This is a genomic window from Azohydromonas lata, assembly GCF_034427735.1.
Classification (GTDB): Bacteria; Pseudomonadota; Gammaproteobacteria; order Burkholderiales; family Burkholderiaceae_C; genus Azohydromonas; species Azohydromonas lata.
In genome coordinates this window covers 57672-114087 of record NZ_JAXOJX010000001.1, presented here as the reverse complement: position 1 = coordinate 114087, position 56416 = coordinate 57672, and the positions used below count along the sequence as shown (strand labels likewise).

General features: G+C 63.0%; 53 protein-coding genes (1 of these 53 running past the window's edge). 23 read left to right on the top strand and 30 right to left on the bottom strand.

Annotated features, from left to right (window positions below; genetic code table 11):
- From trbC to SM757_RS00495, 7 genes are all read left to right on the top strand, one after another.
- Positions 1-381, top strand: the 3' portion of a protein-coding gene (gene trbC, locus SM757_RS00525; RefSeq protein ID WP_322464145.1) for a type-F conjugative transfer system pilin assembly protein TrbC. It extends 369 nt beyond the left edge of the window; the window shows 381 of its 750 coding nt (coding positions 370-750); its start codon lies beyond the left edge, outside the window; its stop codon occupies positions 379-381.
- A complete protein-coding gene (locus SM757_RS00520; RefSeq protein WP_322464144.1) occupies positions 378-2600 on the top strand; it encodes a conjugal transfer protein TraN in 2223 nt (740 codons plus the stop codon). The genes trbC and SM757_RS00520 overlap by 4 nt, the downstream gene beginning before the upstream one ends.
- Positions 2601-2991: 391 nt before the next feature.
- Complete coding sequence (locus SM757_RS00515; RefSeq protein ID WP_322464143.1) at positions 2992-3885, top strand: conjugal transfer protein TraF; 894 nt, start codon at positions 2992-2994, stop codon at positions 3883-3885.
- A 307-nt stretch (positions 3886-4192) separates the two neighbouring features.
- Positions 4193-5575: an RNA-guided endonuclease IscB gene (gene iscB / locus SM757_RS00510; RefSeq protein WP_322464142.1), complete on the top strand. Its 1383-nt coding sequence runs from the start codon at positions 4193-4195 to the stop codon at positions 5573-5575.
- A gap of 24 nt (positions 5576-5599) precedes the next feature.
- Positions 5600-7033: a conjugal transfer protein TraH gene (locus tag SM757_RS00505; RefSeq protein ID WP_322464141.1), complete on the top strand. Its 1434-nt coding sequence runs from the start codon at positions 5600-5602 to the stop codon at positions 7031-7033.
- Positions 7034-7060: 27 nt separating this feature from the next.
- On the top strand, positions 7061-9973 hold the full coding sequence (locus SM757_RS00500) for a conjugal transfer protein TraG N-terminal domain-containing protein (RefSeq protein ID WP_322464140.1): 2913 nt from the start codon (positions 7061-7063) through the stop codon (positions 9971-9973).
- A 1095-nt stretch (positions 9974-11068) separates the two neighbouring features.
- Entirely contained in the window at positions 11069-12127 is a 1059-nt protein-coding gene (locus SM757_RS00495) for a S49 family peptidase (RefSeq protein ID WP_322464139.1), read from the top strand.
- Positions 12128-12329: 202 nt separating this feature from the next.
- On the opposite strand, the gene SM757_RS00490 is transcribed toward SM757_RS00495, so the two are convergent.
- The 8 genes from SM757_RS00490 to SM757_RS00455 form a co-directional block, all read right to left on the bottom strand.
- Entirely contained in the window at positions 12330-12497 is a 168-nt protein-coding gene (locus tag SM757_RS00490; RefSeq protein ID WP_322464138.1) for a hypothetical protein, read from the bottom strand.
- Positions 12498-12650: 153 nt separating this feature from the next.
- Positions 12651-12788: a hypothetical protein gene (locus SM757_RS00485; protein WP_322464137.1), complete on the bottom strand. Its 138-nt coding sequence runs from the start codon at positions 12786-12788 to the stop codon at positions 12651-12653.
- A gap of 189 nt (positions 12789-12977) precedes the next feature.
- Positions 12978-13439 carry a KR domain-containing protein gene (locus SM757_RS00480; protein ID WP_322464203.1) on the bottom strand — a complete coding sequence of 154 codons (462 nt, stop codon included), beginning with the start codon at positions 13437-13439 and terminating at the stop codon, positions 12978-12980.
- Positions 13440-13532: 93 nt separating this feature from the next.
- A complete protein-coding gene (locus SM757_RS00475; protein ID WP_322464136.1) occupies positions 13533-14117 on the bottom strand; it encodes a Rossmann-fold NAD(P)-binding domain-containing protein in 585 nt (194 codons plus the stop codon).
- A gap of 304 nt (positions 14118-14421) precedes the next feature.
- Positions 14422-14976: a PD-(D/E)XK nuclease family protein gene (locus SM757_RS00470; protein WP_322464135.1), complete on the bottom strand. Its 555-nt coding sequence runs from the start codon at positions 14974-14976 to the stop codon at positions 14422-14424.
- Complete coding sequence (locus tag SM757_RS00465) at positions 14976-15431, bottom strand: CFI-box-CTERM domain-containing protein (protein WP_322464134.1); 456 nt, start codon at positions 15429-15431, stop codon at positions 14976-14978. Before SM757_RS00465 ends, SM757_RS00470 begins: the two co-directional genes overlap by 1 nt.
- A gap of 11 nt (positions 15432-15442) precedes the next feature.
- Entirely contained in the window at positions 15443-15730 is a 288-nt protein-coding gene (locus tag SM757_RS00460; protein ID WP_322464133.1) for a hypothetical protein, read from the bottom strand.
- 13 nt (positions 15731-15743) lie between these two features.
- Positions 15744-16880 carry a PRTRC system protein D gene (locus SM757_RS00455; RefSeq protein WP_322464132.1) on the bottom strand — a complete coding sequence of 379 codons (1137 nt, stop codon included), beginning with the start codon at positions 16878-16880 and terminating at the stop codon, positions 15744-15746.
- A 1217-nt stretch (positions 16881-18097) separates the two neighbouring features.
- On the opposite strand from SM757_RS00455, the gene SM757_RS00450 reads away from it, so the two are divergent.
- Positions 18098-19288, top strand: a complete 1191-nt coding sequence (locus tag SM757_RS00450) for an integrase domain-containing protein (RefSeq protein ID WP_322464131.1) — start codon at positions 18098-18100, stop codon at positions 19286-19288.
- A 322-nt stretch (positions 19289-19610) separates the two neighbouring features.
- On the opposite strand, the gene SM757_RS00445 is transcribed toward SM757_RS00450, so the two are convergent.
- Both SM757_RS00445 and SM757_RS00440 read right to left on the bottom strand, forming a co-directional pair.
- A complete protein-coding gene (locus tag SM757_RS00445; protein ID WP_322464130.1) occupies positions 19611-20045 on the bottom strand; it encodes an ACT domain-containing protein in 435 nt (144 codons plus the stop codon).
- 11 nt (positions 20046-20056) lie between these two features.
- Positions 20057-20509 (bottom strand): single-stranded DNA-binding protein, encoded by a 453-nt coding sequence (locus SM757_RS00440; protein WP_322464129.1) that lies wholly within the window; start codon positions 20507-20509, stop codon positions 20057-20059.
- Between the two features lie 134 nt (positions 20510-20643).
- Here SM757_RS00440 and SM757_RS00435 point away from each other — a divergent pair, with 134 nt between their 5' ends.
- The 3 genes from SM757_RS00435 (at position 20644) to SM757_RS00425 (ending at position 23329) form a co-directional block, all read left to right on the top strand.
- Positions 20644-21033: an HIT family protein gene (locus SM757_RS00435; protein ID WP_322464128.1), complete on the top strand. Its 390-nt coding sequence runs from the start codon at positions 20644-20646 to the stop codon at positions 21031-21033.
- A gap of 3 nt (positions 21034-21036) precedes the next feature.
- Positions 21037-22119, top strand: coding sequence for an HNH endonuclease (locus tag SM757_RS00430; RefSeq protein ID WP_322464127.1), 1083 nt, complete (start codon positions 21037-21039; stop codon positions 22117-22119).
- Between the two features lie 148 nt (positions 22120-22267).
- Positions 22268-23329 carry a metallophosphoesterase gene (locus SM757_RS00425; protein WP_322464126.1) on the top strand — a complete coding sequence of 354 codons (1062 nt, stop codon included), beginning with the start codon at positions 22268-22270 and terminating at the stop codon, positions 23327-23329.
- Positions 23330-24215: 886 nt separating this feature from the next.
- On the opposite strand, the gene SM757_RS00420 is transcribed toward SM757_RS00425, so the two are convergent.
- Positions 24216-25028: an IS5 family transposase gene (locus tag SM757_RS00420; protein ID WP_322464125.1), complete on the bottom strand. Its 813-nt coding sequence runs from the start codon at positions 25026-25028 to the stop codon at positions 24216-24218.
- 489 nt (positions 25029-25517) lie between these two features.
- On the opposite strand from SM757_RS00420, the gene SM757_RS00415 reads away from it, so the two are divergent.
- On the top strand, positions 25518-25778 hold the full coding sequence (locus tag SM757_RS00415; protein WP_322464124.1) for a hypothetical protein: 261 nt from the start codon (positions 25518-25520) through the stop codon (positions 25776-25778).
- Positions 25779-25825: 47 nt separating this feature from the next.
- Here the strand turns inward: SM757_RS00415 and SM757_RS00410 are convergent, their stop codons facing one another.
- Together SM757_RS00410 and SM757_RS00405 are read right to left on the bottom strand one after the other, a co-directional pair.
- Positions 25826-26017: a hypothetical protein gene (locus tag SM757_RS00410; protein ID WP_322464123.1), complete on the bottom strand. Its 192-nt coding sequence runs from the start codon at positions 26015-26017 to the stop codon at positions 25826-25828.
- A 72-nt stretch (positions 26018-26089) separates the two neighbouring features.
- Positions 26090-26311: a hypothetical protein gene (locus SM757_RS00405; RefSeq protein WP_322464122.1), complete on the bottom strand. Its 222-nt coding sequence runs from the start codon at positions 26309-26311 to the stop codon at positions 26090-26092.
- A gap of 733 nt (positions 26312-27044) precedes the next feature.
- Between SM757_RS00405 and SM757_RS00400 the strand changes: the two genes are divergently transcribed.
- Positions 27045-28016, top strand: a complete 972-nt coding sequence (locus tag SM757_RS00400) for a bifunctional helix-turn-helix transcriptional regulator/GNAT family N-acetyltransferase (protein WP_322464121.1) — start codon at positions 27045-27047, stop codon at positions 28014-28016.
- A 218-nt stretch (positions 28017-28234) separates the two neighbouring features.
- Here the strand turns inward: SM757_RS00400 and SM757_RS00395 are convergent, their stop codons facing one another.
- Entirely contained in the window at positions 28235-29308 is a 1074-nt protein-coding gene (locus SM757_RS00395) for a medium chain dehydrogenase/reductase family protein (RefSeq protein WP_322464120.1), read from the bottom strand.
- 316 nt (positions 29309-29624) lie between these two features.
- On the opposite strand from SM757_RS00395, the gene SM757_RS00390 reads away from it, so the two are divergent.
- On the top strand, positions 29625-30011 hold the full coding sequence (locus SM757_RS00390) for a VOC family protein (RefSeq protein WP_322464119.1): 387 nt from the start codon (positions 29625-29627) through the stop codon (positions 30009-30011).
- A 258-nt stretch (positions 30012-30269) separates the two neighbouring features.
- On the opposite strand, the gene SM757_RS00385 is transcribed toward SM757_RS00390, so the two are convergent.
- The 3 genes from SM757_RS00385 to SM757_RS00375 all read right to left on the bottom strand — a co-directional run bounded on the left by SM757_RS00385 (position 30270) and on the right by SM757_RS00375 (position 32894).
- Positions 30270-30593, bottom strand: coding sequence for a hypothetical protein (locus SM757_RS00385; RefSeq protein ID WP_322464118.1), 324 nt, complete (start codon positions 30591-30593; stop codon positions 30270-30272).
- 177 nt (positions 30594-30770) lie between these two features.
- The gene (locus tag SM757_RS00380; RefSeq protein WP_322464117.1) at positions 30771-31274 is read right to left on the bottom strand and encodes a hypothetical protein; all 504 of its coding nucleotides are present in this window, start codon (positions 31272-31274) and stop codon (positions 30771-30773) included.
- Positions 31275-32132: 858 nt separating this feature from the next.
- Positions 32133-32894 (bottom strand): hypothetical protein, encoded by a 762-nt coding sequence (locus tag SM757_RS00375; RefSeq protein WP_322464116.1) that lies wholly within the window; start codon positions 32892-32894, stop codon positions 32133-32135.
- An 865-nt stretch (positions 32895-33759) separates the two neighbouring features.
- On the opposite strand from SM757_RS00375, the gene SM757_RS00370 reads away from it, so the two are divergent.
- The 5 genes from SM757_RS00370 (at position 33760) to SM757_RS00350 (ending at position 36365) form a co-directional block, all read left to right on the top strand.
- The gene (locus SM757_RS00370) at positions 33760-33987 is read left to right on the top strand and encodes a hypothetical protein (protein WP_322464115.1); all 228 of its coding nucleotides are present in this window, start codon (positions 33760-33762) and stop codon (positions 33985-33987) included.
- A 238-nt stretch (positions 33988-34225) separates the two neighbouring features.
- Positions 34226-34792 (top strand): hypothetical protein, encoded by a 567-nt coding sequence (locus SM757_RS00365; RefSeq protein WP_322464114.1) that lies wholly within the window; start codon positions 34226-34228, stop codon positions 34790-34792.
- A gap of 408 nt (positions 34793-35200) precedes the next feature.
- Positions 35201-35383 (top strand): hypothetical protein, encoded by a 183-nt coding sequence (locus SM757_RS00360; RefSeq protein ID WP_322464113.1) that lies wholly within the window; start codon positions 35201-35203, stop codon positions 35381-35383.
- 205 nt (positions 35384-35588) lie between these two features.
- Positions 35589-35951 (top strand): hypothetical protein, encoded by a 363-nt coding sequence (locus SM757_RS00355; RefSeq protein ID WP_322464112.1) that lies wholly within the window; start codon positions 35589-35591, stop codon positions 35949-35951.
- A gap of 3 nt (positions 35952-35954) precedes the next feature.
- On the top strand, positions 35955-36365 hold the full coding sequence (locus SM757_RS00350) for a hypothetical protein (RefSeq protein ID WP_322464111.1): 411 nt from the start codon (positions 35955-35957) through the stop codon (positions 36363-36365).
- A gap of 82 nt (positions 36366-36447) precedes the next feature.
- Here SM757_RS00350 and SM757_RS00345 read toward each other — a convergent pair whose 3' ends face one another.
- The 13 genes from SM757_RS00345 to SM757_RS00285 all read right to left on the bottom strand — a co-directional run bounded on the left by SM757_RS00345 (position 36448) and on the right by SM757_RS00285 (position 50377).
- Positions 36448-36873: a hypothetical protein gene (locus SM757_RS00345; RefSeq protein WP_322464110.1), complete on the bottom strand. Its 426-nt coding sequence runs from the start codon at positions 36871-36873 to the stop codon at positions 36448-36450.
- Between the two features lie 34 nt (positions 36874-36907).
- Complete coding sequence (locus SM757_RS00340; protein ID WP_322464109.1) at positions 36908-38377, bottom strand: UvrD-helicase domain-containing protein; 1470 nt, start codon at positions 38375-38377, stop codon at positions 36908-36910.
- A gap of 174 nt (positions 38378-38551) precedes the next feature.
- Entirely contained in the window at positions 38552-38821 is a 270-nt protein-coding gene (locus SM757_RS00335; RefSeq protein ID WP_322464108.1) for a hypothetical protein, read from the bottom strand.
- 5 nt (positions 38822-38826) lie between these two features.
- The gene (locus tag SM757_RS00330) at positions 38827-40101 is read right to left on the bottom strand and encodes an RNA-guided endonuclease InsQ/TnpB family protein (RefSeq protein WP_322464107.1); all 1275 of its coding nucleotides are present in this window, start codon (positions 40099-40101) and stop codon (positions 38827-38829) included.
- Between the two features lie 449 nt (positions 40102-40550).
- Positions 40551-41372, bottom strand: coding sequence for a hypothetical protein (locus SM757_RS00325; protein ID WP_322464106.1), 822 nt, complete (start codon positions 41370-41372; stop codon positions 40551-40553).
- A gap of 11 nt (positions 41373-41383) precedes the next feature.
- Positions 41384-42232, bottom strand: coding sequence for a PRTRC system ThiF family protein (locus SM757_RS00320; protein ID WP_322464105.1), 849 nt, complete (start codon positions 42230-42232; stop codon positions 41384-41386).
- A gap of 87 nt (positions 42233-42319) precedes the next feature.
- A complete protein-coding gene (locus SM757_RS00315; RefSeq protein WP_322464104.1) occupies positions 42320-43054 on the bottom strand; it encodes a PRTRC system protein B in 735 nt (244 codons plus the stop codon).
- Positions 43055-43064: 10 nt separating this feature from the next.
- Positions 43065-44135, bottom strand: coding sequence for a PRTRC system protein F (locus tag SM757_RS00310; protein ID WP_322464103.1), 1071 nt, complete (start codon positions 44133-44135; stop codon positions 43065-43067).
- Positions 44136-44327: 192 nt separating this feature from the next.
- Positions 44328-44534, bottom strand: coding sequence for a PRTRC system protein C (locus SM757_RS00305; RefSeq protein ID WP_322464102.1), 207 nt, complete (start codon positions 44532-44534; stop codon positions 44328-44330).
- An 11-nt stretch (positions 44535-44545) separates the two neighbouring features.
- On the bottom strand, positions 44546-45025 hold the full coding sequence (locus SM757_RS00300) for a PRTRC system protein E (RefSeq protein ID WP_322464101.1): 480 nt from the start codon (positions 45023-45025) through the stop codon (positions 44546-44548).
- 101 nt (positions 45026-45126) lie between these two features.
- Complete coding sequence (iscB, locus tag SM757_RS00295; RefSeq protein ID WP_322464100.1) at positions 45127-46476, bottom strand: RNA-guided endonuclease IscB; 1350 nt, start codon at positions 46474-46476, stop codon at positions 45127-45129.
- Positions 46477-46865: 389 nt separating this feature from the next.
- Positions 46866-48833, bottom strand: coding sequence for a PRTRC system ParB family protein (locus SM757_RS00290; protein ID WP_407655727.1), 1968 nt, complete (start codon positions 48831-48833; stop codon positions 46866-46868).
- 659 nt (positions 48834-49492) lie between these two features.
- A complete protein-coding gene (locus tag SM757_RS00285) occupies positions 49493-50377 on the bottom strand; it encodes an N-6 DNA methylase (protein ID WP_322464098.1) in 885 nt (294 codons plus the stop codon).
- 366 nt (positions 50378-50743) lie between these two features.
- On the opposite strand from SM757_RS00285, the gene SM757_RS00280 reads away from it, so the two are divergent.
- The 4 genes from SM757_RS00280 (at position 50744) to SM757_RS00265 (ending at position 56340) form a co-directional block, all read left to right on the top strand.
- The gene (locus SM757_RS00280) at positions 50744-51337 is read left to right on the top strand and encodes a JAB domain-containing protein (RefSeq protein WP_322464097.1); all 594 of its coding nucleotides are present in this window, start codon (positions 50744-50746) and stop codon (positions 51335-51337) included.
- Positions 51334-51528, top strand: a complete 195-nt coding sequence (locus SM757_RS00275; RefSeq protein WP_322464096.1) for a hypothetical protein — start codon at positions 51334-51336, stop codon at positions 51526-51528. Before SM757_RS00280 ends, SM757_RS00275 begins: the two co-directional genes overlap by 4 nt.
- A gap of 44 nt (positions 51529-51572) precedes the next feature.
- The gene (locus tag SM757_RS00270; RefSeq protein ID WP_322464095.1) at positions 51573-52031 is read left to right on the top strand and encodes a hypothetical protein; all 459 of its coding nucleotides are present in this window, start codon (positions 51573-51575) and stop codon (positions 52029-52031) included.
- A 421-nt stretch (positions 52032-52452) separates the two neighbouring features.
- Positions 52453-56340, top strand: coding sequence for an NACHT domain-containing protein (locus tag SM757_RS00265; RefSeq protein WP_322464094.1), 3888 nt, complete (start codon positions 52453-52455; stop codon positions 56338-56340).
- Positions 56341-56416 lie beyond the last annotated feature (76 nt).

The following is a 56416-nucleotide window of genomic DNA, read 5'->3' as shown; positions in this document are numbered from 1 at the left end:
CCGGATGCCACGTTGGCACGGCTCGTGGAGCAGGCGACGAGGTCGAATGCCACCCTGGTTGTACGGGGCCTGATCTCGAACTCCTTGCAGCAGACGGCGCTGCGCGCACGACAGCTCATCGGCCCGCGAAAAGTCGGCTTCCAGCTTGACCCACAGGCGTTTGACCGATTCGGTGTGAACGTCGTACCAACGTTCGTCCTGCTGAAGGATGGCGCCGTGCCAGCGCCGTGCGCCGCGGGCACTTGCTATCCCAACGCCAGTTTCGCCGCGGTGTCAGGGGATGTCAGCGTCGACTATGCGCTGGAGCACATCAAACGGACCGCGCCGTCGTTTAGCAAGGAGGCCGGCGTTCTGCTTGCGGCCATGAAAGCGCGGCCATGAGAAGAGGCGTCCGTGCATTGGTCTGGGTGCTTGCAGCAACCCTCGCGCTGGGCAGGCCTGTCGCCTTTGCGCAATCGCCGTTCAATGACGGACTCGCTGCCGGAAACGCCGCCAACTCCAGCGCCCGCGGAACCGTCAATCCGGCCAACGCTGCAGCTGTCGTCCCGGGTTACACCGCCACTCCGCCTGAGGCCGCTCTGGCAGGCCGCCCCACGCTGGGCGCAGAGGCTCAAAGCCGGCTCGCCGCCTGCGCAGCGACCCCCGGCGACGTCAACTGCCAAGCGCTGCGCAACGCCGTGAACTCTGCCAATGCGCCAAGGCCCGCGCTCTCCTTGGGCAACCCTGGCGTTGCTGGCGCAGACCAGATCGCGCGCAATCCAGCTCTCGGTCTCGGCAACCTCGCCAGCTACTACAGCGGCTGCACTACTGGGAGTGCGACTACCCCCGCACGTACTGAAGTTCGCAGCTGCCTTCGCTACGAAGCAGGCAGCCCTGTGGGCTGCTCCAACCGGCTGAGCGTCGCAGTGGAACGCGGTTCCACCTGCGAGCCAGGTTCCTTCTTCTCATCCGCAGCCGCAGGCCCCTACCGGGTAGAGGCGCAGTGCCTCCCCGACCGAGACAACGGCCAGCAGCATTTCCGCCTGACGGAGAGCGGTCGGTTCATTGCCGAATTCGACCTCAATACAGGCAATACATCACCGATGCCCACGCTGGTCGGAAATGCCGGCGACGTCATCGGTCGACTATTTTTTAAAGGTGTTTTTGCCGCGAGTAACGGCTGCGTTGGTGGCACGTGCCAGGTGTCTATTTTTGTTGCTCCCTTGGTATATGGCGAATGCAGCAGATTTCCCAACGCCTTTGGCTGCGGCGACCGATACCCGTTTCGCCGGAACGGGACAAACACCGGCTGGGAAACCAATCCAAACTACCCGCCACAACTGCAGCGAATGGGCCTGGTTTACCAGCAACCTACCACCGCGCACGAAGAAATAGACACCTGGATAAATTCATGCCTCGCGAATGCCTCGGCTGGCAGATGCAAAGTGGTATCAGCCCCCGTTTGTGTCGACGGGCCGTCTACCAAAACGATTGATGGTGTGGCAGTAACGCGATCCTGTTGGGAATTCAGAAGCACAATGGACTGCGGTGAAGGGGGCGTTCAAGACCAGTGCTCAGCTCTGAACTCGCAAAGCTGCAGAAAAATTGGTGCCGAATGCCAAAGTAGAAATGCAGCGACCGGAATATGCGAGGTATACAAGGAGAGCTATTCCTGTGATCTTCCGGCTCAAACCGTTACCACCGCGAGCAACTGTCCTTCTGACGTGTTTTGTCTCGGCGGAAACTGCTTCAACATTGCATCTGTTGCCGATGCAGACTTCGCACGCGCAATGACTTATATGGAAGCTGCGCGCCATGGCGGCGTCTATCTGGATCCGGCACGTATGGAAGTATTTCAGGGCGAAGCGGGCAGCTGCCGCAATCGTCTATTCACCAACTGCTGCAAGAAAGACAACAGTGGCAAAGGACTGACAAATCAGTCCGCGTTCGGTGTGGGAACAAAACTCGTTTACGACGTGTTGATGAAGGCCGAAAACCGGGAATTCGTCTACTACGGACTGAAGGCCTTGCTGGGAAGCGCAGGTTTTAGCGGCAGCTTTACCTCTTACGGAATCACGATTGCTGTCAACGGAACCGCCATCCCGGCCGGCTCTACCGTCGTGTACTCCTCATCCGCCGCGGCGGGCCAAGGTGTCGTGATTGCGTTCGACCCATGGTCGCTGGCGCTGGCCGTGGTCGTATTCGTCGTCCTCTCGATGATGTCTTGCAACGAAGAGGAGGGCCGCATGGCGCTACAGGAGGGTGCCGGTCTCTGTCATGAAATTGGAACTTACTGCTCCTCCTGTATTCGAGTTTTTGGCAAATGCGTCTCCTGCATTGAACGCACGACGGGAAAATGCTGCTTTAACTCGATGCTGGCCCGAATAATCAATGAACAAGGCCGAGCTCAAATCGGAAAGGGATGGGGGTCTGCCCAAAGCCCAGAATGCAGTGGCTTTACCGTTGAGCAGCTCCAAGCCCTTAATTTTGGCGCGATGGATTTCAGCGAGTTTTACGCTTCCATCTCGCCAACCATGCCGGACATCAATGCCCTGCGTTCGCAGAACGCCGGAAAGGTAACGTCTTGCTATTACGGGGCAGGCAAATGCGCAACTCCATGAATTCTATGGCGGTCCTTACAGTATCCGCGGCTCTTGTTGCTGGAGCAGGGGGCAACAACGTGAGCGCCGCACCGCCACTGGCCGTCGAAAATCTGCGATCGCTGCTGGTCGCCGCTATCGACTCACCGACCGGGGAGGCATCGGCCGAACTCTCCGGTGAGATGATTTCCGCTATCTCCGCCCGATTCAAGGCGTCCAGCCCGCTCAAGGCACAAGTCACGACCCTCCGCCGACTCAAGCAGCCAGGCTGCAGCCGGCTCAACGTACGGCTATCCCAGGACGGAATACAGCTTCCCGGTGCTCCGTCGCCTCAGCCGAGGACGCTGGATATCGGGATGAATTATTGCCGGGATGGCTCTGCGCCGGTGAGTGCTGAGTAAAGGTGCGGACCATGTATCGCAAAATCATTGCAGTTATTGTCTCGACTCTTACGGTGGCCGCTGGACCAGTCGCCGCTCAGCGTGCCTCGGACCCAGCGTCGCCTGCATCCCGTTCGATCACAGACAGCCTCCCTAATTCGAATCAATCATTCCTGGATGACATCCGACGCGGTTGGCATTTTTTCAACGATCCTGAGCCGGAGGTCGATGAACCGAAGGAACGTGCGAAACCTGCTCCACGTGCCTCCTTTCAAACAAAAGACGCTGACACAGAGGACCTGCGCCGGTTCGACGCAATGCAAAAGGAACTGGAGCGGTATAGAAAAATTGCAGTCTTGAATCCTACCGACAACAATGTCCGCAGGTATATGGAAATGGAGAATCGGGTCTACCGGATGGCGGGACGGTTTTCTGAAGTCACCCAGCGGGTTGCTTGGTCGACGCCTGAGTTGGATATGTCGTTGCAAGGCCGCCCAATCAACGCACGGGCAATCGATGTGTTCGACAAAGTTCAGGCCGGGCAGCGCCAGGAAGCTGTAGCGGCATTGGCCAAGAGCCATGTCATGTTTTTCTTTTTCAGGAGCGATTGTCCCTACTGCCATGCCTTCTCACCAACTTTACGGGCCTTTGAGGCCAAGTCCGGTATCAAGGTAGTGCCTGTAAGTCTGGATGGCGGGGGGTTGCCTGTTTATCCGGAACCACGACGCGACAACGGCATCGCCACGACGCTGCAAGTGACCCAGGTCCCCGCCCTCTATTTGGCCGAGCCTGCATCGGGAAAAATCACTCCGATCGGATTTGGAATACTTTCGGAGTCGCAGTTGATAGAAAGGATTTCGACCGTCTCTGCGCCTGGTGCAGAAGCAACCTTGCCCTCGGCGACGCGACGGATCCGGCTGCAGTGAGGAGGACGGTGTCAAACATCCCGGCCTGAAGGCCGAGGCTTGTGGGGTTAGCGCCTTGCACGCTTGAGTTTGACCAGACCTAGCGCTCACAAGGCGCTACGTTGCACAGAAGACAGCAAGACCCACCCTGGCGTGCTGCCTCAGCGCCAGGCCCTGGAAGTCGCCGCTGCAGACTCGGTTCGGGTAACCACGAAACGGGCGGCGACCGGAGCGCAAGCTCCACCTGCTGGGCAACATGGTCGAGGGGAGACTGCTCGCAAGAGCAGCGTCACAAGGCCCGTAAGGGCGACTTTGAAGGAGAAGACCCTTGGCGGTTTTCGTGTTGGACAGGCAAGGCAAGCCACTTATGCCTTGCGGCGAGAAGCGGGCGCGGCTGCTGCTCGAGCGCGGCCGTGCGCGCGTGCACCGGCGCGTGCCTTTCGTCATCCGCCTAGTGGACCGGGTGGTAGAGGATTGCACGCTGCAGCCGCTGCGCCTGAAGCTCGACCCCGGCAGCAAGGCCACCGGGCTGGCGCTGGTGCGCGACACCGCGCACGTGGACACCGAGACCGGCGAGATTCAGCGCGGCGCCACAGTGCTCAACCTGTTCGAGTTGGTGCATCGTGGTCGGCAGATTTCCGAGGCACTGACCGCGCGGCGGCAGATGCGTCGCCGCCGGCGTGGCGCCAACCTGCGCTACCGTGCGCCGCGCTTCCTGAACCGCACGCGCCCTGAGGGCTGGCTGGCACCCTCGCTGCAGCATCGCGTGGACACCACGCAGACCTGGGTGGCGCGCATCCGGCGCTGGGCGCCCGTGGCGGCGCTGAGCTCCGAGCTGGTGCGCTTCGACATGCGGGCGCTCGACAACCCCGACATCGAGGGCGCGCAATACCAGCAAGGAACCTTGGCCGGCTACGAGCTGCGCGAGTACCTGCTGGTGAAGTGGGGCCGCACGTGCGCCTACTGCGACTGCGCCGGCGTGCCGCTGCAGGTCGAGCACATCGTGGCTCGTGCCCGCGGCGGCAGCAATCGCACCTCGAACCTTACGCTGGCGTGCGCCAGGTGCAACACCGCCAAGGCCGCGCGCGACGTGCGCGAGTTCTTGGCGAAAGACCCGGCGCGGCTGGCGCGCATCCTCGCGCAGGCCAAGCGCCCGCTGAAGGACGCTGCAGCCGTCAATGCCACGCGCTGGGCGCTGGCTGAATCACTCAAGGCCACCGGGCTGCCGCTGGAGTTGGCCTCGGGCGGGCGCACGAAGTTCAACCGCAGCCGGCTCGGCGTGCCGAAGGCGCACGCGCTCGATGCCGCATGCGTGGGCGGCCTGGAACGCATCAAGGCTTGGCGCCGGCCGACGCTGCAGGTCACGTGCACGGGCCGCGGCAGCTACCAGCGCACGCGGCTGACCGCGCACGGCTTCCCGCGCGGCTACCTTATGCGGACCAAGCAGGTGCAGGGCTTCTCAACCGGGGACTACGTGCGTGCCGACGTGCCCAAGGGCGTCAAGGCCGGAAGCTATACCGGTCGCGTGGCCGTGCGCGCCAGCGGCAGCTTCAACCTCCAGACCGGCTCGGCAGTCGTCCAAGGCATCTCGCACCGCTATTGCGAGATGCTGCAACGCGCCGACGGCTATGGCTACTCAAGGATGGCAACTCACAAAGGAGATGCGGGAGAGGGCGTGCTGGGCACGCCGCGCTATCCCTCCCCGGCCTGAAGGCCGAGTTTCTCGCGCAAACTGATGAAGCTCCACTCCTATTTCCGCAAAACTGTGTCTCTCGGGGCAGCCGCATCTTTGGCACTTGCCCCTTTGCAACTCAGAGCAGGAAACCTTGATGCCGAAGTAAATGATATGTTCAATTCACTTGGCGCAGTCGGCAACTACAGCGCACCAGGTGCGTTCAAAGGACAGACCTATAACACGTTCACCGGAGGTAGCCTTTATATGCGATCTCCCAATCGAACGTACCAACTTCTCGCCATGAACTATCCGACCGCGAAAGCGGGATGTGGAGGCATCGACCTTTTTGGTGGAAGTATGTCTGCGATTTCGGCAGACGAGTTCAAGGCGATGCTGCAAAACATTACCTCTGCTCTGCCAGGTATTGCGTTTCAAGTTGCGCTGGACGCAGTTTCTCCTTTGCTTGGTGGTATAACAAAATGGGCTAAGAGCCTGGAGTCCTGGATAAATAACGCTAGGATCAACTCATGCGAGACAGCGAGTTCGCTTGTGTCCAACGCGATGGAAGCTGGTGGAGTAAGTGCGACGGATATGTGCGCAAAGATCGCTGTTTCGACTGGATTGGAGCCCGACATAAATAAGGCGAAGCAGCGTTGCAGAAGCGATAGAGCGGGAATTTTAAAAAATGCCCGCGAGAGCGGTGACCCGTCGCAAGATATCGCACCGTTTGTCGGAAACATGACGTGGGCAGCGCTTCAAAAAGTTCCGAATCTAGACGATCCTGCACGTGAGATCGCGATGAGCATCATCGGAACCTATATCTACTATCCTGAGGAGGAAAGCAAGCAGCGGGCTGCATTCGGGCCTGCGATTAAAGATATCGGTTCGTTATTGGACGGTCAACAAGACGCAGGTGCCGGAAAAATACGAATTCAGATGTTGAAGTGCAATAACTACACTGCTTGCGATCAAGTGCAGTATCAGGACGTTGACCATACGCCGCTTACCGCCCGAGTTGAATCTCTAATGAAGCAGCTTGCGAATCATATTCGCGATAGGGCCGCATATGGGCCTACCGACGGCCCATTAATAAGCTTTGTTAATCAAACGTCTATTCCGGTTTGGCGAATGCTCGCAGTTGGCGGCACCATGCCAAATTCTGATTTGAATGATGTCCTCATTCAAAACTACAAACATGTGGTCGCTTCCGATTATGCCTTGGTGTTGTTGAAGCGTTTTGCTTCTGTCGGTTTGAATGCATTGCTTCAGAATCCAAGGCTCACTGCTGAGCAACGAATAGATGCTGCGCAATTGCGAACCGACTTACAACAGTTTATGAACTTGCTTCATCAAGATCAGGCGGTGAAGTATCAAAAACTTGCTTCCGTATCGCAAGTTGCCTCGGACATTGAACGCTTGGATCGAACTTTGCGGATGAGTATGTCCTCTCATATTACTGACATGCTCCGGCAGTCATATCTTGGACCGCGTTAATAGTATTTTGCCAAATGGAGGTTGACTATGTGGGAAATCTACGCCTACCACAATAGCGACGCATTGGCTGGGATATTTAATGCGATAGCCGCTATCGTAGGCTCTGGGAGCTTCGCAGGAACGATCGCGGCTGTTGCCGTATGTGGCTTCATCGCAGCGATGATTGCTTATATGTTTGCCCCAGAGAAGCTTCAGGGTTGGAAATGGATTGGAGGAGTTGTTCTCATCTACGGCATTCTCATTGTACCGCGTGCGCAAGTTGCCATAGTTGACAAGACAGGTGGCTCAGCAGTACGAGTAGTCGACAACGTTCCGTTTGGTGCGGCGGCTCTCGGCGGCCTTACCAGCACGGTGGGACATGTTCTGACAGATTTGTTTGAAACTGCTTTTCAAACAATTCCTGGCCCCGGAGCTCTTCCAGCTGAACTTGCTTATCAGCAGAACGGCATGATGTTTGGAAGTCGGCTAATTCAAGCCACTAGGCAAGTTGGGTTTTCGGACCCTTATCACAGGACTGATCTTCTGAATTTCATTGAAAACTGCACAGTGTACGACTTGGAAGATCGGTCGATTAGCCCCGCTGATTTCGTGAAGGCGGACAATATTTGGGAGTTGATGGCTAGTACAAATCCGGCAAGATTCACTACTGTATCTGATGCATCCGGCGTGGTAACTAAGCCGTGCGATGAAGCGTATGTAATCTTAGATATGCGTATGCCGGCGCAGATTAATAATCTGCTTGATATTTTGGCGGGAAAAGTGCACCCGACGCTTGCCAACGCTGCGGCCAAGGCCGCTTTGCTTGATTCAATACCACAAGCCTATATAAGGTCCCTCACCACCACTGCTGCATCTGGCGCAACTGATATCCTGCGTCAAAATGCGTTGATCAATGCAATCAACGATTCTGCAGAACTTCGTTGCCAAAGAATCGATAGCCCAAGTTGCATGATGATGGCTACCGGTAGATCCACTGCAGTTGCGTCTCAAAACGCTGCATGGATTAATGGGGCAAAAATTTCTGAGCAAGCGTTGCCAATTGTCCGGAATGCAGCCGAAGCGTTGACATATGCAGTTTTTCCAATCGTAGTATTGCTGTTGTTTCTGACCAGCGGTCGAAGCACGATTGTCGTGCTCAGTGGGTATCTCGCGGTCTTGATTTCAATTCAATTGTGGCCTCCCCTGTTTGCTGTTCTGAACTATATGGCTTCAATTTACACTCAGTTTGATCAGGCCGCTGCGTCTGATATCGGGGGAGGCCTTAAATCGTTGTCGCTTTCTACGGCCAACGGAATTTATGGGACGGCGATTTCTGCTCAGGCGGTTGTGTCTTATTTAATCATCGCCATACCACCTCTTTCCTATGCTCTGGCGAACCGCCTAGTGAATTTCGGAGCTACTTTGACCGGAGGGCTAACAGGCCTTCAATCGACTATCGGCAACACTTCTTCCGGCGCTGCAACAGGGAACATTTCGATGGGTAATGTTTCAATGGATCAGCGAAACGTTTCCCCCATGACCTCCAGTCCGTTCGTACGCAAAGAGCAGGATATGTTTGGCAATTGGCACACGCACGACGGTGCTGGGCGCACAGCGATTTCGTTCTTGCGCAACGAGGGTATTGCCAGTCTCCAAGTATCAGGTAAGGTGACGGCTGCTGATGTTGAGTCCGCAAATAAGGCCGTGTCCGCTGCAAAATCTGAAACAATCTCGGCAAGCCAGTCGCAGGCTGCTGTTTTGAGTCAAATTTTCACTAAAGGGCGTTCTGACTCAAGTTTGAATCAGCACGGTATATCCCAGAGTTTTTCTTCGACTGAAGAAACGGCTCGAGCGTTTGAGCAGATGGGGTCGCAGGTCCAGCGTATCAGCCAGGCTACAGGCGTTAGCCAAAGTCAAGTTGCAGGCACCTTGCTGAAATTCCAGATGATGCCTGACTTCTTCGGTATGGGCGGAGGTGCTGGGGTGAGTAAAACTAATAGCGCTGCGCTTACGGATGAAGAGCGAAAAATTAAGGACGCGGCTAATTCAGAAACCTATAAGGCCGTGTCTGGGTACAGCGACCAAGTTAAAAAGGACAATAGCTTCCTGTCGTCATTGGCTTCTCAGAGTCAAACTGGGAGGTCCTTGGTGTCTGCTTTGCAGAGCTCCACGGCTCAAATCCATGCTGCAGATAGGAAGTACCAAGAGGCGGTAACTAGGGCTGAGGAATTTCGCCGCGCACACGAGGTGGGGATTGAGGCCAGGTATGACATTACTGCCGATCCAATGAATGTGGAACGCCTGTCGGCGACACAAGAGGCCGTAAGTCGGTTTGGTGGAAATCCTCAGGCAATCGCCAGTTATTATTCATCCATGATGGGGAATATTTCGCTTTCTCCCTCCCGTGTAACTGGCGGCACTGCGTTGCCTAATAGTTTTGGCGATGTTCGTTCCGTGTTTGAAGCCCAAGCTAGAGATCGGGCGGTTGGTTCAAGTGTTTCTAGCGCAAAGGCGGCGAATGATCGCTCTGTAGGAGGTGGCAGGTCGGTGAATACGGAGCAGACTGGTCCGTTTTATTCAGATCCATCGCCATTGCCAAGTGATGTGATTTCCGGTAGTCGTCCGTCGCGAAGTGAGTTGCACAGAGGTGCTGTGGACAAAGGCGCTGCGATCACCGGTCAAAACGGGGCTGCCATTGGTCAATTTGAAAGCAAAAATGGTGTTATCACAGACTCGACAGGCAATATAAGGAGCGAACGTTCACTTGTGCAGAAATCTATGCGTGCGACAAGTCAAGACATCGTTGATGTTCCTAAAGCGGTCCTTAATTCTGGTAGAGAGATACTTCAAGAGCAAAAGGAAAGGTTTGAGAAAAATGCCGGGAACGGTATGACGGCAAGTGAACTTATGGAGATGCAAAGGTCTGGTAAACCATTGGATCGAGGCGGTTCTAGTCGCTGATTTGATAAGGTCTCTTGACTGCGCCGACGCTACAGTTGGTCAATGGGAAAATGCACAGGGTTTGATTTCCTGATCGTGTGGTCCGAGTTGGGCATTGGGATTTTTGAGTCAATGGCTCTAGCCCACACGAGCGCGAATATAACTATGACCGCAAACCAAAAGATGCCGCTAAAAAGAGCAATTTCTACGTCTTTGTCCTGGGCATAAGAGTATGTGCTAATCACGGCTCCAATAACTACGCCACCCGCGACTATGGATAAATTTCGTTTGTTCATAACTGGACCCTACCGGTTGGTTGCCCTTTGCTGGAGACTATGCTGCTCGCCCCTGTTGGCTCCCGTGGCAGCTTGACAGGTTGGGAGGGGTTCTCAAGCCGACTGAGTCATTGCACTGTTCAGAACGCAGTGTTTCTCTACTCTCAAGGAGGCAAGCATGATGCTAGCTCTGTTGCGCCGCGTTTCACTTGTTGTGTTTTGTGCGACTCCGGCCGCGTCCTATGCAGTGGCCTTCTGGGGTAGTAAGGCCACCGATGCGTCGGTTTGTGACTTAGCGCCAGCCACTTCTTCCAGAGTAAGTCAGAAGGTTTTAATTCCTGCTGATACGGATGTTAGGGAGGCGGCAGAAGCCTATTTTAGGGTTGCTGCTTCGTTCGTCGCCACCAATTGTCGTAATGGTCAACTATTGATATTGCAGGGCCGGCAGGACTTGCCGTTTGATGGTATCTACCTGCAGAATCTTGCCAATATGGCTTGCTTGGCGGCGACTGTGCAAAGGAGCTCAATTGCAGCGAGCAGTTCAACTCGTGATAGCAGCGGGTTTGAGCTTCGTTGTGTGATTTCTAAACACTCATCATTAGCGGCTGATCTCCAAGAGCGAGAGCGTGTCGAGAGTTCTCCGGTGTTGTTTCGCAGAATCCAGAAACGAGCTGTGGGGTCGTCCGATTCAAGTGAAGAATCGCGTAACTCGGACACTGGGAGCAGAGATTGTGGACGTTTTACGTTGGGGAGCTTAGTCCTTGGAGGCTCAAATTCAAGATGTAGGTAATGCTGCGCCTGCTATGTGAATTTGAAATGTAATATCAACTGGAGTTGTGTCATGACGACAAGCGAAACGTCGGATGGGAATTTACCTTTGTCGTCCCAGGGCCCAGCTAAGCCAAGGCAAACAGGTGAGAGTTCATCGCAACAGCAGCTTCTGTTGGAGCTTATCAGGGAAATGCGTGGGCAGCGCGAGTCGTTCGAGCAGGCGCAAAATCTTGCTTCAGCCGAGCGGCGCTCTGAACGACGGTGGAAAACCGCTTTCCAATTGCTTGTCTTTGGTGTCCCCGTACTTCTCGGCATTTTCTATTTTTTATTCTTTCTTAGTTCTACTGGGTTTCAGTGGGGACCGTTTGGAAAAGCTGTTGGCGTGGTTCGTATCGAAGGTCCCATTGCATCAGGTGAACGTGCGTCCGCAGATAACATAATTCCCTTGTTAGAGAAGGCATTTTCTAATTCCAGCGTTGAGGCCGTGGTGTTGTCTATAGACAGTCCTGGTGGAGCGCCGGTTGAGTCGGAACGTATATATACAGCCATCGGGTTCTATAAGAAGCAGTATCCGAAGCCTATTGTTGCCGTGGTCAACAATTTGGGGGCTAGTGCGGCATATTTGGTTGCTCTTCACGCTGACCGTATCGTGGCAGGCAAGTATTCACTGGTTGGATCCATCGGGGCAGTTATCGCTCCTTGGCAGTTGGATAAGGCAATTGCTAAGCTGGATATCTCACAGCGCGTCTACGCGTCCGGCAAGCTTAAGGCGTTTTTGAACCCATTTACGCCGGTTTCACCTGAGGTTGACGCAAAGGCGCAGATGCTCGTTGACCAGACTGCTGCTGTCTTTGTAAATGAGGTGAAATCCCGTCGTGCATCTCAACTCAAGCCTGGCGTCAACATCGCGACTGGCGAGGTTTGGCCTGGGCCAGAAGCTTTATCGGTTGGACTTGTGGACGAAATTGGGACGTTGGATGAATTCATCCGAACAAACTACAAGGCCGGCATTTACGATTTCGGTCCAAATGCGAGTTCAACGGGTTTCCTTGGCCGGGCGGTTCAGGATGCTGTTGTTGCTGTTTTGGAACGGGTAGCGTTGCGCTCTGGTGAGGTGCAATTGCGGTAGCTGGTGCGCTACATGGTGGGCAGAGGGGGCTGGGTCGACACGCCGGCAGGGCGGCGGCGCCACCAGTCCAGCGCCGCGTCGCGCACCTCCCGCCGCGCGGCGTAGCAGCCGCAAGCGCCTCCGCCAGCTCTTCCACCAAGCAACCGTCGGTCACGATTTCGTGCACCACCAGCAGCAGCACGTGGTCGTCGCCCGCCAGCCGCTACAGCGGCGCGCGCTGCAGGGCGAAGGGAAGCTGCGCGGCCTCGGCCTCTTGGCTGCGCGCCTTCTCCAGGAGCTGAGCAAGCGCCAGCACCTCGCTACCTCGCGCGGGCGTGGCGCCATGGCCATGGCCGCCGCGGGCGCTGGCGTGCCGGCCGCGCAGGCACATAGAGCCAGCAGCGGGGCCTTGTGCTCGCGCATTTCCTCCAGCAGCGCAGGACTCAGCGCGCGGCGCGGCGCCTGGAAGCGCAGCCGCCTTTAACCTGCCACAACCGCACGCCCGACTGCTGAAGTTGAGCCGCCAACTCTCCTACTTCAAGTGTCACAGGCTGCCCTCCTCCGCATGCGTCGCGGTCTCGCGACCCTCCCGCACGGCCCAGCGCATGGCGGCTACCTGCAGTGCCAGCGCCCTCATGGAGGGCGCCTTGTACAGCACCCGCGCGTTTAGCGGCAGTTGCATCGCCTGGCGCAGGCGCGCAGTCCCTCCACGCCAATTCCTCGCGCCACAGCGCCGCGATGGCGGTCTCGCTGTCGCCGGCCGGCGCCACGAACTCGCCTAGCCCTGCGGCCGCGCCGGCGCCCGGGACGCGCGCGGCAAAGCGCGCCTGTGCGCCACGCGGCATGCCGGTTTCCTCCCAGTGATCCCTGCCTATGGAGAAGACTTGGCCCAGCTCCGCGCCCGCCGCGGCGGCCTGCTGCGCCCACGCGTCCTGGAAGGCGCAGGCCGCCGTGTACGCGGACTGCCTCGCGTCGCCCCTAACAGCGCGGCGAGCGAGGAGCACAGCGCGACGTACTCCATCGGCTCGCCGCGCAGCAGCGCCGCCAGGTGCAGCGTGCCGTCCGCCTTGGCCGCGAACTGCGCCTTCGCGTGCTCGCGCTCGACCAGAGGATGACCCGCCCGTCGGCCAGGCCGGCGGCGTGCACCACGCCGTGCAGCGCTCCCAAGCGCGCGCACCGTCGCCAGCGCTGAGTGCAACGAATGCGCGTCGGCCACTTTCGCGCGCACGCACAGCACCTGCGCGCCGGCGCGGCGCAGCTGCTCCACGTCGCCCGCAGCCGGCACGCCGCGCCACAGCAGCGCCAGCCGCGCGTCCGGCGCCACGTCCTCCAGCCATTGGGCGATGGACAGGCCTACGCCGCCCCCGCCGCCTGCGACGAGGTAGGTCCCGCCCGCACGCGGCAGCGGTGCGGCCGGCTGCGGCAGTCACAGGGGCTTCAGCCCAAGCACCCAGCGTCGCCCGCCGCGGTAGGTGACAAGCTGCGCGTGGCCGCCGGCCGCGGCGTCGGCCACCAGGAGCTCCACGTGGCGCTGCAGCCGCTGCCGCGGCGCGGCCAGCTCGACGTCCAGGCTGCTGCAGGGCAGCCGCGCGTATTCCTGCGGGATCACCGTCACTGGGCCCAACAGCAGCGCCTTGGCCGTGTCCTGGCCGCCCTCGCCGGCCACGTCGTGCAGCCTGTTCGACACCACCGCCAAGTGGCAGGGCGCTGCCTTGGCCGCCTCGACCAGGGCCTGCGCCGGCGCCAACAGGCTGTGGAAGCCGCGCTCGCGCGCCTCGGCCTGCGTGGCGTCGGCGGCCTGCGCGGTCACGTTCCACAGGTGCAGCACCACCTGCGGCGGCGCCTGCCCGTCGGCGCGCAGCGCGGCCAGCACCTGCGCGTGGTCGGCGCGCGAGCCCGCGCGCACGGCGAAGAAGGCGTCGGCGGCCAGCCGCTCGAAGCCCGCCGCCGCGTGCACCCGCGTCACGCGCACGCCCGGCGCGTGCAGCCGGGTGGCCAGCGCGGCGCCCAAGCCGCAGTCGTCCTGCAGACAGCAGCAGCCAGTGCTCGCCAGCGGCCGGCGCGGCGGACGTGGTCCGCGTGCGCCGCCTGGCGCCCACGTGGAACAGCGACTCGTCCCCGCCGCGCGGGGCGAGGTCCTGCGCCAGCGCGGCGGTGGCGGCTTGCGGTTCCTGCGCCCGCCGCCCGTCCGTGGGCAGCGACGCCAGGGCTGTGCGCAGTGCCTACCGGCGGGGCTGGTGCCGCACCAGCGTGAACATGGAATTTCGCTGACGGCCTGCGTTCTCGCCGATCAACGCAGGGCAGCCAACGCTTCTTCAGATTGCTGTGCCCTTAGGGCGGTCCTGATAGGTACTGCGGCACCTGCCCAGGTGACCGCATTTACTGCACATCGCCGGCCTTGCCGCCGGCTGCAGTTCAATGGCCCGCCGCGCACGAATGCGCCGATACCTCTCGATCAATTCATCAAGCGCGTCGTCGGACAGCAGCTCCACCCTGTGCGGTCGCCTTTTCCTTGTTGTCGGGCTCTCCACCAGCACCCATGCGAACCGTGACACCCCCTCTCCGGTCTGATCGGCCAGCGCCGCCCGCTGCACGGAAAGTTCGATCACGTCGGTGGCGAAGGCGGTGTCCCAAACCCTTGTCTTGAGTTCTACGAGAACGACTTGGCCACCGTGACGGTATGCGCGGTCTACCCTGGCGACCAGCCGACGGCTGCTGGAACGAAACGTCGTTTCAGCGAAGGCCAGCGTGGCGCCTTGCAACTCGCGCGGCAGCCAATCCTCTTGCGACGCACCTCTTTGTGGTCGACGTAGCAGTAGGAGGACTAGCAGTCCAAGCAGAGCCGCGGCTACAGCGAGTAGTTCTGCCATCAAGGCCTCCGGCACAGGTGCCTGTTCACTGCGGCTGCTGCGATCAAGGCCAGCCTTTTCAGCAATGCGCGGACAACAGCCAATGCAAATGGCCGGCCTTCAATGCAATGACACAGCCATGGCGAGACGCGGTAATAGGCCGCTATCAGCCACCTGCCCCGCCGCGTTCTGCGAAGGTACAAGTCTCGAAAGGCGCGAAGGGCCCGCGTTTCTTCACTGTCACCGAGCGCTGCCGTAGCGATGAAGCAGTAGCCCTTCCGAGCACTCGCGGCAATTACTTGCTTGCTCTCCTCATAGAAGTCGGCGTGCGAGGCTAAACCGCGTTCCTTCGCTTTGCGCTGCTCCGAGGTGTCACGCGGCCCGAACCTTCCATCGAAGTCGATCCGACGCTCGCAATAACCCATCTGGGCAAGTTCGCTGGCGCTGATGAAGTCATCTCTTCGGTCGATGGGCACTGCTTCTCCTCTCAAGTCGCGTCGGCGTCCCACTCGAGCACGTCATCCAGCAATTTGCTTGCAGCAGGCCCGGTCTCCGGTGTAGCGGCCACTTGCAGTTCCGGATTCACACCCGCGGCGGTTGGCGCCGCAAGGCCATGGCTTTCAAGCAAAAGTCCCTTTGCGGCTAGTTCGCGCAGGCGGCTCGCCCGGCGCTTGGGTTCCCGTATCGCTGATAGCGCGGCATGCAAGCCCGGGCATTCTTCCCTCGCGATGGTCAGCTTGATTTTGTAGTTGGACGTGTCGTGGTCTGCGAGCATGCTGAGCCTCCTGTCAAGACTGGTTGCCAGGCACAGAGTCCGGTTGCATCCCAGCAGCCTGAATTGGAGAAATCTGCACGTCCATTTCCTTTGGCTGCGTTGACGGGGCGGTGGAAGGCGAGGCAGGCAGTGCGGGAGTCGCGGTGTGGTGCCGAGAGTCTTTGCGCTCACGCATCCATTCCTCTCCTATGAGCTGGAACCCGCGAACGTTGGCATAAATCGGCTGCTCAATTTCGTGCAGTGGATGCCGCGGAAACCTTCTTTTGATGGCTTTGCGGAAGAGGTACGACCCGCCTCCAACCAGCACGATCTGGTCGACGTCGTGAGTGCCACCCAACCGTTCTGCCAGCGAGTCGAGCGCTTGGTCAGTGACCTTTTGGATCAGCGAGTCGTAGCGCTTCAGGTCATGCGCCTTGCCGTAGATCTTGATGGGCTTGTTCGTGCGCAAACCGGTGTCGATCGCTTCAAGGTCTCGGTAATCCTCCTCGATGTCGTGACTGATGGCCTCGGCGATGGTGCGCAAGATGTCAGAGACGCCGCGGTTCACAGAATCGCTGAGTTTCGGGATGACACGGGTGCCGCGCGTCACGAGCCAGTCGAACGTTTTCGCGCCTGGGTCGATCACCAGCTTCTTATTGTCCGATGGGCTGTCTCCCAGCCCGCCGGCGGCCGTGAACGCGATAAGCGCTCCCTGCGGCTGGGCAACCGCCAGCACTTTCTTCACCAGCACCGTCCGCTTCTTCCCAACCTGAAACTCGCCGGCGAGGTTCTTCTCCAGCGCGGCTCGCTTGGCCATGAACTGTGCCACCGGCAGTCCCACCACGAGAAGGTCCACGTCATCCACCTTCATGTAGTGCAAGGCGCCCGCCGTGAGTGCCCGGTACTCGGGCGTCTCGAAGTAGTGGTCATGCAGCTGGCGCGTGCGAAACCGGTCGGTGGCGAGTTCCACGTCCGGCCCAACCTCGTAGTAAAGGCCATCAACCGGTACCGACACCGTCCGTCGCCGGCCGCCGATGTCGTTGGACTTGTCTGCGTGGCTGAAGAAGGCCAGTGACGGAAAGTGGTCGCAGTCCACACGCCCTGCGGTCGACTGCTTGGTGAACTTGGTATTGCCCCGGCCCACGTCGATCGCTCTGACGATTGTGCTCATGACTGCCTCCATTCTGTTCGGAAGCTCAGAGCATGCGAAAAGCGCCTTCGGCAATCAAAGGAAAATCCTGCCGATTTGGGCAAAGTTGCGGCCCCAACCGTCTGCATCTGGCCTGCTGGTGTCACATAGGTGCCCCTTAGGGGTGACTTGGCGCTGCCTCCAGCCGCGGTCTCTTTGAAGTTGGTGGCACCTAGGGAGCACTTCGGTGCCGCCAGCATTGTTGCTCGCGCGCTACCGCCTAATCGCCCGTAACTAGAGGCCGACTTTTTCTGCTGTAAAGCCCTGTGGCGGTTGGCCTGCGAATATTCCGGCAGATAACGGCGGCTAGACAGGAAATTACGTTTTTCAAGCCGCGCTTGACAGCCGTGCGGGGCGAGAGTCCACTTCGCATCGAGCCTTGTGAGCCTGCCGCAAGACATCGCGTCATCGCGTTGAAGCAGGCCGGGAGATGCCCCGCAAGCACCGTAGCGCTCGTTACGCGCCCTATAGTCCCCAGCCCTGTGCTGGCAAGCAGACCGCGTCAGTCGCGGTGAGTTGAAGTACCTCGCGCTGGAGGCCGCACTTGGCCTTGAGCTCTGTCGCCGTTGCGTGCTCGACGCAGTTCGGTGGCCTCGGCCCTTGGCGCCCGGCGTTGTCTGGCGCGCCCCTTGGGCCGCGTCGCTCCTTGAGGGCGGATTGCGGCCGCGCGTGTCGTCCCGTGGAGGAGGCGCGCGCTCAAACCCTGTTGTCGTCGCCTGTCCCTTGCGAGGGGACCTTTGCATGGCGGGCCGTCCGAATGGAGAAGGCACGTGCAAAGCCAGACGGCATCCCCGAGGCGGCCTGGTGGTAGGGCTGCACTTGCACCGGGAGAGAGGGTTTCAGATCAATCCCAATTCGAAGCGTCCTGTGGGCCCTGGAGCCCTGGGCGTTGCGTCATCCACCCTTGAGGTGGTTGGCGCTGGCGCTGTCATGCGCCGTGGGGACCGTCTCGCCGAAATGCGAGCCGTTCTTCGGGATGTGTTTTTTAAAGATTACCGCTGGGCCCGTGGAGGCCCGAAACCTTGCAAGCACCCGCTGCCCGTAGAAGGCCGAGCAGCAGGTGAACCGGTCCGATCAGCCTTTGTGAAGCCGTGCGGCCTCGGGGCGCGTCGCAGAGCTCACCAGCACGTTGGCGCCCCCTGTCGTTGTTCTGACTTTCGGTGGCCGCCGCGGCTCGGGCGGTCCGGTTGGAGATAGAGATGGCAGTGATTCCCTTCGATCCATCGCGCCGGCGCGCGACTCAGACCGCGGTGGGCGGCGGTGGCTCTGAAGGCGCCGCTGTGCCGCAGGGCGGCCGCGACCCGGATGAGGAACTGCGGCGGCTGCCGTTGGGCACGTCAGACTACGTGCGGGTGGTGGACGCGATCCTGCGCAAGAACAACTGGCGCCACAGCACCAAGGACAAGAACGTGTCACGCAAGACAATGCGCGACCGCAGTACCTTCCTGGTGGCGTTCTTCCGCGCGCTGCGCCACGAAACCGAGTTCAAGGACGCTGATCCGAGGGAACTGGGTGGCAGGCACGTCGAGGCGATGGTCCGCCGCTGGGTGTCATTGGGCCGATCCACGGCGACGATCCACAATTACCTCAGCTTCTTGCGCACGTACGCAGGCTGGATCGGCAAGCCGGGCATGGTGCTCGCGCCACAGCATTACGTGGGCGAAGCGTCACCGCATGCCCATCGCTACCAGGTCGCGGTGAAGGACAAGAGCTGGTCCGCGGCCGACGTCGACATCGACGACTTGATCAGGCGCGTCGGAGAGTTCGACATGTGGGTGGGCTTGCAGTTGGAGCTCTGCGCCAAGCTGGGCCTGCGTCCCAAGGAAGCACGGCATTTCCGGCCGCACGGCGCCATCGTTCCGCGCGAGCGGGCCTTGGAGCGAGATGCGCAGGCGTTCCCGCACGCCCAGTGGTTCGTTCGGGTCGTGCATGGCACGAAGGGCGGGAGGCCTCGCCACGTGCCGTTGGCCAACCCGGCGCAGCGCGCGTTGATCGAGCGGCTGCAGGCGCTGGTGCCCAGCGGCCAGTTCGTCGGCCGTCCGGAACATTCGGCCGCGCAAAGCCAGCGCCGCTTCTACTACGTGCTGCAGCAGTTCGGCATCACGAAGTCAGCGCTTGGTGTGGTGGCGCACGGCCTCCGGCACCAACACGCCAACGACCTGTACGAAGCACTGGCCAGCAGCCCTTCCCCGGTGCGGGGCGGTCAGCTTCAGCCGGCGCAGGACGTCGAGGCCAGGAGCGCGACCGCGCGTGTGCTCGGACACAACCGTCCGAGAGTGACTGGCTGCTATATAGGATCGAGCCGCGCCTTCACCGACGGCCTCAGCCGCAATGGCGTTGATGCCGCCGATGCAGACCAGGGCTTGCCGGAGCCCGGTTCGCGCACTTGAGCGATGCCACGCTGATGATGTCCGGGCTGTCGGCAACGCTCTACCGCGTTGAAAATCGCCGTTCAAGGCCGCGTCCGCCAAAGTGGCTGCGCCGATAACGTCGAAAAGCGCGCCCTCACCGCCAGAAAACGTCGCGTTCACATCGAACGGCATCACCCCCGCGCCGCGCTTGGCGACCTCGCCAATGCGTGCGGCATCGGTCGACTGGGATCATCCTGGCAATGCTGCAGCCGCAAGCAGCATTGCGGCTGCAGTTTGCGTCCGTGCCATTCCATTGCCCATTGATGTGGTTGTCCTGCGCTCCAAATCGGGCAGAGCGTTGTCAGTCCGACTGCGGCTGATTCCGGCCGGACTGCTGCGCCTTCGCAGCAGGCACAGCCATCAAGAACTCCAGCGCCCTCTGCGCCTCCCTCCGAGGAACAAAAAGGTGGTCGTGGTAGTAGGCCGAAATGGCGTTGCATGGAATGCCGGCATGCGCCAGCGCTGCGGATACCGCGGCCAGGAAGCCCACGGCCTCCAGCGAAGAATGGATCGACAGCGTGATCAGGCTCGATGCCATCTGGTACGGCACGCCGGCGCGCTCGGCCTCGTCCAGCGTCACGATGGCGGTGAGCCCTTCGGCCTCGCGACACGTGACGATGGGCAACAGCCCGGCGGGCAGCTCACCGCTCGGGAATGTGCAGAACACGAAGGTGCCGGGCTGCAGTTGCGGCGTCATGTGCTGCAGCAGCTTGCCCAAGTCACGCTCTCCAGTCATGTCAGTGCCTTTCAGGTCCAGGGTTGGTCCGAGGCTGGCCAGCCATCAGCTTCCCGCTCGGCCACTGGCAGCAAAGGTGCCAGGTCGTTGCCTCTGCGCGCTGGTGTCGGTGCGGCTGCCTGCGCTGCCGGCGCCGCGGCGCTGGACGACTCGCGCTTACGCTTGACCTGGTACGCCGTGAGAACCTGGCTGGCGATCAGGTCCACTGCTGGCCGCGGGTGGCCGTCCCTGTCCGTCCACACCTTGGGCGTCAACGTGCCCGCCAGCGACACCGCATCGCCGTCTGACAGCGCCAGCAGCGCCGCCTGCGCTTGTGCGTCGAAGGCCAGGACGTTGACGAAAATCATCTCACCGCCGGCAGTGGCGGCGCGGACCTTGGCCGTGACGAACGGCTTGCCGCTGTTGTTCCCGACGCGCTGCTCAGGCCGTCCGTACACCTTTCCGGAAACAAGTCCTTCGATCATCGGCGCGCTCCCGTTCTGGCCGTAGCTCGTGCCTCCACAGTAACCCAGCTGGCCCCGGCGAGCGTGTGCCTGCGTCGATCGCCAGTACCGCTACTCTGGGCTCGGGGCACCCGCGGCGAAAGTACGATTCGCCCATGCCCCCTTTGACTTGCCCTTTCTGCACGCTGACCCGCGAACGCATCCTCGGCGAAAACGACCACGCGCTGTGGATCCGTGACGGCTTTCCCGTCTCGCCCGGCCACAGCCTCGTGATCCCTAGGCGCCACACCGGCTCGTTCTTTGACACCAGCGACGCGGAGCGTCAGGCAATGCTGGCGTTGCTGGACGAGGCCAAGGCCGCGGCCGAGGCCGAGTTCGCGCCGGCGGGCTTTAACATGGGCATCAACGATGGGCCGGCCGCTGGTCAGACCGTGCCGCACCTGCATATCCACCTGATTCCGCGCTACGAGGGCGACCAGGCCGACCCGCGCGGCGGCGTGCGTTGGGTGATTCCCGAGAAGGCCGACTACTGGAGCAGGCGCTAAGGCATGCCGCCGCGGCTGCCGCCACCCAGCGCCGAGGCGCAGCTCGCCTTCCTGGGCAAGCTGCAGCGCCTGTTCGCGGAAGGCAACTTCACGGCGACCTACAAGTTCGCGCTGCTGATAGCGCTGGCAGACCTGGCCGTCGATCTCGGCGCCGACGATGGCGAGCCGCTCGAGCTGGCCACGCGCCGCATCGGCGAGCGTTTCGTGCACCTGTACTGGCGCCAATCCATGCCTTACCGCACGGGACGCTCTGGTACGGGTGCCGGCGTGCTGGTGCAAAACCTCGGCGAGCAGGCCGCGGTGCTGAGCGCGATCGTGGCGTTTCGCGCCCAGGCCGGCGTCTCGACGCCGCAGCAGGCGGCATCGCATCCGGCCTACAAGGAACTGGTGACCAGGATCACGGCCACGGTGTCGGCGCAGCCCCTGCAGTACCTGCAGAACTTCGGCGGCACCACCGACGCCTTCCTCTACGAGCGGCTCGGCCCTGGCCGGGTGCGGTTGCTGCCCGGCGTGGCGTACTGCCTGCGGCGCTTCCATCCCCTGGTGCAGCAGCTGGCGCGCTCCCACTGGGTCACGCACATCAAGGCCAACCGTCGCAACCACGCCATCCTGGACGACGCCGGCGACCTGGAGGACTTCCTGTTCTCCACCTCCCGCCAGTCGTTGGAGCGCATAGGTGAAGGTCTGCGCATGCTCGACGGCGCGCGCTGCTTCTACTGTTGCGAGGCGCTCGGTGCCGCGGCCGACGTGGACCACTACGTGCCGTTTTCGCTGTACCCGCGCGACTTGGCGCACAACTTCGTGCTGGCGCACCCGAAGTGCAACCGCAGCAAGTCGGACACGCTGGCCGCGCGCATGCATCTGGAACGGTGGCTGGAGCGCATCACGCGGCGCGCGGATGAGCTGGCGGAAATCGGCTTGTCCGCTGGCATCGCGGCGGACCCGACAACGAGCCGGCGCGTGGCGGCCTGGGGATACGCCAGCGCCGCGGCCAGCGGCGGCCACGCTTGGCTGTCGAGTGCAAAGTACGAGGCCATCGACCAGCGATATCTGGGACTGTTCGACGCGCAGGCCACAAGGGCCTGACGCAACGCACGGGTGGGCAGCCACTGCTAAGACCGCGTGAACGGTTACCCCGGGGCCCTGCGGCCAACCGTCGGACGCGCAGGCTCACGCCATGAGCCTCGCGTGAAGGAAGATTTCACAAGGAAAACAGCCAAGGAAGGGAGTTCCCATGCACGCAACGCTGCCCGACACGCCGCTGGACATCGTGGGCGACGTCCACGGGGAGCACGCGGCGCTGTGCGCGCTGCTGGCGGCCCTGGGCTACGACGACGACGGGCGGCACGGCCAGGGCCGAACCCTCGTGTTCGTGGGCGACTTGTGCGACCGCGGCCCGGACAGCCCCGGCGTCATTGCGCGCGTGCGGCGCCTGGTGCAAGCCGGCCGTGCCGTGGCCCTGCTGGGCAACCACGAGCTCAACGTGCTGCGCGGGCAGCGCAAGAGCGGCAACGACTGGTTTTGGGGCGAGGGTGCGCAGCACGACGCGCGCTACGCACCGTGCGTCGGCCTGCAGCACGAGGCCGAGCGCCAGGAGGTACGCGCCTTTTTCGAGAGCTTGCCGCCGGCCGCATCGAACCGCGATCTGCGGGTGGTGCACGCGGCGTGGCACGCTCCGTCGCTTGCGCGACTGGCGGCACATCCGCAAGGGCTGCCGCTGGGGACGTGGTTCGAGCGGCTGGACGAGGCGGCCGAGGCCGCGCAGGACGCCGCAGAACTGCGCGCGGCGGCCCGCACGGAAAAGGCATCCTGGCGCCATCACCTGAACGATCCCGCGGCTGCAATGCCCATGCTCCATGCCGTAGCCCGCAGTGAGGAAGCCCGCCAGATGGACAACCCGCTGCGCGTGCTGACCTCGGGCGTGGAGCGCTGTGCGCAGGCGCCCTTCTTCTCCAGCGGCCAGTGGCGCTTCACACAGCGCGTGCGCTGGTGGGACGGCTACGACGAGGACACGCCCGTGGTGGTGGGCCATTACTGGAGAGAGTTCATGCCGCTAGAGCGCTCACAACTGGGTAAAGCCGGACCGGACCTGTTCCAGGGCACACCGGCCCAGAGCTGGCTGGGCGCGCGCGGCAACGTCTACTGCGTGGACTTCTCGGTGGGCGGGCGCTGGCAGGAGCGCCGCGCGGGATGCGCCGGCGCGCGAACGCGGCTGGCCGCCCTTCGCTGGCCCGAGCGCGAGCTGGCGCTTGACGACGGCCAGGTGCTGCCCACTACGGGCTTTGGCAGGCTGTGATCGCCATGGCCGAGACATCGGTAAACAGTGCCAGTGCCATTTTGGATCGGCTGTCGCAGGCGTTTCCGACACGGCTCGATCTCAAGCCGTGGCTGCTGGGCCGTCCCTGCCCGGTGCGCCACCGCGTGGACCCGTGGCCCGCAGCGGTCGTCGGGTAGTTAACCCCCTGTTCTTGTGGACAAGTCCGTGGAGTAGATGCACGCGGCGCGGCCAAGTCGTTGATTTTTCAGCACCAGGCAGGAGCTGCCACAAAAAAGGCAGCTCTTACTGCTGGTCAAGCCGAACGCGCGCCGTGTCGCCGCCACAGGGACATCGCCCTCCCGGCCGTGAGCCGCTGGCGCAGCGCTTGGACTCCGTGGCGCCACTGCGCCAAGGTGAACTCGCCGTGCAAGGCGCGGCGCTCCAGCTCGGCGAAGGCCGTCTCGTATTCGAGGTGGCCGCTTTCGCGCTGGCTATTGCGGGTTAGCAGCTACGTTGACTATCAAGCACGGCGCGGGACGCACGCAAAGTCGCCTCCTGACTCCCAGGCTGGCCGCCACGGCCAGAACTCGTTTCCTGACTACATCTCCATGCAACAGCTGGACCGCAGCATGGGTGCCTGGAGGGTGTGATGGAATCCAACGAAACACCGATGGAGAAGGCAAAGCGCCGCGTGGCCGAGGCCGAGGCGCGGGTGAAAGCGCAGGCCGCCCGGGTGCCCGCTGGGGTCAAGACACGACGCAGGCGAAGGCCACGCTCGCCCTCTTCGAGGGAACGCTGCGCTTCCCGCAGGAGGACTTGGTCAAGCTTGAGCAGGCGGCCGGCAACGGTCCACCGACCTGATGCCCAGGCCGGTACTGGTGGGCTACGTTGCAGCCGCAGGGCTGCGCAGCGTGGCTAGAGGGTGTTATGCACTTTCTCCGGTGGCCAGAAACATCACGGCCTTGGGCAGCATGAGAGTGGCAAACACCAGGAAATGCAGCGCTGCCAGCACCTGAGGCATGCGCTCGAAATCGCGCGACAGTCGCCGGAAGCGGGCAAGCCAAGCGAAGCTGCGCTCCACCACCCAGCGCCGCGGCAGCAGCACGAAGCCTTTGCGCGCCTCAGGCAGTTTGACCACTCGCAACTCGATCCCCGAGGCCTTGGCGTCCTGGCTGGCCTGCTGGCCGGTGTAGCCCTGGTCCGCCCACGCCACCTCCACCGTCTCGCCGGTGGCCTGCTGCACGGCTTGGCAAAGCGCCTTGACCTGCGAGCGTTCCTGCTCATCGGCGGACGTGACGGTTAAGTCAATGAGGTTGCCCAGCGTGTCTACGGCCATATGCACCTTGGAGCCCTTGCGCCGTTTGTAGCCGTCGTACCCCGCGCGCTCACCGCTCTCGACGCTGCTTTGCAGCGTGCGCCCGTCAAGCACCACGGCGCTTGGCTGGCCCTGGCGTCCCTGGCCGGCACGGATGATGGAGCGCATGTCGCTGACCATCGCCTCGAAGCAGCCCGCTTCGCTCCAGCGCCGGAACTGCTGGTACACGGCTGCCCAGGGCGGAAAGTCGTTGGGCAGCATGCGCCACGGCGCACCGGCCCGGGCCAACCAGCGCAGCGCGTTGAATACCTCGCGCGAGCTGTGTTCGCGCTGTGGCGCGTCCTCCTTCATCAACGTGGGGTACGGCGCCACGAACTCCCATTCCTCCTGGCTCAAGTCACTCGGGTACGGCTTCCTGCTCATCCAGCCAAGATGGGGCCGCTCCCGCTCAGGCAAGCCCAAAGTTCATAACACCCTCTAGCTTGGCGCTCACCAGCTTGAGCCGCAGAAGCACGGGCACAGCCATTAGCCCTTGAAGAGATCCAGCAGACGGCGCCACCGCTGTCGGCAGCGGCTCATGCCGGTAGTTCTCGCCCATGCGCTTCAAAACGCCTTCGGCGCACCCGGCTTCTCAAGCTTCAGCCTCAACTGACCCGTCCGGGTACGGCCCGGCTGCCGAAAAACTGCCCAGCATCGAAGCCTTCTTGCCAGCTCTCGCGTCTGTTCTTCACCGCAGCGGCTCCTTTGGTGAGGGTTTGGCAAACCGCAATCCGGGCCTGGGGCTACAGCGGCACGCCAAGAGGCGATGCAACGCCAGGGCAAACCATCGGGGCACGGCAAGGTCTGGAGGGCCGCCAAGGCCTTTCTTGGGTCGTCGGCGGTGCGCCAACGGCGTCGCACAGACTGGCCTGCATGGAGCAGAACGAACCGCAGGAGCAGGCACGGCCTTGGGTCACCAAAGCCGAAGCTGAAAGGCGGGTGGCCGAAGCCAAGGAACAGGTGGCCGCCCTGGTGGCCTGGATCGCAGAGCTGCGGCGCCTGGGCTACGACACGACAGAGCCCACCGCCGTCCTGATCGCGCTGACGGATGAACTGCTTCGCTGCTACGAGGAGCTTGGGATTCAGGCCGGCGGTGGATGGCGGCCGCGCCGCAGGCCGCCAGACGGCCCATGAAGCGCTGTACCTTGTTGGCTGGCGGCTGACCTTACCGCTCGGGCCTGTCAGGGCTGGCGCTGCTCGTCGTTGATACCGGGCTCACGCACCCAGAAGGCGCACCCGTACTCCGGCTGGCCGACCACGGGCGACAGCCGCGGGTGCTGGCATAGGCCGTTCACGTCGTTGTCGGGCAGCGGCCCGCCGTAGTACTGGCAGGTCCAGCAAGGGTGCGGTGCGTCGTGGTTGGCGAAGTGCATGGGCCGATTACAGCGCTCAGGGCTGCGGCTGGTCAGGGCCACGCCGAGGCCGAAAGCGCCGCCATGGGCCTTCTATCGCGTCGGCGCAGCCATCGGTGCGCCCATGGCCCGCTTGATCATCTCCCGGCGCTCGTGGTGGCGAGTCATGGCGTCGTCCACGATGTTCGCAGCCTGCAACTGCTGGAACACCAGCGCCTTCTGCTCGTCGGTCATCACGTTGAGCATGGCCAGGATGATGGGCTCCGCGCGCTGCAGCTCCTGCAGCAGCTCGTGCAGCAGCCAGGAGCGCGCCATTGGCGGCGTCCTCGGCTTCGTCGCCCAGGGAGCGGTACACGGTCGCCACCGGCAGGATGCTGTGCCTGTCGTCGGCCTCGATGCGGTAGCCGTCCAGCCTCCACGGCCTCGGGGTGTGCTTTGTGTCCATCGGCTTCTCCATCACGGGTGGTCCAGCAGCAAGGCCTGCAACGCCGCTGTCAGCACCACCAACGCGGCCAATTGAGCTTGGCCAGCCACGTGCCCATGGCGAGTTCCTCCGGCCCCCAGTTGATGTCGGTGGGATTCAACAAGTCCGTGGCGCCCTTGCCCCGGTCATCGGCCCTCAGCAGGCAAGCGATTTCATACCTTGGATGGACCGGCCCCCTTGTTCTTGACAAATATCTAGCGCGGGTGGCTGATGTAGTCGCCGGTAGATGCCAGTACCGATGCTTCGTCTTCGCGTCTGGCCTACGCACGAAGGTTCGCCGGGATGCTGTCGAACTCTTTGTCGCTGTCCAAGGCCATGGTCAGGTGTCCCCGGATGCCGGGGCAGCCTTGTCTGAAGAAGGGGGCAGCGCGTCGTTGATGAGCGTTATCCGGTTCAGGCAATTTGGCCGGCTGCCGGTTTCGGCCATCACCAGCCATTCGCGAAAGCAGTCAGGCGGATCGCAAAAGGACTGACCCCGATGGGCAAGAGCTGGAAAGCTTCCGGGAATAGTCGAAAGGCAATCAATTGCTTGCCTGAAGCAAGCAATTAGGCCATTATTCGACCATGACCGTCAGCAACCGCATCGAAGCTGTCCGCCGCTTCAACCGCTTCTATACCCGCCAAATCGGCGTGTTGAACGAGGGCTTACTGGACTCGGAGTTCACGCTCACCGAGTGCCGCATCCTGTGGGAACTGGCACATCTGGAAGATGGCGAAGGCATCACTGCCACTGACCTAGGCCGCTTGCTGGATCTGGATGCAGGCTACCTGAGCCGCTTGCTCCGTGCCTTAAAAGAGCGCGAGCTTGTGGAAGCCACTCGCAGCAAAAACGACGCTCGCCAGTCGCTGCTGCAACTCACCGCCGCCGGCCGCCTCGCCTTCGAGCCGCTGGATCGCCGCTCGCAACAGCAGGTCGGTGCGCTGCTGAGCCGGCTCAGCGATACACAACAGGCCGAGTTGCTGCAGGCCTTTCATCGTGTGCAACGCCTGCTGGACGAGTCGGGCGGCAAGTCGGCGAAGAACAGTTTCATCTTGCGGCCTCACCGTCCAGGAGACATGGGTTGGCTGGTGTCGCGGCATGGGGCGCTCTATGCCCGCGAATACCAATTCGACATGCGCTTCGAGGCACTGGTTGCGCGAATCGCCGCCGACTTCATCGACCGCCTTGATGTCAGCCGCGAAGCCTGCTGGATAGCCGAGCGCGATGGCGTCAACATCGGCTGCGTGTGTCTTGTTCAGGCGCGAGACGAAGCAACCAAGGAACCCCTCGACCGTACCGCGCAGTTGCGGCTCCTGTTGGTGGAGCCCTCTGCCCGTGGCCTCGGCTTGGGCGAACGGCTGGTCGCCGAATGCCATCAATTCGCACGCGAGGCCGGTTATAGGCGCGTGCGGTTGTGGACGAACAGCCAACTGTCGGCCGCCAAGCACATCTACAGCAAGGCGGGCTACAAGCTCATCGAAAGTGAGCCGTTCCAAGGCTTCGGACACGACCTGATCGGAGAAACCTGGGAGCTGGACTTGACCACGCAGCCGTGAAACCGTCGCTCGACCCAAGCCACCGAATGTCGGCAACGGGCACAGATCCGCCGTTGAAGCAGTACGGAAATTTGTTACGTGCATTATCAGGCGCGTTCTTGCTCCAGCCAGCGAGTGTCAACCTCCAGACCGTGCCTCTTCCAGCCACCCCAGCACCGCCCCCTTGAACCATATCGTTGCTGGATCATCGATATCGCGCATGCGGCGCTAGAGTCGGCTTATGGCAACAGAACAAGTTTTCCGACGCCCGCAGACCTCTCCAGCAGCTCGTGCGCATGTCGTACTGCCGTAAGCGGCATGCGCTTGGCAACGACCGGATGGAGCTTGCCGCGCCGAAGCAACTCGAGCAGCGCACGGAAGTCCTCACGGAACTGCTCTGGATTCCGGGGACCTCCGCCCACCGGGAGTGCTTGGCGGTGTGCAGCCACGGGGAACCATTGGCGGCCCTCACGCAGCTTCTGGATGCGGTAGGTGAGGACCCGGCAGTGGGGCGAGAGCAAGCCCCAGAGCGCAACGACCGCGGTCGCCGCATACCACTCGATCCACCCGCGCCAGCTCTTGTGCCCCTGCACGAGCGCGCCGTAGTGCCCAAATACGACGAGCCGTCCACCGGGCCGCAATGCGCGGAAGGAGCGCAGCGACAGGGCGCCACCAATGCCGTCGAGTACGACGTCCACACCCCGGTCGGGGAGCTCATGCACCCGAGCCAGGAAGTCTTCGTTCTGATAGTCGATCGCCACCGCGCCAAACCGCTCGACCACGCCTCGGTCGCTGGGCGAACAGGTCCCGTAGAGGCGAAGCCCGGCCACCGCTCCCAGCTCGAGGACCGCAGTGCCCACGCGGCCGGCCGCACCGTGTATAAGCACGGCCTCACCGCGCTTTACATTCGCCGTTCGGTGAAGCAGTTGATAGGCGGTCATGTACGTGAAGACGAGGCTCAAGACCTCCGCCGGGTCGAGGCCCACGGGCACCTCGACCGCGTTCGCCTCCAGCACGCAAACCCGCTCTGCGTCGGCCCCCCACACCGTCAGCGCGCCAACACGCTCCCCGATGCGCAAGCGTGAGCAGCCGGCTCCAAGCTCCTCGACGACACCAATGAGCTCATAGCCGGGCGTGAACGGCGGTTTCGGCACACCGAGGTAGGTCCCGGCACGCAATTGGGCGTCGGTGAAAGACACGCCAGCAGCCAGAACGCGGACGCGGACCTCATGCGGACCCGGTCGGGGATCGTGGTCCTCGACTACCCGCAAGACCTCAGGCCCGCCGAAGTGATCAACAACGACACGCTTCATGGACGACCCTCCACGAGCACCAGACCCAGGACCTGTCTGATGGTCCCGCCAAGCGGCTCAAGCCACCACACGCCCAGGGCGTCCCTTTTGCCCGGATCTGATACTCGCCGTTGCTTCGCCCGCCCGCTTTGATTTGGCTCAATTGAAAGGAGATTTGGTCCCCGGGCAGCTCGGCTTGTGTTCATGACGCCGCATGCAAGCGCAATTCGGTACGGGCAACTGGCACCTCATCGATGACGGACCTATGCTTGCCTTTCGGCCGAGCAAGCGGGGTTGTCGCCACGCGCTACTGCCGATTTGAGCGAAAGGACTACCCATGTTGTCCGATGCCTCCGTCACTACGATGCTGCCAGTCAAGGACATGGCCAGGGCACGTGCTTTCTACGAAGGTTGTTTGGGCCTGCAGCCCGGTGGCTTGAAGCCTGATGGCAAGTTTGTCTATTTAGTGGGTGGCAGCACATTGGCCTTGTTCCCGAAGGCCGAGGGAACAAAGGCTGACCATACGGCGATCAGCTTCCAGGTGTCTGATATCGCTGCTGAAATCCAGGCGCTGAAACGTGCTGGCGTGGTTTTTGAGGACTACGACTTTCCGGGCCTGAAAACCGTGAACCACGTCTGCGTGCTTGGTGCGGAGAAAGCAGCCTGGTTCAAGGACACAGAAGGCAATTACCTTTGTATTCACGAGAATCTGGCTACTGCATAACTGGCTGATCGTCCTTCCAACGACCGCAACCTGGAACGGCAGCACTGGGTTCCGTGCGGACGGTTGAATCCCATCCTCGTTTCGGTTCGATTGGCGTCCGCAACGGTAACTATTGCATCCATACAATCCTCGCCGTGAGGCGCAGCGGCTGCTGCCCTTGAACCACTCCGGATAGCTGATTTTTGATCGCGCTGCGCCTCACACCCATTACCGGCAAGTTGCGGGCTCCTTTCTTGATAGCTACATGGCAGCCTTTTCTCAAGTCCCTAAAACTTCAGCCCTCTGAGCACGCCGGCTGGCTCGCCGCAACAGCAAGCTCGCAATAGCGACACCAGGAACCAGTAGCGCTAGCAAGAGCACTGGAATGGCCGGTAGCGGGCGCAGCGCCCATTTCTCCAGTGCCACGTTCATGACCAGTACGAAGGTGATGGCGGTAGGCAGCCACATCGCGGCGGCAATGAGGACGAACTGTCTTGACGTCACACCGGGGGCACCAAGTGCCGTGCGCAGCTTCAGGGCTGCAAGAACGGCCGCGGTTGCCATCATCTGCGTGAAAAGCACGAATGCGACAAGCCCCTTCATTCTTCTTTTCCTTCCCACGAGGCCGGCGGGTTTCCGCCCTCCTCAGTATCAAATCCATGCGTGGCGGCAGTCCCACGTGGTGGCGGCGTTGAGGAACGCTTGCCTTGCATCGTGGGCGGCATGCGAGCCGGCATCTCGGCGTCAACCGCCCTGTTGATAGATAACGCTCGCCGTGTCTCAGCGCGGGGCCCGGTAACCGCTCTCGATCCAGGCACTGGCGGTGACGCTGTTGAGCTTGAACTCCGGACGGACCTTCACGCTGGCCAGTTGCTCGCCAAACACGCCCTTGGCAGACAGCACGGCATAGGGCTCAAACTCGTCCGGCACGATGTCGAGCTCCACCGTGATGGTTTCGCCGCCGGCGCTCACGGCAACGTTCTTGTGCAGCATTGCATACCGGTATTGCTCGGCGCGACGAATGACCTCGCTGGCTGTTTTCACAAGCGTGTTGAACGCTGAAACGTCCAACGGCTTCGGGTTCTTCTTATCGCGGCCCATGGTCCACGGGCCTACCAGGGCAGGCTCGGACTCGCCGTGCCGCGTCATCGCCACTGCCCAGCCGTCGTCGTCCTCGTTCTTGACAACCTGCGCAGTCCAGCCGTTGTCTATCCACAACCGGTCTCCGTGTACCGTTTCTGGTTCCTCGGTGGTGGGCAAGCTCTCCCAAACGTCCGCTTCCATGGCTCTGTACTGCAACACTGTATAAAACAACAGTATGACACGGCCGCTTGCCACTGCGACCCAAGACGCAGTGCATGACTGCCGTGAGCGCGTGCCTGTTCGGCGTGGCCGGCTCGCTGCGGCCCGACAGTTGTCTGTGCTTGCCTATAGCGCGAGCCGGTCCAGCGGCCATGGTGCCGTCGCCACGCCAAACGCTTGGTGGCATGGCAGAGCAGCCCGGCCAGCGCAGTGCCCTATTGTTCGGGTTCCACGCGAGCTTCGGACATGCCCTGTCGAGCGCTGCTTCGTAGCCGTACCCAAGCTGCCATGAAGGAACACCTGCGCGAAGGACGTTCCATGTGCGCGATCGACAGCGCCCGAGAACCGGTGTTTGAATACAGCGGCGATACCTGGCCCTCCAGGTCCTACCCGCGCCGCACAGCGTGCTGTGACGCGTCAATCTGGATGGGAAGCTTGTCACCTTGTTTGACGCGCACCACCTTGCCGCAGCGAGGGGCAACCCTGTGGCAGTGTCCTGCCCGCAAGCTGGCCGGCTGCGGCTGTCGCGGGATTGCCCGCCGGGTGGGCCAGCAGCGGCACCGGCCCTGGAAACAGTTGGACCGGCGGAGGGTCAGGCCGTTTGGCCCGCACCTCGAACTCCGTCCAACATCGGCGAGGGTGTCGTCGTCAGTCTGGTCAAGCAGGTCGATCTGCGCTGCCACCCTCTTACGCTCCACCGTACGGTCTTCACGTCGTTGCGCAAAAAACGGGCAATGCAACCAAACTCTTTTGCTGACAGGCACTTGCGGTACGTTTGCCGGCCTTGAACGGCAGGTTCTCCACAGCGGCAGGGGATAACTCCCGGGTGGGAGGTCGGTCTCAACGCAGCCACTCGTGCTCGCGAAGCACCCTGACCCATATGGCGAACCGGTCGCCGCTGGACGCCTCCAAGCAGCCATCGGGCATGCGGTCCCAGCCGGCACGTATGAGCTCGAACGGCACCACGTCGGCCCTCTTGCGCCACACGAGACGGCGAAATCCGCATTCCAGCGCCGCGCGCGAGATGGCGGCCAGAAGCAACGACGCGCCGCCCGGCACGTCGTCCGCCACGGCGATGCCGCGAAGCTCGGCCGTCAACGCATCGTCCAGGCATTCCAGTCGCGGCTTGGACGCCACGGCAGCACCCGCGAGCGTGCCGTCACAGGCACGTGCGACGCCGACGGCCACCTCGTGGCCATGCAGCTTTCCAAGGGACCGCTGGTGCTGGCGGAACACCTCATTGGCCTCGCGCAGCTCGATCCGCTCCATCGTCCAGGCCGGCCGTTGGGACAGGGCGTGCCGGACAGCGCCGGCGCGCACGCGACGGGCGCGGAAAGTGAGGTTGCCCGGGCAGTCGTGGCCAGCCGGCACGCAAAGGGCCGACGGCGCGGCGCCTGGTGCGTCCGGGTGCAGCGCGCCTTGGGCGGCGGGCGCGGCCGCAGCAGGCAACTGCTGCAGGCCCTGGCGGCGTACCGCAGTCTCCCCGTGGTGAGTGAAAGCCTGCCGCACGCCGGCCAGCAGGCCCTTGGCGGACAGGCGGAGTTGCAATGCGGAAGGCGTTTGCGGCTCGCCGACGGCGAGCCTCTGTACGAGGGCATTCATGGCTACGCTCCTTGGTGCCTTGCACCTGGCGCTGATGGGCTGGTGCTGGCAGTCGGTGGGGGTGCCGGTTGCGGTGCGTCCGCATCGACACGCTGGAGACAGGCTATGAGCCCAAGGACCGGTCTCAAGGTGGCGCTGGCTGGCGGGGCGGTGCCGTAACTGCGTAGCGCTCTGTAACCATTGCCTGCGCCAGTCGCATGAACAGATGCCGCAATGCATTCAAGTGAGCATGCGACGTGACGTGGTGGCCTCTACCGTGCCAGTCGCCTGGGTGGCAGACTGGTTGCGCTTTGCAGTTGGCGTTCGTGCCGACTTGGCCCTTGTTTCCGCGCTCTCACGGCGCTGGTCAAGGTCTGCGGTTCCTCATGGGAGCCGTGGCGTAGCGGTCGTTACCCGCCCTTGAAGGGACGTCCCTGTGACGTCCACTTGGCTGCTCTCGCAGCCGACAAGCCTGCTGCCTGCACAAGGCACACGCTCTGCGCGTCCGTACTTCGGTCGGCTGCCAGAGTTGGGACGCAAGTCCTGCTCGCGCGACGGTCCCGTCGCAGCTTCGGCTGTGCCTGCTCGTTGCCTTTTCGGAGCGAACCACGCTTGGTGCGTGACGCTCTTCAACCCGGCATGGGGAACATCGTTTCCCGTGCGGGGACTGGTGTTCCCTTTTGCTCACGCGAAAGAGAACCGCCATGTCCTGCATCGTTCACAACAACGTGATCACGTGCCGCCTGCTGGGTGGCTCTGGCCGGCCTCAGCCTCGTGCTGCGGTCGCGGTGAAGGTACCGGTCCTGTTCAAGGCAGCCGCCTGTCCGACGAAGTCGGATGCGGTTGAAGCGCTCCAAGCGTGGCCACTGGCTGCGTGAGGTGTGTCTTGGACAAGGACGAGTGGAAGAGCTTCCTGCGCTGGCTCGATGAGGCCCACCTGCAGGAGCTGCGCGCGCGCAAGCAGCGGATCGTCGACGTCCTGGTGGAAATCAGGGATCGCGACGTTCGCAGTGATGCGCGCCGCATGCTGCGTCTGATCGATGCGGAGATCCTAGCTCATGAGAGCCGGGGCCTTCGCCGGTCAGCGCCACGCAGGCGTTCGAAGAGCGCTTAAGGCGGCGAGAAAGGTCAGCCCAGTCGGGACGGTCCAATGCGGCCGCCCACAGGGCTTTCCTTTCAAGAGCCGCACGACCTCCCTCGATGACTTCGAGGGCTACGCCGGATCGCTTCATTGGTCTGGCCTTTTCTGGGTTTCGCTTGACCGCGGTTCCCGACTTCGCAACCGGCGGGGATTCGCTGTCTCCCGCCGGGGGATGGTTCGTCCCCATTTTCCACCTGGAAAGGAGTGAACCATGAACCAGACCAACGGCTTCCAGCAAAACCGGCGCTGGCAGCAAGAGGAAGCAGCCTGGATGGATCTGTACAAGAACGTCGAGGACTTGACGGTCGCTGAACAGATCGTGGAGCTGCTCGAGTCGGACGCCACCGCCCGGCACGAGCATCTGGCCCTGTACCTGCAGGCCAAGGGAACGCTCAAGCGCTGCAACGCAGCACGTGCGCGTAACCAGCGTGTCGGCGCCGCCGTACGTGCAGCGTTCTCGCTCGTTTTCGTGAAGCCGTTCAAGCTTCTCGGGAAGGCTCGAAGCGCTGTGGCGGACATGGCGGTGGAGATGCTGCCGCAGCCGCCCAAGACCGCAGAGGTGATGCTCGTGCCGGCCAAGCCGAAGCGCGCGACCACCCCTCGACGCAAGCCTGCTGCTGCCAAGCAAGCAGAGCCTGCGCAGGTCCAGGTCGCGGCGCTGCAGCAAGACGGCGAGCTCGGCAAGAAGCTCACCGCCGCGGAGTTGGCACCCGCCGAGGGCGCTGGCCCCGCTCAGGCTGCCAACGGGGAAACGGTCCCCAACGTCAAGAGCGCCTGACGCTCTTCGTCGATGAGCCAGTGCAAGAGGCGGGTCTCCCTGGAGGTGCCCCAGTAATGCCTCTTGCACCTGGCCACGTACTCGTCCAGGTCGTGGACCGACTTCACACCCACGGGAGCAATGCCCGTGATCTTGCGAAGCCGGTCCACTTCCCGGGGGGTCAACCTGATTTGGTTTCCAAGCCTCAGCATCTCTCGACTCCAGCAGCTGCATGGCCTCCATGTGGCAGCCAATGCCGCGAGTTGTAGCGCAAGGGGCGAAAAACACCGAATCACCTTGCCACCACTTCGATCAAGACCAGCGCCAGTGCACGCCTTTGCGCAGCACCGCGCGCTCCACGAAGTGGGCTCCGAACAGCTGGGCGGTTGGAAGCTGCATGCCGCAGCTGCCGCCTTCAGGGAGACACCCATGAAGGTGATCTTCTTCACCCAAGGCGCGGACACGCGCTTCGTCCTTCCCGCAACGAGGACCTGTGTCTTCTTCTGCGGAGGGCGGTGGCGCACCGCTGTTCTTCGCTGCGCCACCACGTACGCGGTCGCCCTCCTCGAGCACGGCTGGCAGCGCCAGCCCGTGGAAGTCGTCGAGCGGTAGCGGCGCGCCACACGGATCTGCCGCCAGGGATGGCCGCGGCTCCGCTACCCGGCCGGGCCACCAACTTGGCTCGGCTACCGAGCTCGACAGCGCCTGCGCGCTGACACCCAAGCCCGCCGCTGCGGCGCTGCGACAGCGTCGCCGGCGCTGCAGCGGGTTCGCCGCCCGCATGGGCGGCGCCGATTCAACCTTGCGAGGTACTCGAATGTCTCAACATCTCGTGAAGACCCAGTGCGACGGCCAGGCTGTCGTTGTCCAACTGGGATGGGACCGGCCGCTCGCCGGCTTCTACTGCGTCGTCGAAGCGGCTGACAACCAGGGCGACGAATACGTTTACAGCAACCTGACCGACGTCGAGTTGCTGGACAGCCACGGCTTGTCGCCCGACCTGTCCTACTTCGAGGCCGTGCTGCAGCGCCTTGGCATCAGGGTGCCCGCAGCGATGTTCCAGGCCACCCGGGAAGACGCTGCCAACAACGTCGGCAACCGGGTCGTCTGGTACGACGAGGAGCCGCCGATGGGCGGCGTGCCCGGTGCCGTGGGCTTGATCAGCCGGCCGCAGAGGTGAACCATGCCTTCTGTTGAGCTGATCGAGAGCTTGGCTCGCGTGCAGGTGTACCTGAAGGAGATCTGCAAGGTCTTCTTCGATACCCCTCTCGTGGTCCACGTGCTGGGGCAGCCCGAGGTCGACAAGTTCAAGGCTCTCATCGAGCAACAAGACGGCTTCGCGGCGTTGGGCTTGGCGCTGTGCCAGGCCGTCAGCTTCAACCTCAAGTGCGAAGGCTTCGATCCGACGATCTACCTCAAGCTGCTCGACGCGATGGACGGCTATCTGACCGCGCGGCGCAGCTCGCCGTCGGCGACCACGGAACTTGAGCGGCTTGCGCTCCTGAGCCGTTCGCTCGACCTGCTCGTTGACGTCTCGGAAGTGCTGCTGCACAGCGAGAGGGCTCGCCAGCTCGTCTGCGGTCGAGCCGCGTAGTCCCCGACGTTGCTAACCCACCATGCATGCCTCGGTCCTCACGGGCCGAGGCATGCCTTTTTGGAGGTTCAAAGCACGCCGCTCAGCCCGGCCCAGGTGCCGCTGTCGGGATCGCCGGCTCCGCATGGGCGTCCCTGGCCTGCGCGGCCGCTTCGATGGCCCCAACGACCGCATCCGCCACGTCCTGCGCGGCCTCGCTGCGCGGCTGTCGATAGGAGCCGAGGCCTTGCGCTGCACACTGGATGCAATCGAGGGCTGCTTCAGCCCCGATGTCGGAGCCGTGGAGCAGCACCCGCGCACCCCAGACCGACAGCAGCGCCCCGGCCGCGGTCAGTCCGTGCACCAGCGCGTGATGGATCAAGCCGCCGTCCTCGTAGAACGCCGGCGCCACTGTCACCGACAGCGCAACGCAGCCTATGCCGGTGAGCAGCTTCACCATCGCGCAGTAGCGACTGGCCAGGCCAGTGGCGGTCGAAGGCCGTTCAAGGTAGTCGACGGTTTCAGCCATCCATGCGCTCCTGTAGGACGTGGGCCTGCTGCCTTCAAGCCGGCAGCAGCCTTCGGTGCTCCAGCCAGTGGGCGAACTCCTCTGGCAACCGGACTGCGGCGCGTGCCCGCGTCAATCCGACATAAAGCAGGTGGACTTCCTCGGTCTCGACTTCCCCGAGCTCCAGTTCCCTGCCCTCCTCGAAGAACGGCATGTAGTCGTCTGCCAGCCAGACCTGCTCGAACTCCAGCCCCTTCGTCTTGTGCGTCGTGCCGATGAAGATGCCGTCGAATTGGGCCCAGGCGCTCTTGTTCATCTTCACGTGGCGCGCCGTGATCTCGTCGATGAGCACCGGGATGCGGCCGCCATACCGCTCGACGGCGCGCACGAGCTGTTTGAGCTCTGCGTCCTCGGCATCCAGCGCCAGCTCGGCCAGCTCCGCGAAGCTCGGGAAGCTCCTGAGGTAAGGATCGCGGACCATTGCCCGCTCACCCATCCAGAGGTGGTAGGCGTCGAGGATCTTCTCCAGCCGGTATCCCTCGGTGCCACCGATGAAGTGGTAGCTGCGGTCGAGGTCGAGGAAGTTCACGGCCTCTTCGAATGCCATGGCGTTCGTGCGCGTGATGATGGCGAACGGCCTGGTGACGTCGACGTCGAGCCTGGTCTTGCGTGGCTCGCCGGCGCCCACGATCGGGTGCATGAACTCCCCCTTGAAATTGCTCAGCAGCGCGTTGGCCATGTGCGCGATGCCTTCCCCGAAGCGCCAGCTGCTCATCAACGGCAACCGCTCGTCGGCGTCGAGCAGGCGAAGTGCGTTGACGCTGCCGCGGTAGCCGTTGATGGACTGTGCCTCGTCACCAACCATCACGATGGTGGCGTCCTGGCGCGTCACGACGTCGAACGTGCAATGGTTGAGGTCCTGCGCCTCGTCGACGAGCACCACACCGAACTCCCGCAGCAGCGGCTGCTGCAGCTGGTAGAGCTTGAGATACCCATCATGAGGCAGCCGGATCTCTGTCTCGTGGGGATCCACCATGTGCTCCCAGAGCAGCTGCGCCAGCTGCAACAGCACGCGAGGCTCGCCCAGCCTGACCACGATGTGATTGGGCAGGTGGTCCATTCCCAGCTGCTCGTCGAGCGACCCGCACCACGCCTGGATGGCAGCCAGTGCCGCATTGGCTGCCAGAGGGCTGCAGCCCAGTACACGCGCCACCGTGGATGGATAGGTCTTCCCTACTCGCTGCTCGACACGGCTGCCGAACAGCGCGCGCGCGACCTTGTAGGCCAGGGCATGCGAGGTCCGGCAGACGACGTTGGACGGCATCCTGGCCGCGGCCTCGAGCTGGATCGCCTTGTTGTACGCCAGGCACAGCATCCGCTGGCGCGGGCGAGCAAGCGCATAGGCCTGCAGCGTCGTGGATTTGCCAGTGCCGGCACCGGCCTGCACTACCAGGCGGCGCGCCGTCGAGGAGACGATACGCTGTCCCTCCGCACTCAGCTGAATCGGTGCGGGGCAGGTAGGCATGCGCAGGCGCGAAAGTGGGCGGCCATGCGCCGATGTTGCCGAGGCCTGCGCGTGCGGCCAAGGCGAAATCCCGCCGAAACTGGCCGACTTGAGGCGAGATCCTGAAGCCGGCGGCCTTCCCGGACCTGCGTTCCCGGCTCGGCCGCGAGGGCCGTGGCAGGGGCCGTGCCAGCTTCAGGGCTGGGGCAGCCTGGCTTTGGGATTGAGTACCGCCATCACCGTTTCCAGGTTGCGGCCCACCAGGGGATCGACCGCGAACGGAGGCTTGTCGCCTTGGAGCACGGTTCGCACAGCGAACCGATGCCGCTGCCCGTCCAGCGCCACGGTCACGAAGCTGCCGGCCTCCTGCTCGCCGCGCTCGTACCGATCCTTGCCGGCCACGAACAGTCGGGTGGGCGCCTTGCCTCTGCCGAAGAGCGCCAGCGTGACACCGCTGCCCATCATATGAACTACTCCACCCTTTGCTGCGCAGAGGATGGAGTTTCATAGGGGCGCTCACGCGTCCCTATACCGGCCAGTTCCTGACCGTGATGCGTACCCATCGCCCAGCTCAGCACGACGCGCGCCGAAGCCAGGTCGCGGGGTTCCGTGTGTCCACATTCCGCGCATGCATGCATCCGCATCGACAAGCTCTTTATTGCCAGCGCCCAACATGCGGGGCATCGCTGGCTTGGCTTGAGCTTTCGAGTTGGCGCCTCGACCCATTCGCCGCCAGTTTCCAGCACTTTGCAGCGAAGCAGGGATGTAAACAGCGCAGGGGCTGTGTCGAGAATCTCGCGGTTCAAGCCCGCCTTCTGTGCGACTCCCCTGCCGGGCTCCTCCATAGTCCCGGCGGCGCTACGCGTCATGTTGGCGATGCGTAGCTCTTCGGTTGCCACCAGCGCGTAATGCCGGGCGAGCTTGGCAGTCTGCTGGTGCGCCCAATCCAGGCGGCGCCGGGCAGTCTTGGCGCGGGCGCGCGACAGCCGCTGCACGGCCTTGCGGCGTCGGTTAGATCTCTTATTGCGCTTGCGCGAGACGCTCTGCTGCAACTCTTTGATGTGGTCCTTCTCGGACTGCCACCAGCGAGGGTTGTCCAGCCGCACGTCCTCGCCCGCGTGGTCCACACCCGTGAGGAAGGTTTCGACGCCCCAATCAAATGCCATGGCCGCATTGCTCGTGCGCTGGCGCTGCGGGGTGCCGATGTCCAGCGTGAGCGACAAGTACCACTTACCATCGCGGTGTAGCACGTCGCTGGCACGCACGTCGCCGCCCTGGCGGGCCTGCCCACGTGCTCGAAGGTGCCCGAGGCCCAACAGCCGCAGCGTGCCGTGGCGCCAATCGGCGCCCGGCGTGAAACGCCAGCCGTCGCCATGTGTCTTGAAGCTGAAGCCAGGGAAGCGTTGCAACGACTTGAAGCGCGGGAAGCCTGGAGCTTGGCCCGCCTTGACGCGGCGGAAGAACGCGGCAAACGCCTTGTCCAGCCGGCGCAACGTCATCTGCTGGCTAGAGCAGTTGGCAGCCTCAGCCCACTCAGGCAGTTCGCGGCGCAGCACCGTGAGGGATTTGCACTGATCGGCGTAGCTCAACCTCTTGCCGGTCTTGCGCCAGCAGTCAATGCGCTCTTCCAGCGCCGCGTTGTAGAGCTGCTGGTGCGATCGCAACAGTGACTGCAAAGCGACCTCCTGCTTCGGCGTTGGATACAGCCGAAAGGTCGTCTTGCGGAGGTTGCGTTCCATGTCCATGGTTTATGAAGATGCAAACTTAAAGCTTCAGTTCAAGAGCAGTCCCAGGCCAAACCCTGGCCTTGCGGCCGGCGTGCTACCCCACCTCCACCGGATGCGGGCGGCTTCCCCTCCACGCCATCTGCGTGGTCAACCATCATTGGATGAAGCTCCTCGGGCTTTCGGTGCACTTGCCGGTGCCGCCACCGGCCTGCACTGCCAGGCGGCGCGCCGTGGAGGAGACGATGCGCCGCGCGTGCGCACCCAGCTGAATCAGCGCTGGGTACGCAAGCATGCACGGGCACGAGAGTAGGCGGCCATGCGCCGATGTTGCCGATGCCCCCGCCTAGGGCCAAGGCGAAATCACGCCGAAAGTGGCCGACTTGAGGCAAAGTCCTGAAGTCGGCGGCCTTCTTGGTCCATTCGTGCCCAGCTCGGCCACAGGGGCCGCTGCGGGATCGTCGCCCGCTTCAGGGCTGCGGCAGCTTGGCCCTGGTATCGAGTACCGCCATCACCACTTCCAGATTGCGGCCCACTAGGGGATCGACTGCGAAAGGCGGCTTGTCGCCCTGGAGCACGGTTCGCACGGCGAACCGATGCCGCTGCCCGTCGAGCGCCACGGTGACGAAACTGCCAGTCTCCTGCTCGCCGCGCTCGTACCGATCCTTGCCGGCCACGAAAAGCCGGGTGGGCGCCTTGCCGCTGCCGAAGAGCGCCGGCGTGACGCCGCTGCCCATCATGAAGGAACCGAAGGTCGGCGAGATCCAGCCGTTCATGATGCCCACGGCCCCTGCGACGACCCGCAGCACGTCGACGCCCCGGTTGTCGGCGCGGCCGTCGGTCTGCTGCCCGCCTGGCTGCTGTGCGGCGGCGCTGATCTCGGCCAGCAATACCCGGCGCGCGTTGAAGTTCGACGTGTAGACGTAGAAGCCGCTGTCGAGCTCGACCGTGATGGCGTTGGCCGGCGCCGCACCGGCGTCCGCGACCTGCAGCCCCTGCTTGCGCGCCAGCTCGGCCAGCGTGGCGTCCACGCGCGCGAAAGCCTCCTCCGAGGGCATCCCGCTGCCGAACACGCGGCGGGCTTTGAGCACCAAGGGCCGGTCGGGGTGCGCTGCCAGTGCGGCGCGTGCGGCTTCCGAGCCCTCGATGAAGACCTGAATGTCCGCTGCGGCCGGGGTCGAGGTGGACTGCGTCGGCGCCGGGACTGGCTCGGCGCCGGCGCCGGGGCTGGCTTGGACGCCGGCGGCCAGCGCCAGCGTCAGGGCCGCGGTGAGATGGCTGGTGCGCAGCATAAGCATTCCTTTCAAGCATCAGCCGGCGTGGCGACTGGTTGGTCCTGGGGCTCGCATTGGGCGGCCTCACTGTCCGCTCCATCGGGGACGAAGCCATACCTTGCCCACACCGCCGCGTCAGCTTCTATCGGCCCGCACCGCTTGCTTTCCAGGTTCATGACGACGCCGTGGTGGCGCAGGCGCCCTTGCGAGAAAAGCTCGTAGAGCAACTGCGCCCCCATCCTGACCACCACGTCGTTGATGAACAGCCCTTGGCTGGCCAGCGACATGCGAACGGAGCACGAAGGGGTGTTGTCGTCCGGGATGGAGGGGTCCAGCAGTTCCGGGAATAGCTCGGTGATGCACGGCAGCCGCAGGCCGCCCGCGCGGCGCTTCTTTGTGCGGGGTTCGCCCAGGAGCACTTGCGCCGTGGCCTCCTTGTTGCCCAGGTCCAGCCAGTAGGCCGGGGCGTTGTCCGCTCCGAGCAGGGCTTCATGGAGGGCACGGCGCGCGGCGCGCGTATCGACACACGACACCACCACGTCAGGGTCGATGCTCACGCCGGCCTCCTTGCGGTCCTCGTAGCGGGCAGGCACGGCCTCCCAATCGAATCCGTAGAACAGGTTGAGCCGGTGGACCGTGACGACGGACTTGTACTGCCCGAGGTCGGCGCGGCTGTAGAGCTGGCGCCCCACGTTCGCCTCGGACACACGGTCCGCGTCGAATGCCATGACGTGCAGGCCGCCCGGGTGGCCCAGGGCGCGCATCGCAATGTCCAGCCGCGCCAGGCACGCGGCCATCTGTGCGCCGTTGCCGCCCACCCCGACGAGGTGGACCATGACGCGCTTTTCGAGCAGGGCCGGGTCGATGCGGTGTTCCATGGGGACGCTCCAGTGCTCCTTGTGCTGGGAACAGTTTCCTGCGGGCTGCCGCTGCCTCAAGTCCCGGGCAAGCTGCGCGCTGCAGCCCTACACGGCAGCTATCTGCTTTGCCAGGGTGGTGTTCAGCGTCTTGAGCACCCACTCGGGGAACTTGCTGAATTTCCCGTCAAGCATGTCGCGCCAGAATGCATAGGTTCCGCCCGGGTACTTCAGCAGATTGCCCGCCGCGTTCGTGTGGGTGAAGAAGGAGCCGAAGAAGCAGCGGTTCCACGCCTCGATCTGCTCAACCGGACTGCCGCTCGGCACCGTGACGTTGCCGATGCAGATTTGCCCGCCCTGCCAGACGTTGAGGTACGGCGCCTGGAACAGGGCTGTCTGAGGCGTGGGCCGGTCGGTGCCGCGCACGGCCCACACGTACCATCCCTTGTTGCCGTTGACGCAGAACACCAGCCCGGGATGCGGAACGACCTCTCCCCGCTCCGGTGCGCCCATCGCCTCGTTTCGGATGGCGATGTGCCGTGCTGCCGGCGGCGCCCACCACGCCACCACATCGCCGGACCAGTAGAGCAGTTCGGGCGGCGTGAAGCCGCCCTTGCGCGGCTGTCGCGATAGCTCCCGCACCAGCCGGGTCGAAGCCTGCACCGTCAGCGCATGTCCCGACAGGATGATCGGGCCATCTTCGCCCGACATGACCCGATGCACCGTGACATGGCACTGGCCTGGGTTGCCATAGCGGTCCTTGCGCTCGTAGACGAGAAGGGCCTTGCGCAACTGCACGGCGCCCTCTCGTTCCTCATGGATGGTGAATGCCGGCTGGGCCATGGCTCATGCCTCAAGAGTTGTCTGCCTGCGGCCAGTCTCCGTCCGATAGGAGCGTGATCAACCTGTCGAGCAGCCGGATGCAATCGAAATGGTGCTTCATGGCGCTGCCCCACTGCTGCAGCGAGGCGCTGTTGTCGAGGTCGAACGGATGAAGCCCGATGGTGTCGCGGGTTTCACTTTCGGAAGCGTAGTTGCAGTAGTCGTCGTAGAGCCGCGTGCTGAGGTCGTCCTCGTGCCATGCCAACAGCGCGGCGTGCCCTGTGAACCAGCCGTCCTCCTGCGCGTCAAAATCGGCCGTTGAGCGCGCCGCCAGGAGCCGCGCCCGCGCCGCCTTGAGCGCCAACACGCTGTCGATCACCTCGCGCTCGCGCGGCGCCAGCGCGCCCCGCTTCAGGCGGCGCAACTGCTGCACCTTCAGGTTGGGGCGCTTGGAAGGAAACTCCGTGGCCCACTTCGGAAAGGCCGCGTCGAGCTTGGCGCGGGTAATCATTTCCTCGGCCAGGTCGCGCCGCTCCTCATCGGTTTCGCAGTTTTCAAGAGCTTCCGACTCGTCGTCCAGCCCGTACCAGTAGAACTCCTGGCAGACCTCCAGCGCATCCCTGGGGCTGAAGAAGGGCATCACATCGCTGTTCTCGTCGAAGGCCGTGAGCACCGTTGCACCCAGGCCCTTGTGGACGTTCTCCAGGGCCTGCAGCGCGTGGCCGATGGGCCAAAGCCCGCAGGTGGCGAACCAGCGGATTTCCGCTTCAGGCGCCAACTCGGGCTCCGCGTACCCGATGGACCTCTCCGTCTCCGTCTCCGTCTCGGAGCGCAGGACGAGCACGAAGGACAAATCCAGGCAGTGCAGTTCGCCAAGTTGCTGGTGGAGCCAAGCTTGCAAAGCGGCCTCGCAGACCTTCAGCATGCTGCGCCGCCCGGCCTTCACCGCAGCGGCGTCGATGACGCCGCCGTCGAGCAGACCGCGCGCAAGGCGCGCCTGGAGGCGGCGGCTGGCCAGCGGCTCGATGGCTTCCGGTATGGACGGGTCCAGGCGGGGCACGCTCAAGGGCATGCCTACGGTAGCGGGAGGAGCGATTGCCATGGTGGAAGGTGCCTGTCATCACGTCGGGTGCGCGCGGCGCCCAGGAACAGCGCGTCGGTGCAAAGCTCGTTGTAGGCGCTGGCGTGTCGCCGCACCGCCCGGGAAGCCATCGCCTTGAGCATCTGCGCGGCGGGCCCGTCAGTGCCCTCGGCAAGGGCTTCGTTGACCGCGTTGCTGAACGCCTCGACTTCCTCAGCCCTTGGTTTCGACTGCGCGGCGGAACGTGATTTCCTGGACGCCATCGGTGATCTCCCCGTACACGACCTCGGCACTCGCCAACTCGGAAATTTCCTCGGCGTGCATGTCTCTCACGCCCTTGGCGTCCAAGCCGGGAAAGTCGGCCAACTGCACCCCGTTGTAGAAGAACCGCCGCTGGATCGGCTTGACTTCGATAGCCATTGCGTTTTCCTTCAATTGAACAGGTCGAGCGTGGTGTCGCCGCTGCTGCCGCTACCGGCGCCGGCTCCCTCTTGTGCGCTGCCTTCGGCGTCGGCGTCCGCGTCGTCGCCGTCAGGGTCGCCATCGGTGGCGCTGGCGCTGCCGGCGCCAGCAGGATTCTGCGTTGCGCCCTTGCTGCCCGAGCCCTTCGCCGCGCCGCTGATCGCCTGCGTGGCCTTGCGCTGAGAGGCCGTCTTGGCAGCGGCAAGCACTTCTGCGGTCGCGGCAGCCTGCTGTGCCAAGCTGGTATGGGCTTGCGTGTAGTCGCGCAAGGCGTGAACGAAGCCGGCGTCGAATTCCTCGGGGGTGGCCGTGAGGCTCAGTGGCGTTGCCAGTGCCGGCTCGGCGGCGTCCTTCTGGACTTTGGGCTTGACGTTGATGGTCATGCGGCCGGTCTTTTCGTCCGCAACGATCTGCAGCGTCAGCGCGGTGTGCTGCGCCAGCGCGTACAACTCGGTGAATATGCTCATTCGATTTCGCGGGAAACCTTGGCATCGATGCCGAGGAGGGATAGCGCGCGGCGCTATGCGCCGCCCCTGCTCCCGCTCTCCTTTCAATCTTGCGCTATGAGTTGATATCCGTAGCCGTCGCCGCGCATAAGCATGCGGCAGTGCTTGTGGCCGATGCCCTGCACGGTGGTGGTAGCGGTCTGGACGTTGAAGCTGCCAGTGCTGCGCACGGCCACGCGGCCGATGTAGACACCGACTTTCTTGGACGAGGCAGGCACGGTGGCGCGCACCATGTCTCCGGTGCGGAAGCCCTTCACCGACTTCTCGCGCATCAAGTGGCCACGCGGAAAACCATGGGAGTCCAGGCGCGTGCGGCTACGCGAGCCGCGCCCGCTGCACTTCACCTGCAGTACCGGCTGGGCGGTGCGGCGAACCTCGCCGACACGGCCGACGCATGCCGCGTCCAGCACGTGGGACTTGGGCACGCCCAACCGGGCGCGATTGAATTTCGTGCGCCCGCCCGATCCGGTCTGCAGCGCCAGGCCCATGGCCTTCAGTTCGGTGAACAGCCGCCAGCGCGTGGCGTTTACCGCAGCGGAGTCCTTCAGTGGCGCCTTGACATGGGCCAGGATGCGGTTCAAGCGCTCGGGCTGCTCGCGCAGGAACTCGCGCACGTTCTGCGATCCCTTTTTCTGATTGCACCCCCGGCACGCCAGCGCCAGGTTGCTCACCCGGTTGCTGCCCCCACGGGCGCGCGGGACGATGTGATCCTTCTCCAGCGGCACATGTTCGGCGTCGCAGTAGGCGCATTTGCGGTTCCACTTCGCCAGCAGGTATTCGCCCACTTCGAAGCCAGCCAGCTCGCCGCGCTGGTACTCGACGCCTTCGATGCTGTGCCCCTCGGCCTGTTCCTGCATGAGCTGCATGTCGAAGCGCACCAGCTCCTGCGCCAGTTCCGTGACCGGCGCCCACCGCTGCAGTCGGCGCACCCAGCTCAGCGTGGTCTGGACGCGGTGCATAAGCGACGGCGCCAGCCAGCCGGTGCGGTTGCCGCCACGGTTGTCGAAGCGTGGCGCGCGGTAGCGGGTATTCCTGCTCCGGCGCGAGCGGCGCAGCATCGCACGGCGCCGCAGGCTGTCGCAGATCGTGTGGCCTCGATGCACCAACTCCACCAGCGCCGCGATGTGCAGCACCGGCTCACTAATCTCGCCCGTGGCGGCATTGATGCTTTCTTCAATGCGAGACAGCGCCAGCCCCGTGCCCTTGCTGCCCGGGTCGATGGACAGCCGCAGAGGCTGCAGCACCGATTCGGCCTGTGCGCGGTCTACCAGCCGGATCGTGAACGGGTACAGGCGTTGCACTCGGGCGCGGCCGGCGGCTAGCAGCCTCCTCGCGCGCTTCTCGCTGCATGGCATCAACGGCTGCTTCCACTTGTCCAACACGAACACCGACATGACGGCTCCTCAAATACTTGCCCTTACGGGCCTTGTGACGGGCGCCCTACGGCGCCGCTCTCCTCGACCATGTTGCGCACCGGGTAGCGCCTCTTGCGGGGCACCCGCCGCAGCCCGTTTCGTCCCTACCCTTGGGTTGTCTGCTGCTGCGGCTTCGAGAGGCTGGGACTGGAGAAGCATCCCGGCGTCGGTGTTTCCGTCCCGTGCTCAACGTAGATTGGCTTCCTGCGAATCCTTTCTTGGTCTGGTCAACCAGGCTCATTCAAGCCTCACCGCTCAGGATGGGGTGGCTGACTTGCGTATCTCCTGTGGCCGAGGTCTGTCCGTGGATTGATCGTATGTGGCTCCCCCGGCTTGTCCAGTCCGCGCCGCAGCGCGGACCTCACCGTTCAGGCCGCTTCGGCGGCGGCGGCGGTTTCCACTTGCTCGCCGGCACTGTTGGTTGCCGCTTCGGCGGCTGCATCGGCTGCCGCTGGACCGCGCGTGTCATCCGGCTGCGACGAAGACGCGGACCGGGCTTTCGCAGCGGTGTTGTCCTTGGCTCGCTTGAGCGAGCGGCGGTTGTATTTCATCGCCTTGGGCACCAAGCCTGTGTAGTCGAAGCCCTTGACCTTGAGCAGTGCAGCGATGAAGTCGGGCTTCTTGCCTGCGCGGGCCTTCTTGAACTCGCTGCCCATGGCCTTCTTGATCTTGAGTTCTTCCGCGAGGCTTTCCAGCTCTGACATGGTGAGCAGTTCAAGGTAGGTGGCGTCGAGCTTGAAATGCTGTGCTTCATCGACCTTGAGGTAGTTCAGCAGCAGTTCCAGCCCGCCCTCGTCCACCCCATAGGCCGCGCTGGCGGCTACGGCTTTGAGCACGCTGTGCATGTCGCTGTCGTTGAGCGCGTCGCACTGCTCCAACGTGGCCTTGAGCGTCGTGTTTCCGAGCTTCGCGCGTGTGATCTTGTTGACTGCTTCCGTGTAGCGGCCGGTGTTGATGGCGCCGGTGTTGGACGCCAGCGCCAGCGCAGCCAGCACGCGCGCGTTCTCTCGATCTGCGGCCATCAGACGGTTGGCAACCCAGGCCCGCCACTTCTCCTCCCGGAACTGCTGGATGCGTCCCGAGACCTGCGCGCTGGTGGCCGGCGCTGGCGCTGGCGCTGGCGCCGTGCTGGCACGCGCCTGCGTGCCGGCAGGGTCGCCGCTGTCGGCGCTCGGTGCCGCTGAACTGGTTGCTGAGTCGTGGGGTTCCTGCGCCGACTGTCGCGCGGGGTTCGTGCCCTTGCCATGCTTGCCAGCAGTGGGTTGACCGCTTTGTGCACCGCCTGCGGCGCTCGTCTCGCTGGCCCGCGCCGCTTCGCGCAGCGCCTGCCGGTTCGCCGCCACCTTGCCAGTGTGGCAGCCGGCATCGAAGCACAGCGACTCTTGCACCTTGCCCAGGGAGCCGGCGACGCCCGAGATGCTGCAACCGAAGGAAGCGCAGCCCTTGCATGCACCGTATTGCGCATCCCCGACGCCCACGGCACCCTCAGCGGTCACTTCCAACGGCTCGAAGCCGTCGCCCGCCTTCACGATCCGCACGACCGGATACTGTTCGCGCAGGACACCCGCCCGCTTCTCCAATTCGGCCAGCGTCAGTTCCTCGTAGTGGGTCGGATGCTGGCAGAAGCCGTCACCGATGCTCTCGTCGAACAAGGCTGCTTGCCGGGCAGAGTTGTGCGGGCAGCCGCTGCATTGGGCCGTGTCGAAAATGGCGTCGGCCAGGCGGCGGGCGAATTGTCCGAGTTGCGACTTGAGCAGTTCGACGGACACCTTGTGTACCAGGATGCCGGTGAGCACCTTTTCCTGGCGGTCGGGTGGCAGGCCGGCCAGCAGTTCGGCGTGACCGAGCTTGATGCCGCGCTTGGTCAACGCCTGGCGCACCGAAGGGATGCAGTGCAGCAGCAGCAGCCGGCGCTCCAGCGTCTCAGGGCTCATCCCCATCTGCAGCGCCGTCTCCTGCTTGTCGCCCTTGTTGAAGCGCAGCAGCTTTTCCGCTGCCTGTGCGTGCTCGACTTCGCTGGGGTTGGCGCGGTGGTGGTTCTCGATGGTCGCCAGAGCGGCGACCTCCGCGTCGGATGCCTCGCGCAGCAGCACCAGCATTTCGTAGTCCGGGCCGTAGAGGTCACCGCACGCGCGCCAGCGGCGCTCGCCGAAGATGATCTGGAACATGCCCTCTTGCTCGGGATGGCTGCGAACCATCAGCGGCTCCAGCGGCTCGCCTCCGGCGGCTTCGATGCCCTTCTTCAACTCCTGCATTTCCGCTTCGTCGAAGTGCTCGCGGGGATTCGGACCCGGCGTGATCTGCCGGTGCTTGAGCGTGATCGGTTGGGACAACATGACTGGCCTCCTGGGTGCTGCGCCTTCTTGCGCTGCGCAGTCATGTTCTCGCTGGTTGCGTCGGCATCAAGGTGCGGTGGCTGGGTCCAGATTCTTCCTTCGATCAGGTGTCTTGGCGTGGCCGGTGGCGGCCGTACCGCACTCCGGCAGCACCAGCCGCACGGCCTCAGCTTTCCTGAGCGTCCGCCCGGTCCAGGCTGCTGCCAAAATCGGTTGACGTGCCGACGGTGACGTTGGCCTCGGCCGCTTCTACTGGCGTCGGTGCTGGTCGGCTTGCAAGTCGTCGCCGTCGCCGTCCACTGCGGGAAATGCTTGTGCACATGCGCATCACGATTCCGGCAGGCGTCGACTTCTGCGATCTTTCCGTGTCTCGCCGGTGGGAGGACGGAGACGTCGTTTTCGCCATGGACGTCATCGAGGCGGCTGCGACGCCAGCGGACTTGAGCTGGAGGCGGTGGTCGGCGGGCCGCAGCCCCTCACGGGAGCCCTCATGGCTGCCCGGCACCTCGCCCATCGAGAGAGTAGCGGCGATCCTGACCCGGGGCAGGAAGACCTCATCGATGAGCGCCGCCTTGAAGTAGAGCGCGGGGGGCGGTTTCTCCTACCGGGCGGCCTACGCCTGACGGATTGCCCCGGCCCTGCGCCGCCCGCAGGCCGACTCAATCGGCGAAAAGATCGATGCTGAGCTGCTGTGGGTGTGACGCGCCGTGCGGCGCCTTCGTCTGCGGTGGGTTGCCTGCCTGAGTAGCGGCCGCTGCCGCCGCTCTGGGCGCCCGCTCCTTTCGCGGCGCGCTCGCCTGTGCCGCTCTCGCGGTATCGGGCGCGGGGGTGGGTTGTGCCGTCCCGCCAAGCACCTGTTGTTGCGCAGTTCGCAGCGCCGCGATGCGCGCCGGGTGCAGTGCAGGCAGCACCAGGTCAGGGCTGAGATCCCGCATGGTGGCGTGCAGCAGCACGCTCAGGTCACTTGCCGGCCCCAGGGCGTTACCTCGGTACACCAGCAGTTCGCCAACTTCCAGGCGGTGTATGAACAGGTTGGCCATGAGCTGCGCGGCGCACATCTGCGCGCACAGCCCGTCCAGGTCGATGCACGTGATGGACCAGCGGCGCCTTTCCGCTGGGTCCAGGTGCTGCAGGAAGCCCAGGACCAGTGCGCCGCTGCCGCACGCGGGCTCGCACATGCGCCAGAGCTTGCCATCCGGCGGTTCGCCTTTCGGGTGGTCCGCCAGGGCAATCTGCGCCATGAATTCGGCCACCACCGAGGGCGTGAAGAACTGGCCAAGGCCCTTGCGGTGGCCGTGGCTCGACAGCTCCTCGTAGACCCGTCCCAAGACGTCCTGCAGCGGATGCTCCATGACCGCCCGCGCGTACATCGCGGAGGTCTCGCGCAGCCATGGCAACAGGTCGGCCGGTGGCGACTCGGGTTGCATCACGCCCATGTCCATCAGAACATCGGTTGCGAGCCACCGCAGCAGCTCGCCGGGCGTGTAGCTGTGGTTGCGGATGCACGCTTCAAAAATGCCAGTTACATGCTTGTCGGTTTGCATACGACGCCTCTATGTCGTTGGTGCCGTTCCATCGTCTCGCTCGGCGTCGCTGCTTCAAGGGCACCCCAGGTTGCTGAAATCGGCATCTGTCGCACGGTGTCTTGCTGAGGTTCGCGCAGGTGAGCATGCGACACGGCCTTGACATGGCTTGCACCTCGATGGGCGGGTGCTCATACTTGGCGTGCTGATCGATCCGTCCGGGTCGAGCCTCTTCAAGAGGCGGCATCCGCGGTTTCGAAGCCGCGGCGTAGCGGTCGTTACCCGCCCTTAAGTCCGCAGGTGCCTCGCTGGTATCTGCATGTCCCACCGGGGAGCACTCTCCCCGGTCAGGGCATGGGTGTTCCTCCTTGTCATTGGAGGTTTCCCATGTCCTACATGGACCTTTGCCGGCTCAGCGCCGAGCAATTGGAAGCGCTTGTGCTCGATCCTCCCGGACCGGGGTGCGAGTTGAAGGGCTCGGACCCGGGCCTGCTCAGGCTGTTGCCCTGCGGCGATGCCGAGCGAAGCTCCAGGTTGCGGCAGGTGCTCTGCGCGGCGCACGAGCTCTTGGTGCGTGTTGCGCATCAAAGCGTTGTCGGGCGCCAGTTGCTCGACGAGCCGGCGCGCGTCAGGACGTTCCTGCGCGTGCACTTCACCGGGTCGGACCGGCTGACGCTCCTTGTCGTGTTCCTAGATTCGCGCATGCGTGTCATCGCGGCGGAAAACATGTTTGCGGGCTCGACGTGCCAGTTGACCGTGTACGCGCGCGAGGTCGTCAAGAGGGCTTTGGAACTTGGCTGCGTCGCGGTGTTCACGGCCCACAACCGCCCTGGAAGCGACGACACCACGCCGGCTGCCGGCGAGGTGCAAGGGATTCACACGGTCAGGGCTGCCCTGGCGCGCGTGGACATCCAGGTGCTGGAGCACTACGTGGTGGCCGGCATGGAGGTCGTCTCGATCTCCCAGCCGGCACTGCCGTGAATTCCGCGGCCGGCGTGCCGGACGACTGGGTTCCGGCCTGCGGCGGCACGGAGACGCCGTTCAGAACCCGCTCCGGGCGTGTGCTCCTCTACATGTGGAACCGCACGACCGGGGAGCACGCCTATTACGACGTCGAGCAGGACATCTTCCTCACGAGTGAAGAGGCCTGTGAGGCGCTTTGCATGTGTTGACGAGACGGCGGTCCTGGCCGCCGCCTTGACCAAGGAGAAGACAAATGCCTGGACATTTCGAGCATCTTGACGTCGGCCCCGCACCGGCGCTGGAAGATTGCGCTCAAGTCGGCGAGCCCGACTATCAGACGCGCTCGGTGCTGGAGTGCCGGGTATACCGGCGCATGCTGCAGCGGCTCCATCCGGTGCCTGAAGGCGTGGCGGCAGCGTTCGTGGTGAGGGAGCATCCTCACGAGATGGGCTGCTACCGCGAAGTGGCGATCCGGTATGCCTGCCCGGAGGCTCTCAACTTTGCACTGGCGGTGGAGCACGGGGCACCACTGCAATGGGACGGCGTTGCCCTGTACGAGCTTGCGTGGTTTCAGCGGCGGTTTGAGTTGCGCCGTGCCGTACGGGAAGGACGCCTTACCCTTGAGGCGCTGCCGCGGCAGTACGCTCAAAGCAAACCGCCCGAACTCGATGCGGCAGCACTGGAGGAACTCCTGAGGCCGCGTCTCCCGTGACGGCGGTGACCGGCGCTGAAACACTGCCATCACAGCGGCGGTTGCGGCGCGACGACGCCAGATATCGCGGCGCGCGAGCGCGGCCGCTCAGCCGGGAACCTGTCGCAACGGCAGGTTCCCGCCTGTGCTTCCCAGACCACGATTTCCAACTGCTCGTCTGCACTTCAGGCGTGCGATCTGCCGGCTTTGAGTCGTCGCACAGGGCAGTATCAGTGCCGCATGGTGTCAAGTCCATGTTGGCGTTTTCCATGCGGCCTATCGAAAGTCTGCTTGGTGCCCGTTGCCGGCATTCGACCCGCCATCGCGACCGGCCGCTTTGCCCGACAAGCTACACCATACAAATAGTTCGTGAATTGGGCGCCCACGCATCGCTCATGGCGCTTCGATAACAATACGGTTTAGTTATGACAAAATCTGCGCTATGCCTTTCGATTCGACATCAGTTTTAGCAGCACTGGCTGGTCTTTGCAGGGACCAAATTCATCAGGCAGGGCAAAGATATACGCCTGGTATTGACCAGAACGCGCCCAATCTTCGTATTGCCGCATTGTCTACTGCCATCGATAACGTTGCATGTGGCGACGCGGCACGAGCGCGCTTCCAATCGATTCTCGACGAGTTTACCGAGGCCTGGAAGCGTGCCAAGTTTCACAGCCAAAGACCTGCAGAAATTGAAAACCTGATTGACGCTGCTGGCATGTCGCTGCCGACGACGATGCACCGCCTGCGCTTGCGCGATGTCACTGCGGGCGATGAATGGGCGTATTTCCTCTCCGAGATCAACGCTAGATTGATGTCGGATATGACACATTGGCAGGCAGAGGAAGCAAAGCTGGCGCCGGGTGACGGAACCTTCTCCTCCGCGAGCAACACCGCGCGTGCCAATATGGATGCGATTGGCCTTTGTCTGCGCGTCATTCGCGATGAGGCGGAGTACGTGGCCAGCGCCTCGTTCAAGCTGCTCTTTGATCCAACCCTCCTCATTAGTGGCGAGTGGGGCACGGGCAAGACGCACCTGCTGTGCGATGTCACTAGTGAGCGGCTTACCCGTGATGCTCCGACCGTCCTAGTGCTTGCGAAAAACTTCGAGGGGAACATCCTTGCAGACATCTGCGCGCGTCTTGGCGAAGCAACTTCGGTCGCGGATACGTTCAACGAACTGGAGGTTGCGGGCCAAGGTGCGACTGGGCGGACTGTTTTCATCATCGATGGCGTTAATGAGGGCCGTCGGCGCGAGTGGCGAAAGGCAGTTAGCACACTGCTCTCGCTTGTAGCGAGCCATCCCAACATCGGATTGGTCGTCACATGTCGGACGCCGTTCGAGACCATCGCCCTTGAAAAGTTGGCCTTGAAGAAGTTTCACTGCCTGAAGCACTATGGCTTCGACGACCAGGAATTCGATGCGCAGGCGGCTTTCTTCCAGTACTACCAGCTGCCACTGCCGGAGGTCCCGTTGTTGGATCACGAATTTTCCCGCCCGCTCACGCTGAAACTTATTTGCCAGTCGCTACAAAGCCTGTGTGGCAAGAAGCTGGCAAAGGGTTTTGCAGGGATCGCTTCCGGACAGCGCGGCATGACGTTCGTGCTGGAGTCATTCGTAAATCGCGTCGGACAGGCAATCGAACACGAGTTCGGGCTGCTGGACAAAGGATGCTGGCTCTTGCTGAAGGGCTCAGACCGGTTCGCCGACAAACGGATTGCAGGCTTCGCGCCCTGCATGGCAGCGAACTTGCGTGGTTACGTCCTCCCATCAGAAGCACACCGAATTGTCGCCGCCAGCTACCCTGCGCTACGGCCGGCCCAAAGACGCAAGCTTCTTGAGGCAATGCGCACGAACGGGCTAATCGAAGAGGACGTTATCTGGTACTCAACGAGATCCGGACAGCACAAGTCGCGGGTGGTGTACCGATTACCTTACCAGCGGTTCAGCGACCATTTGATCGCTAGGCACCTGCTGAAGGCTTACCTAGATACCTCAACTCCGGCATCCATCAGAGACAGCTTCGCCGCCACCTCTCCGCTCGGGAAGGTATTCCAGGTGTCCAACTGGAACTATGGCCAATATGCGGAACCAGGATGGGCGCAAGCATTGATCACCGAGTTTCCGGAACGGGTTAGGTCGAAACTTCCTTCCAAGCAATGCGAACTCTTTTTTTTGCTGCCACCGCAGCGTCAAGACCTGAATGCCTATTTCGAGCCGTTCATCGAGGGCCTTTTCTGGAGAAATCCGACAGCGTTTACTGATGGCACCGGAATTATTATCAACCGATACTTGGGCACAGCTTCCCAAGCTTGGGAGCGTGTCGTGGATGCGTTGGCCGCCGTCGCGACGAAGTCCAACCATCCGTATCATGCCAAGCGGCTGTACAACTTTCTGTCGCGCTGGCCAATGGCTGACCGCGACCTGCGCTGGTCCGAATACCTACGACGGAGGTATGCCTCACCTACCATTCACCGGCTGCTAACCTGGGCAGAGAAACTCGATACTGTGAATATGACCAAGACTGCAGCTGCCGAGCTTGTGGTGCTGTTCTCCCTGGTTCTGACCACGGTTGTCCGCAGCGACCGTGACCTAGCGACCAAAGCACTCGTGCTGATCGGAGAGCAACATCCGGACATGCTGTTCTTGCACGTTGTGGCATCCCTGAAGTTCAATGACCCGTACCTGCCGGAGCGGATGCTCGCAGCCGCCTACGGGACGACCCTGTCTCTTGTCGATTCAAAGAGGTCGGCTTCGTTCCGGCCGTTACTAGGGGATCTGGCTCAGAAGCTTTACCGGCAAATGTTCGGACCTCGCGCACGCCACGCGACGCATCACACGCTCATGCGCGACTACGCGCTTGGCATTATTGAACTCGCCCAACGAGCAGGATGCGTCAAGCTGCCAAGGACATCGGTCCGCTACCTCAGCCGACCGTTCCCGAATACCCCGTCACCCTTCACCAGCAATGGAAAGCCAGACGCGTCAGTCAAGGCCGCCATCGGGCACGCCATCCAAATGGACTTCGGCAATTACACCATCGGTCGCCTTATCCCCAACAGGGCGAACTATGACGAGACTAATCCGGACTACGTGCGGGTGCGGGCAAAGATTGAGCGGCGCATTTTCGATCTGGGGTATCGGGGCGAACGGTTTAAGGGAGTCGAGTCTGAAATTGGCCGAAACTCTTGGAACGCTCGCGGCGAACACAAGGTCGATCGCTACGGCAAGAAGTATTCATGGATAGCGTACTTCGAGATGTGGGGAGAGCGCGATGCAAACCGGAATCTTCCGGATTGGCGCCAAGGCAACAGGACTGCCGACTGCGGTGTTGATCCCACTTTTCCCAAAGCACCACCCGATTGGACGCCTCCTTTGCCTGACCTCTTTGGACCGCCTGCTGCGACTACAGAAAACTGGGTTGCGGGCGGGTACACGCCAAATTGGTGCCCTCTCCTGGTGGTCCCTGAAATCAACGGGCACCAAGGCGAATGGGTGCTCGTTGAAGGATTTGTCCAAGGGGAGGATATCCAGCATGACCGAGAAATCTTTGCCTTTTTACGTGGATTGTTTGTGGCCAGAAAAAATGTGCAAACACTTCGGTCGAAGTTCATGTCAGTTGACTACCCAGGAAACTACCAAATCCCAGAAGGAGGTGAGGAACACTACGCGTTTGCCGGAGAACCAGGCCACCGCTACAGCTTCGCCCGGCACCTTCTGAGAAACAATGGTCAATACCGGCGGCAAACGGCGGAAGCGTTCGATGATTACGAGCGCGACCACAGCGTAGGTGAGAAGCGGTCTCTCACCATCAAGATCGCCTCACTGTCAGGCGCGGTAGAGGACGACGACGATTCTTCTGTCCTTGAGTTCGACGTTCCTACCACCCGCCATATTCCGGGTATCAGGCTTGAGCTTCCGTCCATCGGGTTTACGTGGGAGTCCCATCACTCAGCACACAACACTTTTTCAGGTTTTCAAATTCCAGCACCAAGCCTCATCCAACGTCTTGGCCTTTCCTGCAGCAATCGCGAAGTCGATTTCTTTGATGCGAGCGGTCGCCCCGCAACTCTCTACAGGCAAGCAGGCGAAAGCTACTTTGGCGACAAGCACAAGATGCTCTACGTCCGGGCGGACCTGCTTCGCCGATACTTAAGAGAGACCCGCCAAGTCCTCGTCTGGTGCAACTGGGGTGAACGTGACTGGCTGAAGAAGATGGATGGGTACGAGTTGATCCCCAACGAGGGAAGGCAGCGAGTTTTCCAAACACACGCGCACATCCACCGGACCTTTTCCCAATGGTCCGCTAAAGATTGCGCCGTCCTATAGGTCGCAACTCGCTCCAAGTACCGCAACCGACGTGCAACCGTAACAACTGCAAAATTGCAGTTTGCGATACTCTGCA

Coding starts and splice junctions, on each gene's coding strand:
- SM757_RS00520 (WP_322464144.1), top strand. CDS start 378: ATGAGAAGAGGCGTCCGTGCATTGGTCTGGGTGCTTGCAGCAACCCTC.
- SM757_RS00515 (WP_322464143.1), top strand. CDS start 2,992: ATGTATCGCAAAATCATTGCAGTTATTGTCTCGACTCTTACGGTGGCC.
- SM757_RS00505 (WP_322464141.1), top strand. CDS start 5,600: ATGAAGCTCCACTCCTATTTCCGCAAAACTGTGTCTCTCGGGGCAGCC.
- SM757_RS00500 (WP_322464140.1), top strand. CDS start 7,061: ATGTGGGAAATCTACGCCTACCACAATAGCGACGCATTGGCTGGGATA.
- SM757_RS00495 (WP_322464139.1), top strand. CDS start 11,069: ATGACGACAAGCGAAACGTCGGATGGGAATTTACCTTTGTCGTCCCAG.
- SM757_RS00490 (WP_322464138.1), bottom strand. CDS start 12,497: ATGTGCCTGCGCGGCCGGCACGCCAGCGCCCGCGGCGGCCATGGCCAT.
- SM757_RS00485 (WP_322464137.1), bottom strand. CDS start 12,788: ATGCAACTGCCGCTAAACGCGCGGGTGCTGTACAAGGCGCCCTCCATG.
- SM757_RS00470 (WP_322464135.1), bottom strand. CDS start 14,976: ATGGCAGAACTACTCGCTGTAGCCGCGGCTCTGCTTGGACTGCTAGTC.
- SM757_RS00460 (WP_322464133.1), bottom strand. CDS start 15,730: ATGCTCGCAGACCACGACACGTCCAACTACAAAATCAAGCTGACCATC.
- SM757_RS00455 (WP_322464132.1), bottom strand. CDS start 16,880: ATGAGCACAATCGTCAGAGCGATCGACGTGGGCCGGGGCAATACCAAG.
- SM757_RS00450 (WP_322464131.1), top strand. CDS start 18,098: ATGGCAGTGATTCCCTTCGATCCATCGCGCCGGCGCGCGACTCAGACC.
- SM757_RS00445 (WP_322464130.1), bottom strand. CDS start 20,045: ATGACTGGAGAGCGTGACTTGGGCAAGCTGCTGCAGCACATGACGCCG.
- SM757_RS00440 (WP_322464129.1), bottom strand. CDS start 20,509: ATGATCGAAGGACTTGTTTCCGGAAAGGTGTACGGACGGCCTGAGCAG.
- SM757_RS00435 (WP_322464128.1), top strand. CDS start 20,644: ATGCCCCCTTTGACTTGCCCTTTCTGCACGCTGACCCGCGAACGCATC.
- SM757_RS00430 (WP_322464127.1), top strand. CDS start 21,037: ATGCCGCCGCGGCTGCCGCCACCCAGCGCCGAGGCGCAGCTCGCCTTC.
- SM757_RS00425 (WP_322464126.1), top strand. CDS start 22,268: ATGCACGCAACGCTGCCCGACACGCCGCTGGACATCGTGGGCGACGTC.
- SM757_RS00420 (WP_322464125.1), bottom strand. CDS start 25,028: ATGAGCAGGAAGCCGTACCCGAGTGACTTGAGCCAGGAGGAATGGGAG.
- SM757_RS00415 (WP_322464124.1), top strand. CDS start 25,518: ATGGAGCAGAACGAACCGCAGGAGCAGGCACGGCCTTGGGTCACCAAA.
- SM757_RS00410 (WP_322464123.1), bottom strand. CDS start 26,017: ATGCACTTCGCCAACCACGACGCACCGCACCCTTGCTGGACCTGCCAG.
- SM757_RS00405 (WP_322464122.1), bottom strand. CDS start 26,311: ATGGCGCGCTCCTGGCTGCTGCACGAGCTGCTGCAGGAGCTGCAGCGC.
- SM757_RS00400 (WP_322464121.1), top strand. CDS start 27,045: ATGACCGTCAGCAACCGCATCGAAGCTGTCCGCCGCTTCAACCGCTTC.
- SM757_RS00395 (WP_322464120.1), bottom strand. CDS start 29,308: ATGAAGCGTGTCGTTGTTGATCACTTCGGCGGGCCTGAGGTCTTGCGG.
- SM757_RS00390 (WP_322464119.1), top strand. CDS start 29,625: ATGTTGTCCGATGCCTCCGTCACTACGATGCTGCCAGTCAAGGACATG.
- SM757_RS00385 (WP_322464118.1), bottom strand. CDS start 30,593: ATGAAGGGGCTTGTCGCATTCGTGCTTTTCACGCAGATGATGGCAACC.
- SM757_RS00380 (WP_322464117.1), bottom strand. CDS start 31,274: ATGGAAGCGGACGTTTGGGAGAGCTTGCCCACCACCGAGGAACCAGAA.
- SM757_RS00375 (WP_322464116.1), bottom strand. CDS start 32,894: ATGAATGCCCTCGTACAGAGGCTCGCCGTCGGCGAGCCGCAAACGCCT.
- SM757_RS00365 (WP_322464114.1), top strand. CDS start 34,226: ATGAACCAGACCAACGGCTTCCAGCAAAACCGGCGCTGGCAGCAAGAG.
- SM757_RS00360 (WP_322464113.1), top strand. CDS start 35,201: ATGAAGGTGATCTTCTTCACCCAAGGCGCGGACACGCGCTTCGTCCTT.
- SM757_RS00355 (WP_322464112.1), top strand. CDS start 35,589: ATGTCTCAACATCTCGTGAAGACCCAGTGCGACGGCCAGGCTGTCGTT.
- SM757_RS00350 (WP_322464111.1), top strand. CDS start 35,955: ATGCCTTCTGTTGAGCTGATCGAGAGCTTGGCTCGCGTGCAGGTGTAC.
- SM757_RS00345 (WP_322464110.1), bottom strand. CDS start 36,873: ATGGCTGAAACCGTCGACTACCTTGAACGGCCTTCGACCGCCACTGGC.
- SM757_RS00340 (WP_322464109.1), bottom strand. CDS start 38,377: ATGCCTACCTGCCCCGCACCGATTCAGCTGAGTGCGGAGGGACAGCGT.
- SM757_RS00335 (WP_322464108.1), bottom strand. CDS start 38,821: ATGATGGGCAGCGGTGTCACGCTGGCGCTCTTCGGCAGAGGCAAGGCG.
- SM757_RS00330 (WP_322464107.1), bottom strand. CDS start 40,101: ATGGACATGGAACGCAACCTCCGCAAGACGACCTTTCGGCTGTATCCA.
- SM757_RS00325 (WP_322464106.1), bottom strand. CDS start 41,372: ATGCTGCGCACCAGCCATCTCACCGCGGCCCTGACGCTGGCGCTGGCC.
- SM757_RS00320 (WP_322464105.1), bottom strand. CDS start 42,232: ATGGAACACCGCATCGACCCGGCCCTGCTCGAAAAGCGCGTCATGGTC.
- SM757_RS00315 (WP_322464104.1), bottom strand. CDS start 43,054: ATGGCCCAGCCGGCATTCACCATCCATGAGGAACGAGAGGGCGCCGTG.
- SM757_RS00310 (WP_322464103.1), bottom strand. CDS start 44,135: ATGGCAATCGCTCCTCCCGCTACCGTAGGCATGCCCTTGAGCGTGCCC.
- SM757_RS00305 (WP_322464102.1), bottom strand. CDS start 44,534: ATGGCTATCGAAGTCAAGCCGATCCAGCGGCGGTTCTTCTACAACGGG.
- iscB (WP_322464100.1), bottom strand. CDS start 46,476: ATGTCGGTGTTCGTGTTGGACAAGTGGAAGCAGCCGTTGATGCCATGC.
- SM757_RS00290 (WP_407655727.1), bottom strand. CDS start 48,833: ATGTTGTCCCAACCGATCACGCTCAAGCACCGGCAGATCACGCCGGGT.
- SM757_RS00285 (WP_322464098.1), bottom strand. CDS start 50,377: ATGCAAACCGACAAGCATGTAACTGGCATTTTTGAAGCGTGCATCCGC.
- SM757_RS00280 (WP_322464097.1), top strand. CDS start 50,744: ATGTCCTACATGGACCTTTGCCGGCTCAGCGCCGAGCAATTGGAAGCG.
- SM757_RS00270 (WP_322464095.1), top strand. CDS start 51,573: ATGCCTGGACATTTCGAGCATCTTGACGTCGGCCCCGCACCGGCGCTG.
- SM757_RS00265 (WP_322464094.1), top strand. CDS start 52,453: ATGCCTTTCGATTCGACATCAGTTTTAGCAGCACTGGCTGGTCTTTGC.